This is a genomic window from Pseudoalteromonas sp. GutCa3, assembly GCF_002836155.1.
In the GTDB taxonomy this organism is placed as follows: Bacteria; Pseudomonadota; Gammaproteobacteria; order Enterobacterales; family Alteromonadaceae; genus Pseudoalteromonas; species Pseudoalteromonas arctica.
This window is the reverse complement of sequence record NZ_PJBK01000020.1, coordinates 1-55,440: the sequence shown is the minus strand read 5'-3', so window position 1 is coordinate 55,440 and position 55,440 is coordinate 1. Positions and strand designations below refer to the sequence as shown.

General features: G+C 37.8%; 49 protein-coding genes and 2 tRNA genes. 16 read left to right on the top strand and 35 right to left on the bottom strand.

Annotation, left to right across the window (positions count from 1 at the left end; genetic code table 11):
• The 24 genes from CXF64_RS03205 to CXF64_RS03090 all read right to left on the bottom strand — a co-directional run.
• Nucleotides 1–189, bottom strand: a 189-nt coding sequence (locus CXF64_RS03205) for a DUF3466 family protein (RefSeq protein ID WP_157823657.1), incomplete at its 3' end; no start/stop codon positions are given.
• A gap of 11 nt (nt 190–200) precedes the next feature.
• A complete protein-coding gene (gene uup / locus CXF64_RS03200) occupies nt 201–2,114 on the bottom strand; it encodes an ATP-binding cassette ATPase Uup (protein ID WP_024607750.1) in 1,914 nt (637 codons plus the stop codon).
• Nucleotides 2,115–2,129: 15 nt separating this feature from the next.
• Entirely contained in the window at nt 2,130–2,369 is a 240-nt protein-coding gene (locus CXF64_RS03195; RefSeq protein ID WP_007586898.1) for a glutaredoxin family protein, read from the bottom strand.
• On the bottom strand, nt 2,362–4,479 hold the full coding sequence (gene rlmKL / locus CXF64_RS03190) for a bifunctional 23S rRNA (guanine(2069)-N(7))-methyltransferase RlmK/23S rRNA (guanine(2445)-N(2))-methyltransferase RlmL (protein ID WP_007586899.1): 2,118 nt from the start codon (nt 4,477–4,479) through the stop codon (nt 2,362–2,364). Before rlmKL ends, CXF64_RS03195 begins: the two co-directional genes overlap by 8 nt.
• 91 nt (nt 4,480–4,570) lie before the next feature.
• Nucleotides 4,571–5,101, bottom strand: a complete 531-nt coding sequence (locus tag CXF64_RS03185; protein WP_007586900.1) for a cell division protein ZapC — start codon at nt 5,099–5,101, stop codon at nt 4,571–4,573.
• A gap of 117 nt (nt 5,102–5,218) precedes the next feature.
• Nucleotides 5,219–6,229, bottom strand: a complete 1,011-nt coding sequence (gene pyrD / locus CXF64_RS03180) for a quinone-dependent dihydroorotate dehydrogenase (protein ID WP_024589190.1) — start codon at nt 6,227–6,229, stop codon at nt 5,219–5,221.
• 120 nt (nt 6,230–6,349) lie between these two features.
• Nucleotides 6,350–11,191, bottom strand: a complete 4,842-nt coding sequence (locus CXF64_RS03175) for an NAD-glutamate dehydrogenase (RefSeq protein ID WP_033027177.1) — start codon at nt 11,189–11,191, stop codon at nt 6,350–6,352.
• A gap of 208 nt (nt 11,192–11,399) precedes the next feature.
• Complete coding sequence (locus tag CXF64_RS03170) at nt 11,400–13,721, bottom strand: efflux RND transporter permease subunit (protein ID WP_007586903.1); 2,322 nt, start codon at nt 13,719–13,721, stop codon at nt 11,400–11,402.
• Complete coding sequence (locus CXF64_RS03165) at nt 13,721–14,716, bottom strand: WD40/YVTN/BNR-like repeat-containing protein (protein ID WP_101216252.1); 996 nt, start codon at nt 14,714–14,716, stop codon at nt 13,721–13,723. Before CXF64_RS03165 ends, CXF64_RS03170 begins: the two co-directional genes overlap by 1 nt.
• Nucleotides 14,717–14,842: 126 nt before the next feature.
• Nucleotides 14,843–16,207 (bottom strand): DUF1329 domain-containing protein, encoded by a 1,365-nt coding sequence (locus tag CXF64_RS03160; RefSeq protein ID WP_024592567.1) that lies wholly within the window; start codon nt 16,205–16,207, stop codon nt 14,843–14,845.
• A gap of 13 nt (nt 16,208–16,220) precedes the next feature.
• A complete protein-coding gene (locus CXF64_RS03155) occupies nt 16,221–18,320 on the bottom strand; it encodes a DUF1302 domain-containing protein (RefSeq protein ID WP_101216251.1) in 2,100 nt (699 codons plus the stop codon).
• A gap of 252 nt (nt 18,321–18,572) precedes the next feature.
• Nucleotides 18,573–18,794 (bottom strand): DUF2835 family protein, encoded by a 222-nt coding sequence (locus tag CXF64_RS03150; protein ID WP_010552655.1) that lies wholly within the window; start codon nt 18,792–18,794, stop codon nt 18,573–18,575.
• The gene (pepN, locus tag CXF64_RS03145; protein WP_101216250.1) at nt 18,795–21,389 is read right to left on the bottom strand and encodes an aminopeptidase N; all 2,595 of its coding nucleotides are present in this window, start codon (nt 21,387–21,389) and stop codon (nt 18,795–18,797) included.
• A 47-nt stretch (nt 21,390–21,436) separates the two neighbouring features.
• On the bottom strand, nt 21,437–22,900 hold the full coding sequence (gene nhaC / locus CXF64_RS03140; RefSeq protein ID WP_007586912.1) for a Na+/H+ antiporter NhaC: 1,464 nt from the start codon (nt 22,898–22,900) through the stop codon (nt 21,437–21,439).
• Nucleotides 22,901–23,081: 181 nt separating this feature from the next.
• Nucleotides 23,082–25,106: a carboxy terminal-processing peptidase gene (gene prc, locus CXF64_RS03135; protein WP_007586913.1), complete on the bottom strand. Its 2,025-nt coding sequence runs from the start codon at nt 25,104–25,106 to the stop codon at nt 23,082–23,084.
• Nucleotides 25,107–25,132: 26 nt separating this feature from the next.
• Entirely contained in the window at nt 25,133–25,783 is a 651-nt protein-coding gene (gene proQ / locus CXF64_RS03130) for an RNA chaperone ProQ (RefSeq protein WP_101216249.1), read from the bottom strand.
• Between the two features lie 15 nt (nt 25,784–25,798).
• Entirely contained in the window at nt 25,799–26,077 is a 279-nt protein-coding gene (locus CXF64_RS03125; RefSeq protein WP_002961910.1) for a hypothetical protein, read from the bottom strand.
• Entirely contained in the window at nt 26,077–26,535 is a 459-nt protein-coding gene (locus tag CXF64_RS03120) for a GAF domain-containing protein (protein ID WP_007586917.1), read from the bottom strand. The genes CXF64_RS03125 and CXF64_RS03120 overlap by 1 nt, the downstream gene beginning before the upstream one ends.
• Before the next feature lie 128 nt (nt 26,536–26,663).
• On the bottom strand, nt 26,664–27,044 hold the full coding sequence (locus CXF64_RS03115) for a hypothetical protein (protein ID WP_007586920.1): 381 nt from the start codon (nt 27,042–27,044) through the stop codon (nt 26,664–26,666).
• Between the two features lie 174 nt (nt 27,045–27,218).
• Nucleotides 27,219–27,464 (bottom strand): hypothetical protein, encoded by a 246-nt coding sequence (locus CXF64_RS03110; protein ID WP_101216248.1) that lies wholly within the window; start codon nt 27,462–27,464, stop codon nt 27,219–27,221.
• A 13-nt stretch (nt 27,465–27,477) separates the two neighbouring features.
• Complete coding sequence (locus CXF64_RS03105) at nt 27,478–28,290, bottom strand: CPBP family intramembrane glutamic endopeptidase (protein WP_101216247.1); 813 nt, start codon at nt 28,288–28,290, stop codon at nt 27,478–27,480.
• 118 nt (nt 28,291–28,408) lie between these two features.
• Entirely contained in the window at nt 28,409–29,305 is an 897-nt protein-coding gene (locus tag CXF64_RS03100; RefSeq protein WP_232783783.1) for a LytR/AlgR family response regulator transcription factor, read from the bottom strand.
• Nucleotides 29,306–29,674: 369 nt separating this feature from the next.
• Nucleotides 29,675–29,765: transfer RNA gene (locus CXF64_RS03095), tRNA-Ser, on the bottom strand.
• 83 nt (nt 29,766–29,848) lie between these two features.
• Nucleotides 29,849–29,939: transfer RNA gene (locus tag CXF64_RS03090), tRNA-Ser, on the bottom strand.
• Between the two features lie 251 nt (nt 29,940–30,190).
• Here CXF64_RS03090 and CXF64_RS03085 point away from each other — a divergent pair.
• From CXF64_RS03085 to CXF64_RS03055, 7 genes are read left to right on the top strand one after another with little or no spacing between them, the layout of a single operon-like run.
• Nucleotides 30,191–30,856, top strand: coding sequence for a Bax inhibitor-1/YccA family protein (locus tag CXF64_RS03085; protein ID WP_007580214.1), 666 nt, complete (start codon nt 30,191–30,193; stop codon nt 30,854–30,856).
• 55 nt (nt 30,857–30,911) lie between these two features.
• Complete coding sequence (tusD, locus tag CXF64_RS03080; protein WP_101216245.1) at nt 30,912–31,265, top strand: sulfurtransferase complex subunit TusD; 354 nt, start codon at nt 30,912–30,914, stop codon at nt 31,263–31,265.
• Nucleotides 31,262–31,618 (top strand): sulfurtransferase complex subunit TusC, encoded by a 357-nt coding sequence (gene tusC, locus CXF64_RS03075; RefSeq protein WP_007580210.1) that lies wholly within the window; start codon nt 31,262–31,264, stop codon nt 31,616–31,618. Before tusD ends, tusC begins: the two co-directional genes overlap by 4 nt.
• Nucleotides 31,615–31,881, top strand: a complete 267-nt coding sequence (locus tag CXF64_RS03070) for a DsrH/TusB family sulfur metabolism protein (RefSeq protein WP_101216244.1) — start codon at nt 31,615–31,617, stop codon at nt 31,879–31,881. Before tusC ends, CXF64_RS03070 begins: the two co-directional genes overlap by 4 nt.
• A gap of 3 nt (nt 31,882–31,884) precedes the next feature.
• A complete protein-coding gene (locus CXF64_RS03065) occupies nt 31,885–32,214 on the top strand; it encodes a TusE/DsrC/DsvC family sulfur relay protein (protein ID WP_007580207.1) in 330 nt (109 codons plus the stop codon).
• Nucleotides 32,214–32,900 (top strand): pseudouridine synthase, encoded by a 687-nt coding sequence (locus CXF64_RS03060; RefSeq protein WP_101163788.1) that lies wholly within the window; start codon nt 32,214–32,216, stop codon nt 32,898–32,900. The genes CXF64_RS03065 and CXF64_RS03060 overlap by 1 nt, the downstream gene beginning before the upstream one ends.
• Nucleotides 32,893–33,330, top strand: coding sequence for an NUDIX hydrolase (locus tag CXF64_RS03055; protein WP_024592558.1), 438 nt, complete (start codon nt 32,893–32,895; stop codon nt 33,328–33,330). Before CXF64_RS03060 ends, CXF64_RS03055 begins: the two co-directional genes overlap by 8 nt.
• 45 nt (nt 33,331–33,375) lie before the next feature.
• Here the strand turns inward: CXF64_RS03055 and CXF64_RS03050 are convergent, their stop codons facing one another.
• A complete protein-coding gene (locus CXF64_RS03050; protein ID WP_101216243.1) occupies nt 33,376–34,647 on the bottom strand; it encodes a sensor domain-containing diguanylate cyclase in 1,272 nt (423 codons plus the stop codon).
• A gap of 360 nt (nt 34,648–35,007) precedes the next feature.
• On the opposite strand from CXF64_RS03050, the gene mnmA reads away from it, so the two are divergent.
• From mnmA to CXF64_RS03025, 5 genes are all read left to right on the top strand, one after another.
• Nucleotides 35,008–36,108 carry a tRNA 2-thiouridine(34) synthase MnmA gene (gene mnmA / locus CXF64_RS03045; RefSeq protein ID WP_007580201.1) on the top strand — a complete coding sequence of 367 codons (1,101 nt, stop codon included), beginning with the start codon at nt 35,008–35,010 and terminating at the stop codon, nt 36,106–36,108.
• Entirely contained in the window at nt 36,108–36,710 is a 603-nt protein-coding gene (gene hflD, locus CXF64_RS03040; RefSeq protein ID WP_101216242.1) for a high frequency lysogenization protein HflD, read from the top strand. The genes mnmA and hflD overlap by 1 nt, the downstream gene beginning before the upstream one ends.
• A gap of 31 nt (nt 36,711–36,741) precedes the next feature.
• A complete protein-coding gene (purB, locus tag CXF64_RS03035) occupies nt 36,742–38,112 on the top strand; it encodes an adenylosuccinate lyase (protein ID WP_024589170.1) in 1,371 nt (456 codons plus the stop codon).
• A gap of 88 nt (nt 38,113–38,200) precedes the next feature.
• Entirely contained in the window at nt 38,201–39,358 is a 1,158-nt protein-coding gene (locus CXF64_RS03030) for a ribosomal protein uL16 3-hydroxylase (RefSeq protein ID WP_101216241.1), read from the top strand.
• Nucleotides 39,359–39,512: 154 nt separating this feature from the next.
• Nucleotides 39,513–39,971, top strand: coding sequence for a GNAT family N-acetyltransferase (locus CXF64_RS03025; RefSeq protein WP_101216240.1), 459 nt, complete (start codon nt 39,513–39,515; stop codon nt 39,969–39,971).
• A 63-nt stretch (nt 39,972–40,034) separates the two neighbouring features.
• Here the strand turns inward: CXF64_RS03025 and CXF64_RS03020 are convergent, their stop codons facing one another.
• The 3 genes from CXF64_RS03020 to CXF64_RS03010 all read right to left on the bottom strand — a co-directional run bounded on the left by CXF64_RS03020 (nt 40,035) and on the right by CXF64_RS03010 (nt 42,513).
• A complete protein-coding gene (locus tag CXF64_RS03020; protein ID WP_007580192.1) occupies nt 40,035–40,481 on the bottom strand; it encodes a DUF4826 family protein in 447 nt (148 codons plus the stop codon).
• Nucleotides 40,482–40,598: 117 nt separating this feature from the next.
• Nucleotides 40,599–42,002, bottom strand: a complete 1,404-nt coding sequence (locus CXF64_RS03015) for a M28 family peptidase (protein ID WP_101216239.1) — start codon at nt 42,000–42,002, stop codon at nt 40,599–40,601.
• 118 nt (nt 42,003–42,120) lie between these two features.
• On the bottom strand, nt 42,121–42,513 hold the full coding sequence (locus CXF64_RS03010; protein ID WP_101216238.1) for a hypothetical protein: 393 nt from the start codon (nt 42,511–42,513) through the stop codon (nt 42,121–42,123).
• A 149-nt stretch (nt 42,514–42,662) separates the two neighbouring features.
• On the opposite strand from CXF64_RS03010, the gene CXF64_RS03005 reads away from it, so the two are divergent.
• Nucleotides 42,663–43,460 (top strand): hypothetical protein, encoded by a 798-nt coding sequence (locus tag CXF64_RS03005; protein WP_101216237.1) that lies wholly within the window; start codon nt 42,663–42,665, stop codon nt 43,458–43,460.
• A gap of 6 nt (nt 43,461–43,466) precedes the next feature.
• Here the strand turns inward: CXF64_RS03005 and CXF64_RS03000 are convergent, their stop codons facing one another.
• Nucleotides 43,467–43,871 carry a GFA family protein gene (locus CXF64_RS03000; RefSeq protein ID WP_101216236.1) on the bottom strand — a complete coding sequence of 135 codons (405 nt, stop codon included), beginning with the start codon at nt 43,869–43,871 and terminating at the stop codon, nt 43,467–43,469.
• A 248-nt stretch (nt 43,872–44,119) separates the two neighbouring features.
• Here CXF64_RS03000 and CXF64_RS02995 point away from each other — a divergent pair, with 248 nt between their 5' ends.
• Nucleotides 44,120–44,956: a hypothetical protein gene (locus CXF64_RS02995; protein WP_101216235.1), complete on the top strand. Its 837-nt coding sequence runs from the start codon at nt 44,120–44,122 to the stop codon at nt 44,954–44,956.
• A gap of 149 nt (nt 44,957–45,105) precedes the next feature.
• Nucleotides 45,106–46,953 carry an ABC transporter ATP-binding protein gene (locus tag CXF64_RS02990; RefSeq protein ID WP_101216234.1) on the top strand — a complete coding sequence of 616 codons (1,848 nt, stop codon included), beginning with the start codon at nt 45,106–45,108 and terminating at the stop codon, nt 46,951–46,953.
• Between the two features lie 130 nt (nt 46,954–47,083).
• Here CXF64_RS02990 and CXF64_RS02985 read toward each other — a convergent pair whose 3' ends face one another.
• The 4 genes from CXF64_RS02985 to CXF64_RS02975 form a co-directional block, all read right to left on the bottom strand.
• Nucleotides 47,084–47,503, bottom strand: a complete 420-nt coding sequence (locus tag CXF64_RS02985) for an MAPEG family protein (RefSeq protein WP_002963227.1) — start codon at nt 47,501–47,503, stop codon at nt 47,084–47,086.
• A 189-nt stretch (nt 47,504–47,692) separates the two neighbouring features.
• Nucleotides 47,693–49,597: a tetratricopeptide repeat-containing diguanylate cyclase gene (locus CXF64_RS02980; RefSeq protein ID WP_232783782.1), complete on the bottom strand. Its 1,905-nt coding sequence runs from the start codon at nt 49,595–49,597 to the stop codon at nt 47,693–47,695.
• 113 nt (nt 49,598–49,710) lie between these two features.
• Nucleotides 49,711–50,079, bottom strand: a complete 369-nt coding sequence (locus CXF64_RS20915) for a hypothetical protein (protein ID WP_232783781.1) — start codon at nt 50,077–50,079, stop codon at nt 49,711–49,713.
• Between the two features lie 229 nt (nt 50,080–50,308).
• Nucleotides 50,309–51,451, bottom strand: coding sequence for an endonuclease/exonuclease/phosphatase family protein (locus CXF64_RS02975; RefSeq protein ID WP_198551128.1), 1,143 nt, complete (start codon nt 51,449–51,451; stop codon nt 50,309–50,311).
• 296 nt (nt 51,452–51,747) lie between these two features.
• Here CXF64_RS02975 and CXF64_RS02970 point away from each other — a divergent pair, with 296 nt between their 5' ends.
• Entirely contained in the window at nt 51,748–52,419 is a 672-nt protein-coding gene (locus CXF64_RS02970) for a hypothetical protein (RefSeq protein WP_101216233.1), read from the top strand.
• 58 nt (nt 52,420–52,477) lie between these two features.
• Here CXF64_RS02970 and CXF64_RS02965 read toward each other — a convergent pair whose 3' ends face one another.
• Together CXF64_RS02965 and CXF64_RS02960 are read right to left on the bottom strand one after the other, a co-directional pair.
• Nucleotides 52,478–53,185 carry a response regulator transcription factor gene (locus CXF64_RS02965; RefSeq protein WP_101216232.1) on the bottom strand — a complete coding sequence of 236 codons (708 nt, stop codon included), beginning with the start codon at nt 53,183–53,185 and terminating at the stop codon, nt 52,478–52,480.
• Nucleotides 53,186–53,309: 124 nt separating this feature from the next.
• Nucleotides 53,310–54,914: an ATP-binding protein gene (locus CXF64_RS02960; RefSeq protein WP_101216231.1), complete on the bottom strand. Its 1,605-nt coding sequence runs from the start codon at nt 54,912–54,914 to the stop codon at nt 53,310–53,312.
• Nucleotides 54,915–55,440: the final 526 nt, after the last annotated feature.

Genomic DNA, 55,440 nt, shown 5'->3' with positions numbered 1-55,440 from the left:
GCTGATATCAATAGGTAAATTGTATAAACCATTTGCGAAACCAATAATATGCCCGCTTTCGCTTACATCTGTTACATAAGAATATTTAGCGTCTTCAAGAGTCCCTAATTCACTTAACTGGTACGTAGCACTTGTTGCTGAAGTGCTTAATGTCGCTAAAATACTGGCAGCGAGTAATTTATATTTCATTTTAGTCCTTACTACTGATTCTGTAATTCTTCAAGTTCTTCCCAGCGCTCAAGCGCAGCTTCAAGGTCAGACTCAAGTTGTGCCAAATGGTTCAATGCTTTAGTTGTTACATCACTCTCTTGTTTAAAAAAGTCTGAGTCACTAACTACAGCTTGTTGAGCTTCAATTTCAGCTTCTAGTTTTTCCATTTTATTCGGTAGTTGCTCTAATTCAAGTTTTAATTTGTAAGAGAGTTTATTTGTTTTAGCTGCAGGTTTAGCAACTGGAGCGACTACTTTTTCAACTTTTTTTACTGGTTGCTGCTGCGTTTTTTTTTCTTGTTCAGCTAAATAGTTAACGTAAGCCTCATAGTCGCTATAGCCACCTACAATATCTGTAACTTTACCGTTACCTTCAAACGCCCATACACTTGAACATGTATTATCAATAAATTCACGGTCATGGCTTACAATCAGCACTGTACCTTGGTATTGATTAATGATGTCCTCTAGTAACTCTAACGTTTCAATGTCTAAGTCATTTGTTGGCTCATCGAGAACAAGGATATTAGACGGTTTTAAAAACAATTTAGCTAATAGTAATCTGTTTTTTTCACCACCAGAGAGTGCTTTAACAGGGGTTCGAGCACGTGCTGGCGGGAATAAAAAGTCTTGTAAATAACCTAAAACATGACGTGAGCGTCCGCCCATCATCACTTCTTGTTTACCTTCGGCAACGTTATCTTGAACTGTTGCTTCTTCATCAAGCTTTTCACGATATTGGTCAAAGTAAGCAAATTCTAAATTAACACCTTGCTTAGTTATGCCGCTATCTGGTTCTAAATCACCAAACATTAGCTTTAATAGTGTTGTTTTACCAATACCATTTGGGCCTACTAGACCGATTCTGTCACCGCGCATTACCAGTGTAGAAAAATCATCAGCAATAACTTTGTCTTTAAATGCATGACAAAGATTCTTAGCTTCAAATACTAACTTACCAGAGCGATCTGCTGTTTCAATATTGAAATCAGTTTTACCAACTTGGTCAACACGTTGCTTACGCTCTGTACGAAGCTGTTTTAACTCTCTAACACGTCCTTCGTTACGCGTTCTACGCGCTTTAACACCTTGGCGGATCCATGTTTCTTCTTCGGCTAAACGCTTATCGAACAATGCATTTTGGCTTTCTTCAACTTTTAAATCATGGGCTTTTTGCTCTAAGTACGTAGCGTAATCACCAGGGTACGAAATAAGCTTACCACGGTCTAAATCTAAAATACGCGTAGCAACAGCGCGAATAAACGCACGGTCATGCGATATAAATACGATTCCGCCCTTAAACTCTTTTAAAAATTGCTCAAGCCACATGACGCTTGCCATGTCTAAATGGTTTGTTGGCTCATCAAGTAATAATAAATCAGGCTCACTAACAAGTGCACGTGCAAGTGCTACTTTACGTAACCAGCCACCAGAAAGAGACTCAAGTTTAGCTTCTGGCGTTAATTCTAATTGTGTTAGCACTAATTGAATTCGGCTATCAAAGCGCCAGCCATCAGCCGCTTCTAATTGATTTGATAAACGTTCAAGCTTGTTTAATAACTTATCAGTACACACTGTTTGCAACTCATTACTTACATGATGAAAATCAATGAGTAAGTTTGCAATCTCAGGCATACCTTGCGCAACATAATCAAATACTGTGCCATTTGCGCCTTTTGGTGGATCTTGTTCTAAACGAGAAATTCTAATCCCGCCTAGCTGATTTATTTCACCATCATCTAATACAACTTCGCCATCAAGCACTTTTAATAGAGTTGACTTACCCGCGCCATTTCGACCAACAACACACACTCTTTCGCCACTTTCTATAACGGCATCTGCTTTGTTAAGCAAAGCATGCGTACCAAAAGCAAGTTGTGCTTTTAAAATTCTAATTAAATCCATAGTTCTTATTTGCTCTTATTCTGCTTGTGCTAAAAATTCGCGCACAGTGTGTAAAGTAAAAGGCCAAAATAATTGCTCGCCTTTTTCACTTTTTAATACAGGAATAGTAATTTGATACTCAGCTATAAGCTGCTCATCAGTCATAATATCGATTAGTAATAACTCACTCGTATTACTAAGTACCTCAGTGATAAGTTGCTCAGCTTGCTCGCACAAGTGGCAACCATCAGTGTGGTATAAAACCCATTTAGCCATGTGTGATTAACCAGCTATTATGGATTTTTTTATTACGTTTAAAGTCTGGTGATAACGTTTTATCTGAAATATTAATGGCTTTTAAACCTAAACCAATCAGACCAACTTCATCTATCACAAAGCCACGTTTGTTATTAGAGAAAATTAAGGTACCTGATGGGCTTAAAATCTTTTTAACCCACGTTAATAATTTAATGTGATCGCTCTGTACATCAAACGCGTCTTTCATACGTTTTGAGTTTGAAAACGTTGGAGGATCTAAAAATATCAAATCATATTGTGCTGTCGCGTGCTCTAACCATTTTAAACAATCAGCTTGTTCAAAACGGTATCGTGTATTACTAATACCATTTAAATCAAAGTTATCTTGGCCCCATTTTAAGTAGGTCTTTGATAAATCGACTGTAGTAATGGCTTTAGCACCACCAAGAGCAGCATGTACAGAAGCTGTACCTGTGTATGCAAAAAGGTTTAAGAAACGTTTATCTTTAGCATTTTCTTGAATATAACGGCGCATTAAGCGATGGTCTAAAAACAAGCCTGTGTCTAAGTAGTCAAATAAATTAACTTTGAACTTAGCACCAAACTCTTCAACAACCATAGTACGGTTTTGTTTAGACATAGCGGTGTACTGATCTTCGCCCTTCTGCTTTTTACGTACTTTTACAGCAATGTTTTCAGGTGAAATCTCAAGCTGTTGAGCCGTTAAACTTATTACGTCTTGCAGGCGTTTTTCTGATGTTTTTTCATCAATTTCTTTAGGCGCTGCATATTCAAAAATTACAGCAGAGTCGCCATAAATATCTACAGCAACATTGTATTCAGGGATATCCGCTTCATAGACGCGATAAGCATCTATTTTATTTTGTTTAAGCCAGTTTTTTAAGCCTTGCTTATTTTTTTTCAATCTATTTGCAAATGACGTTGAGCCTTCAAAATTGAGTGCTTTTTTGTCATCTGTAGTCAAACTTACTTGCTTATCATCTAATTGATATAAGTTAAGTTCTACATCAAGCGGGCCATTTTTAAATTTATAACGCTTAAGGCGCACAAGTTTTAAAAGTTTAAATAAGCTCTCGTCCATACCCAATAAGGCAAGTTTCCAGTGATTGAAGTGCTTTTTAAAGCCAACGCCTAAATTACGGTGTAAATCAACAAGCTCAGCCATAGAGCCAATACGCTCACCATAAGGTAAGTTTGAAATTACAACACCCGGTAATTTTGCAACAGCTGTAAGTTTAGTTGCATCACTTTGCTTAAACTTAATCACGTCGTCAAGCTCTGCACGTTTAGCATTATCAATTGCTTTACTTAATACTTGCTCATCGTAATCGTGGCCAATTAACCATAATTTAGGATCAGTAATATTAGCGAGTAACTCTTCTTTAAGCTCTTTAAACTTAGCGGCTCTAAAACTGGGTAAACGCTCAAAAGCAAAACCTTCACGGAATAGTCCTGGCGCTTCGTTTCGCGCCATACCGGCAGCTTCTATCAAAATAGTACCCGCACCACAACATGGATCGAATAAAGGCTGTTTTACATTTTCAAGCCAGCCACTTCGCTTAATTAATGCAGCAGCTAAGTGCTCTTTAATTGGCGCTTTACCTTGGCCTTGGCGGTAACCACGTTCTGACAAACGAGGACCTGAATAGTCAATATACATCGATACGCCGTAACGATTTAATCGTGCAACTACGCGCACGTTAGCATCTTGCTTATCAACGTTAGGACGTTGCTCATATAAATCATTAAAATAGTCAACAATCGCATCTTTGATTACAAGACCCGAAAATTGCGTGTTTTTTAATGAGTCATTGGTACCGTTGAAGTCGACAGCGAATGTTTGCGTAGGTCCAAACCATTCTTGCCAAGGTTGCGAGCGCGCAAAATTATACAGGCTATTTTTGTCATCTACGCCTTCTTTTTCTTCAATAAGCATAAGCACACGCGTTGCAAAACGAGTTGATAAACAAACCTTTTGCGCAAGTAATGAGTCAGCCTCAAAACGAACAGAACCAACAGTTTGCTTAGACACGGTTGCGCCAAGTTCTGTTAGTTCATCAACCAATAAATTTTCGATTCCGATAGAAGTAAGTGCGATAAATTGCAAAGTAATAACCCTTAATAGCTAATTGCGCAGGATTATAACATAGGTTGGGCGACAAACACGCCATAAAGACACGCTTAAGACTTAAATTTGGTTAGGCGGTTTGACTTTGATATTGCTGATTTAGGATGGGGTGTACTCGATTATTCAAAATACGGATTACTTCAAATTGCGCTAAAGATAAGTTTTCGTCTAATTTAAAGGTTTCACTTAAATTCAAACAAATAGATGCATCAGGACAATGCTCTACAATTAAAAAATCACCTGACTGCGCTTTAGATGTTAATTTTACTATTGCCTCTACGCTTGGCTCTGTCCCGGTGTATTCTTCAAAAAACCAACTTTTTGCTAAAACGGGTTTTAAGTGATACTTAACAGCAGTCGCATTTAATGATATTTGACAAATTTGAGCCGCAGACCACAATTCAAATCCATCCAGATAATTATAAACTTGTTCGTAAAATGCAGCATCTTCGAGACTAAAACGTGGATTTTTAAAAACAGAATCGGTGAGCTGTCTTAATTTATAAGGCGTGCATAATTGCATGTCGTCATTTAAATCAAGTAACAAACGATTTTTATCAGGACAAGTAATCCACTGCCATTGCTTTGATGCTTGTAACATTTACTCCTCCTTGGGTATGTTGAATAATTATTGCTCAGAGTATAACCGCTTTTGACCACTTTTAAAATGTTTGCTTAGAACATTTAGCTAACGATCAAAAGCTTAGATAACTGATCCTTATAAGCCGTTAACGATCGACTTTACCAATTGTGGACCTTTGTAGATGAACCCAGTATAAACCTGAACTAAATTTGCGCCTGCATCTAACTTTTCTTTTGCAGATGTAGCATCATCAATACCGCCGACTCCGATGATTGGTAGCTTACCTTGTGTTAAGCGTTTTAGTTCACTTACTACCTCTGTAGAGCGCATTCTAACAGGGTGACCTGATAAACCGCCCGCCTCTTGTGCATATTGCTGCCCCATAACTGCGGCTCGCTCAAGCGTTGTGTTTGTGGCAATTACACCATCAATTTTATTATTTAAAAGTGATTCACTTACTTGCTCTATTTGTATTTGATCGAGATCCGGTGCAATTTTTACAAGCATAGGCACTTGCTTATTATGCTTTGAAATTAAATCTAACTGTTCATTTTTAAGACTTTGCAATAAATCATCAAGTGCAGCACCATATTGTAAATCACGAAGCCCTGGGGTATTTGGTGATGAAATATTTACCGTAATGTATGAGGCATGCTCAAATACTTTACGCATACAATGAATGTAGTCATCTTTACCTTGTTCATTAGGTGTATCTTTATTTTTACCAATATTGATACCGAGTATGCCACTGTACTTTGCTGCTTTTACATTTTCGACTAAATTATCAACACCTTTATTATTAAAGCCCATACGGTTAATAATTGCGTTTGACTCTGGAAGTCTAAAAATACGTGGCTTATCATTACCAACTTGAGGACGCGGTGTAACCGTTCCAACTTCAATAAAACCAAATCCCATTTGGCTAAAAGCATCAATACATTCTGCATTTTTATCAAGGCCAGCGGCAAGCCCTACTGGGTTTTTAAATTCAAGACCTAAAAAGTTTACGGGTTTATCTGAAACACTTTGTGACCAAGCTATATTTAGAGGCGTATTAGCAAAACGACGAAGATTATTAAGTGCAAACTCATGCGCCCACTCCGCATCACGGGTAAACATAAAACGGCGAGCTAAATCATAAAACATCAATATAATCCTCTTTTTAAATTTCAGACAAAAAAATACCTCAGACAAGGCTGAGGTATTGTATAACAATTTTAACAATCAGTTATTTATTTACTAAACAAATAACTGATTAAAGCTAAATTATTTTCCTGATGTATCACAGTTATGACTTAATAACATAAGTTCACGAAGTGCAACTGAGAACTTAGCAAAGTCGTGGCTTTGTGATGTTTTAAACTCAGCCAACATTTGTTTCCAACGCTGAAGTAATAAATCTTGACTATCCATCCACTCATCTATTTGACTATCAACATCGCTCTCGTCACCTTCAAAGCTATTTAGCACCACTTCAGATAACGTACGTTGCTGCCAATCAAGCTCTTCACGGTAAGATGAACGAGCAAGTGCTTGCCAATGATTTGCTACTGGTTGCTTAGTTATTTGCTCTAAGAACCAATGCAGACCCATTCTTGCGCCTAGTTTAAAGTAAGTATTCGATACCATCGAAATACTCTTACCTGAATTATTAGCAACTTCAGCTAAATCCATCACAGAGAATAAGCTTGATAACGAAACAATACGCTTAGCTATATCTGCAGGAACGCCGGCATCAATTAACTTATTAGCTTCAATTACAATACGGTCATTTTCTTTTTCAATCATGTACGTATTTAAATTATCGCTTAAATCTTTAAATGTTGGCGCAAAGAATTCAATTCCTTGTTCAATCGTTTGTGACTTATTACGATGACGTAAGAACCAACGCGTAGTACGGCGAACAGTACGACGAAGTTGGTAAAGCATTTCAGTTTGTACCGCTGCTGGTATTTTATTATCCAGTGCGCTGATAGAAGACCATGTATCGCGCATTTCAAATATTTCGCTAGCAATTGAGTAACACATTGCAATTTCAGCTTCGTTGGCACCGGTTTCTTCATGCATACGTACCATGAAGTTTAAACCCATATCATTAACGATACTGTTAGCAAGTTTAGTTGCAATAATTTCTTTACGAAGTGGATGGTTGTTCATCGCATCGTTAAACTTCTCACGTAGAGGACGTGGGAATGACTTCACAAGCAATTGACGATAGTAAGGGTTTTCAGTAATTTCATCACTTACTAAAGACTCTTTTAATACCATTTTTGCGTAAGACACTAGCACTGAAAGCTCAGGGCGAGTTAAGTCTTTACCTGCGGCTGCACGTTCTGCCAATTCTTCATCACTTGGAATGAACTCAATAGCACGGTTTAACTTGCCATCTTTTTCAAGTGCATGAATAAAGCGAATCTTTTCTTTAAGCGTTGAAGTACCTTTAGACTGCGTAATTGAAATAGTATGTGTTTGACGGTAACAGTCTTTTAATACTAATTCAGATACTTCATCTGTCATTGAGTAAAGTAGCTCATCACGTTGTTTACGTGTTAAGTCACCTTCAGCAACCAAGCCATTAAGTAAAATCTTAATGTTAACTTCGTTATCTGAACAGGCAACGCCCCCTACGTTATCAATAAAGTCAGTATTAACACGACCACCCTTAGCTGCAAATTCAACACGACCTAATTGAGTTGCACCTAAGTTACCGCCCTCACCAATTATTTTAGCGCCTAAATCTCTACCATTGATACGTAGTGCATCGTTTGCACGATCCCCTACATCTGCATCAGTTTCTTTAGAGTTTTTAATGTATGTACCAATACCGCCATTCCACAGTAAATCGAACTCCATCATCAATGAAGCTTTCATTAACTCGTTTGGGGTCATACTTGCTTTTTTAGTGCCCAACATTTTTTTCATTTCTGGGCTAAGCGTAATTGATTTAGCGGCACGAGAGAAAACACCACCACCGGCAGAAATTAACTCTTTATTATAATCTTCCCAAGATGAACGCGGCATATTAAATAAACGTTCGCGCTCTGGGTAAGAAGTAGCAGCATCTGGGTTAGGATCAACAAAAATGTGCATATGGTTAAAGGCAACTTGTAAACGAATATGCTTAGATAACAACATACCATTACCAAATACATCACCAGCCATATCGCCTATAGCTACCACTGTAAAGTCAGTCGTTTGACAATCGATATCCATTTCACGGAAATGTCGTTTAACTGACTCCCATGCGCCTTTAGCTGTAATACCCATTTTCTTATGATCGTAACCAACGGAGCCACCTGATGCGAATGCATCGCCTAGCCAGAAATTGTATTCATTAGCTATGCCGTTTGCGATATCAGAGAAAGTAGCGGTTCCTTTATCGGCTGCAACCACTAAGTAAGCATCATCTTCATCGTGGCGAACAACATCGCGAGCTGGGACTACTTCCCCGCGCTCTATGTTATCTGTAATATCTAGAAGACCACGGATAAAGATTTTGTAACACTCTTGGCCTTCTTTTATAAACGCTTCGCGCTCACTAGGTAATTGTTTACATACAAAACCACCTTTAGAACCAACAGGTACAATTACTGTATTTTTAACTTGTTGCGCTTTAACTAAGCCAAGTACTTCAGTACGGAAATCTTCACGACGGTCAGACCAACGCAGACCACCACGCGCTACTTTACCGTAACGTAAATGCACACCTTCAACGCGCGGAGAGTATACAAAAATCTCAAACGCAGGAAGAGGAAGCGGTACATCAGGAATTAAGCTAGGCTGTATTTTAAACGAGACATAAGACTTAAACTGACCTGCATCATCTTTTTGGAAATAGTTAGTACGTAGCGTCGCAACAATCATATCTACGTATAAACGTATAATACGGTCATCATCAAGGTTTGCTACATTTTCAAGTTCTAAGTAGATTTGCGTACTTAACTTTTCAAGTGTTTTAGCACTTGCTGGGCTCTTAACTGAGAACTTTTTAGCAAATAAATTAACAATTTGCGCTGCAATGTTTGGATAATTTGCAAATGTGCTTTCAATGTAACTTTGTGAGAACGTTACACCAATTTGACGCATATACTTAGCGTAAGCACGTAAAATAGAGGCTTCGCGGCCAGTTAGGCCACCCATTAACACTAAACGGTTAAAACCATCGTTTTCAAGGCGGTTGCCCCACACATTTGTTAATGCAGCGCGAAAACGTGCTGAAATTTTATCAAAGTCTGCCATCCCTTTGCTGTCAATAAGCATCGAGAAGTCCATGATCCAGTTAATACGACCATCGCTAGTTTTAACTGAATATGGTGTTTCACCAACAACGCGCAGACCAAAGTTTTCAAGCATTGGCATAACATCAGATAAGTGAATTGGCTCATCTTTATGGAATAAGCTTAATCGTACAATATTACTGTTTGCTTCTTCTTGAGGACGGTAAAACAGCATTTCTAGCTTGTTTTCATCGCTAAGTAGTTCTAACTTTTCGATATCAACAACCGCAGCACTTGGAAGCACTTCGTCTTTGTATGAGCGTGCAAACGCATTACAGTATTTACGATTTAAATCGTTACCACGTGCTTCACCCGCAGACTCTAAAAGTGCAGATTGAAGTTTATCTTCCCACGTACGTGCAGCTTCTACTAAATTGTTTTCGATGTCTTTCACGTTATATTCGATCTTGTTGTCGGTCACACGAACGGTGTAATGAGTACGCGCCAGTGTTGACTCAGAGAAATAAGTAGTAAATTCGACTTTATCGTCAGAATTAAATGCATTAGCTAATATATCTTGCGTTTCACGACGAAGAGCCGTGTTATAGCGTTCGCGAGGAACATAAACCATGCAAGATAAAAAGCGACCATACGCATCTTTACGTACAAACAAGCGACACATATCGCGCTCTTGTACTTGTAAAACACCCATAGCAACTTCAAGTAGCTCACTTTCGCGCGCTTGAACTAGCTCATCACGTGGGTAGGTTTCTAAAATATTTAAAACAGCTTTGTAAGCGTGTGTACCTTTAGCAAAATCACACATTTCCATAATGCGGTTAATTTTACTTTTTAAAACAGGCACATCAGTAGCACTGTTATTGTAAAAGCTTGATGAGAACAAACCAATAAAGCGGTCTTCACCAATTACATTGCCTTCATCGTCAAAACGCTTAATACCTACGTAATCAATGTAAGCTGGACGGTGAACGCGAGAAACAGAGTTAGTTTTTGTTAGGATCAGTAGGTTGCTGCTGCGTGCTTCTTGGCGAGCAACTTCTGGTAATTCTGATAATAATCGTGTGTGTTCTTCAGTAGAGTTTTTCATCAAGCCAAGGCTTGATTCCATTTTACCTTTTAATTGGTAATCACCTTGAACTGGGCTTAGCTCATATTCACGGTAACCCATTAGGGTAAAGTTATCTTTCGCTAACCAATCTAAAAACTCAGTTGTTTCTGAAACTTCTTCTGTCGTTTTATTGTGATGACGTTTAGGTAACTCTTTGGTTACTGCAATCAATTTTTTACGAATTGGCTGCCAATCATCAACAGCAACTGACACATCAACAAGAACCGACTCTAACTCTTTCTTGAAAGACTCAATCACAGAAGAATCTGTTTGACGGTCAATTTCAATAAAAAATACTGTTTTAGTAGATGAGGATTCTTGCTCTGCTTTTAAATTTGATAATCCGGAAATTTTAGCGTTTTCATCGCGCTTAATTTTTAATGGGCAGTGAAGTAATAAGTGAGAGGCGATATTTTCACGAGTCATGGCCATACGAACAGAATCAACTAAAAACGGCATGTCTTTAGTAATAATTTCTACAATTGTATGTGATGACTGCCAGCCATCTTTTGCCACTTCAGGGTTGAAAACGCGGATAACAGCGTCGTCGGTAGTATTTTTTTCTAGCGAGTTCCAAAGGCTTAATGCTGCGCCATATAGGTCACTATCGTTGCGGTTTGCCAAATCCTCTTTAGACATATTGCTGTACAAGGCTTTGGCGAATTTCTCAACGAGTAACACATTATCAGCGCGAACTTTTTTCTGGATCAGCTTACAGACATTATCTAGGATAACCGAGGCTTGGCCTTCATTTCGTGTCATTGTATGTTCCTTAATCTATTACTGCTCAGGAGCAGGAATTTGTACAGCTATTCATTAGCGTGGAGTCAATTAAATTCTAACCCTTTTACAGCTAATAAACAGCCTTTTCGATGAAAACATTTTAAGCATTTCAGCTATTTGGTCATCTATTCACAAATTGTAGATATAAATGGCCTTTACAGGCCATTTAGGAGCAAAATTATTCACATTATTTTTTCTGGTCAGTCCAGAGAAGGCTACCAATAGCGGGTAATAACAACACTGCACCTAACATATTTACTAAAAACATGAAGGTTAACAGTATACCCATATCAACTTGGAATTTAAGATCTGAGAATATCCACGTACTCACACCAATCGCAAGTGTAATACCGGTAAATAGAACCGCACTTCCACGTTCAACAAGCGCATTTCGATAAGCAACACTTAATGGTACATTTTGCTTAAGCTGCCCCATCATCGACGACAGTATATAAATGCCGTAATCGACCCCAATACCCACTCCTAGAGCAATAACTGGCAAAGTAGAAACGGTTAAGCCTATTTCTAATTGCACCATAAGTGCTTGTGCAAGTGTTGATACGATATAAAGCGGCAATACCACTGCAATCGTTGCTTTTACGCTTCTAAAGCTCATTAAACATAAAATGATAACGGCACCATAAACATAAAGCATCATTGGTATTTGCGCTTCTGCAACTGATTCATTCGTGGCTGCCATTACACCAACAGGTCCTGACGCTAACTTAAATGCTAATTTATCAGTGCCCTCTTCTTGCGCAAATTGCTTAACACTCTTAATTACAGTATCGATAGTTTGTGCTTTATGATCATCTAAAAATATAATCACTGGCATAACTGAACAATCACCGTTAAGTAAACCTGTACTAGTTTCAACTCGAGACGTTGACTGCACTAAACTTGCTGAATTTCGTGGCAAGCTTTGCCATTTCAAATTGCCTTCGTTGTAGCCTGCGTTAACCGATTGAGCTACAGAGCTCAAACTTACAGCAGACTGCACACCGGCCACATTCTCTACTTTGTATTGAAAACGGCTTATACGCTCCATCACATCATGCTCAGTACATGCTGCAGGATACGCTTCTACAATTACCTTTAAGATATCAGACGAGATAGTGTACTTGTCTGATATTAAAAACGTGTCTTGATTATAACGAGCATCTTGATGCAGTGATGGCGCGCCTGCATGTAAGTCACCTATACGCATTTTATCTGCTTGCCAGTAACCTAAAGCAAATAGTACAAGGGTAAAACCAATAATCATTTTAGCTACTTTAGGATCAGTCGCTTTAACAAGTAAGTCGCGGATTTTATCAAGCATGTTTGGTTTTGCTGCATCACCAGATTGAATATGTACACTGTTTTCAAAGTTCATGTACGAAGCCCAAACTGGCAATAAGATTAAATTAGTAAATATAATTACTGCTACACCTAAACTCGCTGTAATGGCAAGTTCACGGATAATACCAATATCAATGGTAAGTAATGTTAAGAAGCCTACGGTGTCTGAAAGCAGTGCAATACCGCCTGGCACTAATAAAGCCCTAAAACTTGACTGACAACAAATACGTGTTGTTTTACCTTCACCTACTTTTTTACCAATCGCATTTATCATCTGCACACCATGGCTTACACCAATAGCAAATACTAAAAACGGTACCAAAATAGACATAGGATCAAGGCCAAAACCTAAACTTGAAAGCAGGCCTAATTGCCAAATAACAGCAATAATGGAACATGCGATAGGCAAAATAGTCAGCTTTAAACTGCCACAAAATAGCCAGACCATAATAAAGGTAAAAGCGATAGCAATGGCAAAAAATACAACCACCCCTTTTGCACCTTCCGCTATATCACCAGCCATTTTTGCAAAGCCAATAATATGAATACTTACTTTGTCCGTACTTAAAGGCTCTCTTAAATCACTTTCTAGCTTTTGTGCAAAAGCTAATGTGTCTAATTTTTGTTGTGTTTGAGGATCAGTTTCTAAAAGTTGAGCAGTTACCATTGCACACGAATAATCGCTGGCAATCATACGTCCTACAACTTTTGCTTTTTCAATGTTTTCCTTTACTACACCTAAACCACGCTTATCTGCTTTAAAGTTAGCAGGAATAATTGGGCCACCGGCAAAGCCATCCTCCACTACTTCAACAAAACGAGCACTGGGTGAAAATATTGAGTTAACTAATGGACGATTTACGCCAGGAATGAAATAAAGCTGATCGTGAACCGCTTTTAATTGAGTAAAGAACTCTGGATTAAATATATCACCACTGTCATCACACACTGAAATCAAAATACTATTTGCACCACCAAACTGCTTTTCATGCTTGGTATACACTTTCATATAATCGTGGTTTAACGGGATATTTTTATTAAACGATGCATCTAATTGAATTTGAGTCGCTTTGAATACAAGTAAACAGGTTATAAGTGCAAAACTTATAAGCATAATTAAGCGATGTCTAAAAATCGCCTTTTCAATAAAATCGAGTAGTTTATGCATTAAGGGGTTAACTCCTTCACTTTAATGCCATCTTCTGTAGCCATGATCAGCCTGTTATCTAAAATTACACCATCAAGAATCGCTTTACCGTCAGCAAGCTGCTCATGGGTGAGTAACCCATCTTGAAGATGAAAAATAACGCCACTGTTGGCAAGCATAAGCCATTGTTTGTTATTATAATTAATGATGTTGTTGATCGTCGCTGTTTTAACATTTTCGAAATGCTGCCACTGCTGTTCACCATTTTGCTTTGCAAAAACATTACCTCGAAGCCCTGCCACAATTTCTTGTGTGCTATCTGATGCAACTGCAAAAAATGAGCCAGGATAAATTTCTTCTATCCTTTGCCAAGTTTGACCATCATCAATGCTTCTGGCCATCAAGCCCATCTCACCAACCAGCATTAAACCATTATCTGTTTTTTCGATTCGATTAAAGTGCGGTAAAATTGAAGCAGTTTCGGCTTCGTATCCTTCGGGGTCATTTTCTTTTAAATCGTTCAAGTAATCACGATCATCACTAAATAATAGCGAATCTAAAAAGCGTTTTTGCCAATGTTTACCACCATCGGTGGTTTGATAAAACATGCCATATGCGCCCACTGCAAAACCTTTTAAATCATCTTCAAATAGAATATCTAAACATGGTTTGTCTAATTTTGGTTGTGCTTGTTGTAGTTGCCAATTAACACCACCGTCAGTAGTATTTATTATTGTTGCATCGTGGCCACACGCCCATCCATTATTTTCATTACTAAAATCAACGGCAGTTAATAGCACTTGAGTTGGGACTAGCTCAGCTTGTTGCCATTTATCACCCGAGATACTTTTAATAACAGTACCGTGTTTACCTACTGCAATTAGACCATTGCCTGTGTTGGTTATGTCGGTGAGTAAGGTTTTAGCTGCATTTGTTAAACTGATTGCATTGTTAGGGGCTTCTTGTGCAACACTCGCACCGCTTATTATCAGGCTGGCATATACCAAATACTTCATAAATTTTAATCGCCTTGTACGAGAGAGTTGTTTGTCTTTTTACTGGGGAAAGCGTTGCGCGCTGTAAGACAAACGCGATGAGAAAGGAAAAGGCACTTAACAAATTGTTAAGTGCCTAGTTTAATACTATCTACCTGCGCGACGTAAAGCGCTTGAAGTAAATTCGTTATCGTTAAATGACTGTGAAAAATCGTACATTTTTTCTTGGTTATCTAAACCAATTGCTAAATAACGACGAGAATTCAAATCATGATAAACCTCAAGCGTACTCCACTGTGTAGGTACTTCGTAGTAGTTAAGGCCATAAGCCATTGCTACACGGTAAAGTTGGTCGCGGTTATCATAAATATCAGTAACCTGTACTTGCCAGCTATCCTCATCGATGTAAAACACACGTTTTTTATAGATATGACGTGTATCATCTTTTAAGTTAGCTTCAACAACCCAAACACGGTGTTTTTCGTAACGTGTATGTTCTGGGTTAATATGGCCAGGCATTAAAATATCATCGTACTCTAGCTTATCACTATGAAGTTTATAGCTGTTATAAGGTATATATAACTCTTGCTTGCCTTTTAGTGTCCAGTTGTAACGATTTGGCGAGCCATTAAACATATCAAAATCATCGGTAGTACGCAGGCTATCTGCAGCTGTGCCTGGTGCATCATATGCAACATTAGGTGCACGACGAACTCGGCGTTGTCCCGAGTTATAAGTCCATGCTTGGCGCGGCGTTAATATTTGATCCATTGTTTCATGAACTAATAATGCAGTACCCGCTAAACGAGCTGGTTCTGTAACGCTTTGTTTGAACTTAAACAAAATATTTGAGTCTTGCAGCTCTGCTGGTGTTGCACTAGGGTCTGAGTATTTAACTAATAACTGCTCATCAAAGCCAACATAGTTATAAGAACCAGATGCAGTCGGTGCAGCTTGACCACCAAAACGCTCAATAGACTGGCCACGGTAACGTAATAAGTGATTCCAAATTGCCTCTAAACCCGTTTTAGGTATAGGGAAAGGAATACCAATCGCTGTATTTTTAATACCGTTACCGCCTTCTATTAATTCAGCAGTCGGTGCAAACTTTTTAGTCGCATCATACACAAACTGAGGGTAAGAAGCAGAACGACGTGTTTCATACACTGGCATTTTAAATGTGTCTGGGTATGCTTCAAATAAAGCAATTTGACCCGGACTTAAATTGGCTTTGTACTTTTCAATATTACTTTTATCAATAGTGAAAAGCACTTTATCAGCTGTAAATGGGTCAAGGTGATGCATACCAGCTTCATAACCTGCTGGTGCAGAAGTAATGCCATTATTCCATGCTGGAATAGAACCATCAGCATTAGCTGCTTTTTCTGCGCCCATTGGCGTTAAGTTTTGACCTAATTGAGCAACTTCATCAGCGTTTAATTTAGCTAAAGCTGCGCTGCTTGCAAACAAGCTACAAAAAGCTGTAGCGATGAGGGTAGGTTTTTTAATCATAGTAATGTTACCCCTAAATAGAATATTTTAAGTTAAAAGAAACGTAATCGCGATCTGAGAAAGTATTAATATCGCCGCCGCCCCAAAACGAGTTATAGCTCACATCAAGTGACCACGCATTTTGGTAGTTAAAGTTCATGGTTGCACCCAAAGATTTACGGTCTTCAATAAATAAGAACATAGGGTCTGGTGTATTACCATTTACGTCATGAGAAAATACAAAACGTGGAGAGAAGTTAATACCTTTGTAAAGGTTAAAATAATCACCTTTAGCAATTAAGCGGTAACCCCAAGAAGATGCTGTAGCGAATGATTTTTCTTCAGCGCCATTTGATAAACCAAGTTGCAATGTTGAATAATCAGTAGTACCTGGGCCTGTAATTGTGCCACTACGGCCAGTACCGGATACATTTAAACGCATTTCGTCATATTCTGGCATGTTATGAATTTTTACTGCACCCACTTCACCAACTACAGCCCAACTATCAGCACCTAATGAAGGTCCAAATAAGTGAGTAGCCGTGAATTGAATTTGTGATGTATCACGTTCAATATAGCCTTGAGCAACTTCACCCGCACCAACAGAACTAATATCATCGCCAAAACTCATTTGCGAAATACCTGCAAAATCAGGACGAAGACCTGCAAGAGCTAACTGCTCAGGCATAGCTGTATAAAGTAACTCTACGTCATCAATTTGCAGTGGTTCATCTTGACGAAACGCAAACTCACCCGCAAAGGCTGTTTCACCAATAGTGGTGTTAAAACTTAAACCATATAGTTTAATATCTTCTGGGTAGTCGTTTTCAGCTTTAGAAAAAGCGGTTAAATCAGCAACATTATCTGACGTAATTTCTGTCGTCATGATCATCGCTAAATCTTGAGCAATTGCTGCCTGCGAAAAGTTTGATACACGACCAGATATAAGCGGACGACGACTATGGTAGTTCACGTGGTATAACGCAATTTCAGTATCATTAAATTCAGGTAAAAATATACCTAAACGTAAACCGTACTGGCCGCCATCTTCAGGTTCTGTTTTACCATTATCCCCTTTGCCTTTTAATGCAACCTTAGTTGGGTAAGCAAGATACATTTGGGCTAATAAAGCGCTTCCTTCAGCACTTGAAGGATCAATACCTTGAGCAGCTGCTGCTAATGCAAAATCAGATGTTAGGTTATTTAAACTATCCGTTAAAAAAGCAACATCAATATCAGGATTAGACGTAAAGCCTAATTGAACATTCTGTTGATAACCATTTTCTGCTGCAAAGTCATTAGTAGAAAAGTATGTACCTGCTGCTGGTAAACGTGTTTCTTGCCATTGATATTGGTAGAAACCTTCAAGCGTAATGTTCTCAGTAATTCCGAGCGATGCCCAAAGCATACCGATTGGTATAAATGCTTCTTTTAGCTCAGCGCCAGGTGCTTTTAGTCGATCTATATCAACTGGGTTTACGTTAATACCATGAGATATAAGCGTACTTTCACCCCAGTTAACTACTTGCTGGCCTAAACGGACAGATAAAGGGTTATTACCATCATTTAAATCAAAATCGGCCCATACAAACGCGTCTAATAAACGTATGTCGGCACAACTTTGTGCTTTGGTGTCTTTATCGTCACATGGATCAACACCCTGCCCTGATGTAGGATTTGAATAAGCGTGGTACCCATCCATTAAAGCAAAGTCATAAAAATACATGAAGCGAGTGAACAAACCGTAGTTATCTTTATTTATTGAAAGGTCGTGTGTGCCCTTCAATAGTTTTGAGAAGGAGTCACCACTATCAAAATTTAAATTACCCGCATCACCATTATTTGAGTAAGAGCCCGGTTGTGCCCATACATCTTGTGATGAGTAAATAGTATTACTTAGCGCTGGGTTGTAACCTGTCCAATCAAATGCTGGGTTATTACTTTTGCCAATTAGGTTAAAGTCTCTGTCTTCTACACGAACACTTTGCCCATATGAAAAGGTTGAATCGAAGGTAATATCAAAACCTCCAGCTTCAAATGTTACAGCTTGAGTACTTGCTGCAGATAAACCTAAACTAGCGGCTGCTAAACCTATAGCGATTCTATTTTTAACAAAAAGCGATCTTCTTATCATTTTGGTTCCCCCCTGTCGCGGGTCATTTTGTGTGATCAAGTTATTGTTTTTAGTGTAATCATAACGATAGAAGCGAATCAGTAAAATTACAAATACTCGCTCTAATCTGTCATATACTTCTTATTCTGGTTAACGCTTACGTATTGGTAAGACGTCGTACCAGATAATTTATACACGTAATTTAACAATAGGACAAATTGAAATTAACAAAAATACAATATTTTTATGTATATATAACATAAAAACCGAGCGTCAGGCCACTCGCTCTAGGCGGATGAACTTGTTTTCGGGGGTTAATAAGAGTCTAAAACGGCCACGTACACCCAAGCTCGAAATGAAGGGCCTCAAATGCGTAGCAGCAAAACGAATTGTTTTACCGCCATCCTCTACAACCTGTAAAGAGCTAAAACGGCCATGGTAGTAATCCATGCACTCGTTATAGCTCAATCTTAAGGTAAAATAATACTCAATCATTTATGCGAGCGCTTTTTCAACCTTTTCATACAAGTCAGCACTTAGGCCATCTAAATTGGCTAAGCGCTGTAATTGCAGTTTCATTGCTTGTGAGCGTACATCATCGTAACGCTTCCACGACATAAACGGTGTTAGCATACGCGATGCATTTTGTGGATTAATTGCATTAAGTTTTATTAATAAATCACCTAATAACGCATAGCCTTGAGCATCTGCTCGATGAAATTGTGCTGTATTAAAGTGGCTAAAACTTCCTACAAGTGCACGTACACGGTTAGGATTTGAAAAATCAAAACACGGGTGTTCGTAAAGTGCCTTAATATCATCTATAGCAGTACTGCCTGATTGCATAGCTTGCAGTGCAAACCACTTATCCATGACTAAAACATCATGACGCCACTGACTATCAAAATGACTCAAAAGCTCATCTCTAACAGGGTGTGAAGCTTTTACCACAGCGCTTAGGGCACCAAGTACATTAGTCATATTAGTCGAGCTTGCAGCTTCTTTAATAAAGGTTACAGCTTCTGGACTTTGTGTTTTAGCAAGGTAGTGCAGACATATTTGCTTTAAAGCACGATTCGCAACAGCGCTTGCACTTATACTGCCATCATCTTCAAGAGATTCGTAACAACTAAGAAGCTCATCAGCAAGTTCATCAGCAATTTGTTGCTCAAACTTTTCTGTTATTTCAATAATGTCATCTACAGGTATTACATCAAATTCAGCAGCTAACGTGTCAAAACTCGGCAATTTAAACAGCTCTGCAATTAAAGCTAAATCGCCCTCTTTGGTGTTTATAAGTACACGTAGCGCATTTATAATTTCGCTGCTTAATACGCTATTCGTTGCATCGGTGATTTGAGATTTAATCGCCTTAATGAATAGCTGCTGTTGTGCATCCCAACGTGAAAAATCACTGCGCGCAAAACGCATAATATGCAATAGTTCAGGCTCTGTTGTTTGCTGGTTTAAAATACAAGGTGCAGAAAAGTCTTCGAGTAAAACCGCAACAGGCTTTTCTAAAATATTATCAAAGCTAAATGTTTGAGTCGCATTAGTTACATCGAGTACATGATCTAGCTTTTTACCTTTATATTGCAGAGCAATACTTTGTCCATTGGCATCAAGTAGTTCAATAGCAAAAGGTATATGAAGCTTTTTATTCTCTGGCTGATTAGCTGGCGCTGTTTGCTCGATTGTCAAAGTGTATGTATTTGAGCTGCTATCAAATTCTTGAATTGCATTTAAACGCGGTGTACCTGATTGGCTGTACCATTGTTTAAATTGCTCTAAATCAACACCTGATGCATCGCTCATCGCACTTACAAAGTCATCACATGTAACTGCTTGCCCATCGTGGCGCTCAAAGTAAAGCGTCATCCCTTTTTGAAAGTTAGTTTCACCCAGTAATGTGTGCATCATACGGATAACTTCAGCACCTTTATCGTATACAGTTACTGTATAAAAGTTATTCATTTCAATAACTTTCTCAGGGCGAATTGGGTGAGCCATAGGGCCTGCATCTTCGCTAAACTGATGCGTCCGCATAACTTTGACCGCATCAATTCGGTTAAGTGCACGAGAGCCTAAATCACTACTGAACTCTTGGTCTCTAAATACAGTCAACCCTTCTTTTAGCGATAACTGAAACCAATCTCTACAAGTAACTCGGTTACCTGTCCAGTTATGAAAGTACTCATGCCCTACAATGGATTCAATCGTATGGTAGTCTTTGTCTGTGGCTGTTTCTTGATTAGCTAATACGCATTTACTATTAAAAACGTTTAGCCCTTTATTTTCCATCGCGCCCATGTTGAAAAAATCGACGGCTACAATCATATAAATATCAAGGTCATACTCTAAATTAAAGCGTTCTTCATCCCACTGCATTGCCTTTTTGAGTGAGGCAATAGCATGGGGGGTTTTAGATAAATTACCTTTATCAACAAACAATGCTAATTCTACATCTCTGCCGCTTTTAGTCGTGTACGTATCTTTTAAAACATCAAAATCGCCCGCTACAAGTGCAAATAAATAGCTCGGCTTTTTAAATGGGTCTTGCCATTTCACAAAATGACGACCATCTTGTGTTTCACCACTGTCTACTTGATTACCATTAGAAAGAAGTTGTAGATACTTTTTATCGGCAATAATAGTTACATCAAACGTGGCAAGTACATCAGGGCGATCCATGTAATAGGTGATCTTTCTAAAACCCTGCGCTTCACACTGCGTGCAATACGCGCCACCTGATAAATACAAACCCTCTAAAGAAGTATTCGTCTCAGGCGATATCTCGGTCACAATACTTAATTGACAACTATCCGGTAGGTTATTAATTATTAGCTGCTCGCCAATAATTTCATAATCAGTTATATCAACCGTATCAATAGATAAAGACAGTAAGCGTAAATCAATACCATCAAGCACTAAAGGTGCTTTTTTATCACCAACACGAGTAAGCGTTAGCAAAGAGCTTACTTTGGTTGATAATGGCTGTAAGTCAAAGGTTAGCTCTGTGTGGTCAATTAAAAAATCAGGAGCTTTATAGTCTTTAAGATATTGTGCTTGAGGTTTACTTGATTCAGTCATAGATACTCCAAAACAGCTCCTTTTAAGTTAAAAGGAGCTGTTTAAAATTAGGCGGATTGTTTTGGCTTAATACGTAAAATTTTAATGCCCAAGTAGGCATAAACCACCGCTAAAACAGGGTTAATTAAGTTAAAGAAAGCGTAGAGTGCATAATCAAAAGGATTTATTAGTAAAACGCTTTGCATATATGCGCCACACGTGTTCCATGGAATTAGTGGGCTGGTAATTGTACCGCCATCTTCCAATGTACGAGATAAGTTAACAGGCTTCAAACCACGTTTTTCATATTCATCTTTAAACATACGACCAGGCACAACAATTGCAATATATTGATCGGCCGCTATCACGTTAGTACCAATACACGTTGCTATTGTTGCCGCAATTAACGATCCCGTACTTTTAGCTATTTTAAGTATGCTTTTAACAAAAATATCTAAAAGGCCTGTTTTTTCCATAATGGCACCAAACATCAGTGCAGTCATAATAAGCCATGTGGTTGTAAGCATTCCGGACATACCGCCACCACTGAGTAGTGAGTCCATTTTGTCATCGCCTGTACTTATGCTAAAACCATCAAAAAACGTCGTCCAAACAAGCTTAAAATAGCCAACTAGCTGCCCTTGAGAAACATCAATTTGGCTAGCAATTAAATCAGATTGAAACAACATGGCCCAAACAGCGCCCACAACAGCACCGATAGAGATAGCAGGAAAGGCTGGCATTTTTTTAATCGCTAAAACTAAAAGTACAATTAGCGGGATTAGCATTTCAAAACCAATATTAAAGTTTTGCTGTAAAATAGCCGTTATTTCATCAATACGCCCCGCTTCGCTTGAAGCAGTTGCATTAAAGCCCATGAATATAAATATAATCAGTGCAATTACAAAACTTGGTACTGTCGTCCACAGCATATGTTGAATATGCTCAAATAAATCAGCGCCTACAACTGCTGGCGCTAGATTGGTTGTTTCTGACAGCGGGCTTAACTTATCACCAAAGTACGCACCAGATATAACAGCGCCTGCTGTAACTGTTTGTTCAAGTCCAAGACCCGTTGCAACGCCTAATAAAGCAACACCTATCGTAGCGGCAGTAGTCCAAGAACTACCTATACTCATAGCTACAATGCCACAAATTAAACAACTCGCTGCATAAAACCAACTTGGGTTTATAACTTGCAAGCCATAATAAATTAAAGTTGGTACAGTTCCAGAAAGTAGCCAAGTGCCAATTAACGCACCTACCATAAGTAAAATTAGGATAGCGCCAAGTGAAAGCGTTATACCTTCGATCATGGCTTGTTCTAATTTTTTCCATGTATAACCGTTTTTAAGCCCAATTAAAGCCGCTGCAAAAGTAGCAAATAAAAGTGCAATTTGGTTAGGGCCTGATGAAGAGTTATCACCAAATAAGTAAACTGCAGCACCAAGTAAACAAATTAATACAGAGATAGGAATTAATGCATCAAAAAACGAGGCGGGCTTGATTGGTTTGTCATCCAATAGCTTCAAAGTAGAGACTCCTAGACACACTTACTGTGTGTTTAATTATTATTTTTAGCACGTAAAGCGCATTAATTGAGCATGATTGATCTAGCTCAACTTTATGTAATCAAATATTATAACAATTTAGTAAATTTTAGGTAGTAAAAAAGGCGCTAATGCGCCTTTTTTATAGAGGTAAAACCAGTTGTTACTTCTTAGCTATACGACCATAATTAATATAATCTTGAGTAATTAATGCAGCTTCTTCCAAAAATGGGTCAAGCTCTTCAATTACTTCAGGTAAATCGTCTAAGTTTTCTACCGGATCTTTACCTAAACGCTTAAGACGCTCGTTAGTACGTACAAGTGCGCGTGCTTCACCTTCATCTTTTTCTTTAATACGCGTAGCTTCAACTAAAGAGATAGTTTTACGATCTTTCTCTTCGTTGTATAAGGTAATGTCATTAAATACATAACCAAATTCTGGCTCTGATTTAATTCGTACTTCGTGTTGTTTTTCAAGGTATGTAATAATAGGTGTTAAATTACCTAATTTTTTGTATTTCGCTTTAACAATGCTGTCCCAGGGAAGTGCATTATCTTGCTTACTTTCGCCCCACTCTGCAGGATCAATTGCTGATGGAAACGAAATATCAGGGATCACACCTTTATGTTGCGTACTACCACCGTTAATACGATAAAACTTAGCAATCGTATATTGTACGCTACCCAGCGCATTATCGTATAAATCGTAAGCGCGGCCTAAGCCTTTGTGCTGCTGTACTGTACCTTTACCAAAAGTTTGCTCGCCAATAATAACTGCACGACCATAATCTTGCATAGCTGCTGCAAATATTTCAGAAGCAGAGGCACTGTAACGGTCAACTAAAACAGTTAAAGGACCGTCGTAATAAGTTATACCATCACGATCTTTTTGCTCTTCAATACGGTTATTTAAGGTATGAATTTGAACAACTGGACCTTGGTCAAAAAACAAACCAGACAGTTGTGTTGCTTCATATAAAGAACCACCACCATTTTGGCGTAAGTCGATAATAATACCATCAACTTTTTCTTCTTTAAGCTTAGCCAGCTCAACTTTTACATCTTTCGAAAGATTATTGTAAAAGCCTGGAATTTCAATCACGCCAACTTTACTTGTTAAATCAGAGTATTTGGCTTCAAATACTTCTGATTTAGCCGCTCTATCTTCAAGTCGAATTTTATCACGCGTGATTTCAACAACTTTAGGTGCGCCGTGAGCGTCAACACCTTTTAAATACTGTAGACGTACTTTAGTCCCTTTAGGACCTTTAATTAAATCAACTACGTCATCTAAACGCCAGCCAATTACGTCTACAAATTCTTCGCCATCTTGGGCAACACCAATAATGCGGTCATCAGCTTTAATTTGATCTGTTTTATCTGCAGGGCCTCCCGGCACTAAGCTGCGAATAACAGTGTAGTCTTCATCAGGGCTTAGTACGGCACCAATGCCCTCAAGCTCTAAATCCATATCCATTTTGAATTGCTCTGCACGACGTGGCGATAAATAAGATGTATGCGCCTCAATACTACGTGCTAGCGAATTCATAACAATTTGAAAAGCATCTTCTGAATTAGATTGTACTAAACGTTTTTCTGCATTTTTATAGCGTTTGGTCAGCACTTCTTTAATGCCTTCCCAATCTTTACCCGTCATTTTTAAACGCAGTGCGTCGTACTTTACACGCTCACGCCAAATTTCATCAAGCTCAGCTTGTGACACAGGCCATGCTGAATCTTCACGGTCAAAAAAGTATTCATCTTCTTTATCAAACGTCATTTCTTTTTCAAGTAAAGTAAGTGAATACTCGTAACGTTCAAAACGGCGTTTAAGACTTAAGTTAAAAATATCAAACGTAAAGTCTAATTTACCGGTAGTAATAGCGTTATCAAAGTCATCACGATATTGCTCAAAAGAAGCAATATCGCTGGCTAAGAAAACGCTTTTATTAAAATCAAGGGATTCGATATAACGATCGTACACTTTACTAGAAAGCTCATCGTTAAATCGAACCGGTGTATAGTGTGAACGAGCAAATAAGCTGGCCACTCGTTTGCTAGCAGTACCATGTTGACTCTCTTGCTTAAGCTGGGGTAAATCGTCAATTGTAACGGCTTCTACAGCAGCAAATAATGAACCTGAAAACAGGGCAGCAACTAACGGAATGAGCGTAAACTTTTTACTCATACACAACTCCTTAATTTATTTACAACTTAAACGATGTATAAGCTGTCAGCTTTGGTTTTAACTTGCATACCTGTCACTAATTCAACATGAACGTCATCTTTGTTCACTTCAGTGATTACTGCATTTACAAGTGCTTGGCCAAGTTTAACCTTAACCTTATTATTAACCTTGACCTCAGTTGCTGGTAAAGGTTCAATTTTTCCTGAACGTTTAACTGGCGCTGCTTTAGCAGGTTTGTTAGCTGCAGGTGCGTTTTTATCGCCTGCTTTGCTAACATGAGCTGGTTTTTTCTTGAAAGATTTAGAATCAGAATCTTGGCGAGGACGCTGTTGTTTTTTGCGTTTTGCCATTTTAGCGCGGCTTTCTTCCAATGCTTTTTGTGCATGGTCGATATGCTCTTGCTCAACTTTTTCACCTTGATTACCATCAAGATCAATACGAAACTCTGACTTTGTCACAGCTTCTAAATAACGCCAATTAGACGTGTATTTTCTAAGCGCTTGACGAACTTGAGTCTTACTTACTTTTTCAGACCCTTCAATACGCTCAGCAATATCTTTAAAAATACCTACTTTAAGCGGCTTGATGCCATCTTTTTGTTTAAAACATTGTGGGAATTCTTGATATAAAAATTCCAACACTTCATTAATATCTTTTAGCTTGTTTGTGGTTTCCATTTTAGAACCTATTTTTCACATCTTTTCATCAAGGGACGAATCGACGTAGTGTGTTACCCAGTCGACCAACTCTTCGAAATCGGCTTCTATTACAGCCATATCACCCCGAAGGTGTTCCCAAATACCATTAATTGTTTCATCAATAAATTCACATTCTGAATCATCTGGAAGACGATCCCATGCAATATGAATTAAATCATTGAGCGTTTCCGCTACATGCTCTTCTTCGCCTTCCCAGTCGCCAACATCTTGCACAGCAAATAGGTAGTCTTGAACATTTAGCAAATCTTTCATTACAGGCTCGCCTCTAAGCATTTCACTAATGCTTCAAGGCCAGCTTTATCATCAGCATCAAATCGGCCAATACTTGGACTATCAATGTCTAGTACTGCGAATACTTTACCATGTTTCATGATAGGTACAACTACTTCAGAGTTAGACGCTGCATCGCAGGCTATATGCCCGTCAAAAGCGTGAACATCTTCAATTAATTGTGTTTCAGCGGTTGCCGCAGCTGTTCCACATACCCCTTTCCCAACGGGAATACGGATGCATGCAGGATTACCTTGAAACGGACCAAGTACTAATTCAGTAGGAGAATCCATAAAGTAAAAGCCCGCCCAATTTACATCTTCTAAAGAGGTAAATAACAGCGCGCTTATGTTTGCCAAATTGGCAATTACATTAGATTCACCAGCTATCAGCGATTCAGTTTGCTTAACTAATGACTGGTAAAAATCGTGCTTTTGCATACCAAACTACTTCTTATTAAACATACAGTAGCTAAAGGTACTCTTTGTCGTGAAAAATTGGAACCTTTTGGAGGTAAAAAAAAGGAAATCGCACCGTTTATCAGCGTGCTTGGTTAATAATGCTGCGATTATTTTTTTACCGATTTGCGAAGACCAAATAAAAACAGTCCGGCTGCAAATGCTGACATAACACTATTAATCAAAAATATCTCGCCAGTTGAGGCACTTAATAAGTAACTAAATATAGCGCCACCTAACAAACCAAGCGTTAATACACCTGAATAATTAACTTTAGAATACTTAAACATTAGTAAATACCCTGGCACAACAAAGGCCGCCATCGTTAAGCCTACAATATGTGCATTTGAGATAGCAGTCATCAACAGTTGAAAAAATACGGATAAGAAATCACCCTGTAGCGTTAGTGCATAATACAATCCTAACAAGCTGCCAATAATTACCGGGGACAATAATGAAAGCGCGACGCTTTTTGCGAGTTGATGTTTCATCTAATAATCCTTAATACAGAGTATAAATTTTAATGTATTAAGCATGCACCAAGATCTAAAGCTTAGAAATAGAGACTATGGTCGTAATTTATGATTAAAAATAAACCTTATTGCAGTATGAGCCTATTAATAAATTAATAGGCTCATACGTTTGGGTCATACTTATCAAAGTGCTTATAACTGAGCTATTTTATTTGATAACTCAAAGTGGCGAGATGTTACTATTTCCTCTAGCACTGCCAATCTTTTGTTCAACATCGCTCTTTGTTCCTCTAATTTTGTTATCTTATTATTATTCAGTCCATTAAATTTTACTTGCGCTGCCATTATTGTAGTTTTATAGGTGAAATAACGTTTAGTAATAGTAAGAATCAAAAAGGGTGAGCTAAATATAATTATTACAATAAATAGTTCTAGCATGGTCGTTTCCCAATCAATTTAAGTAAGCTTGTTGCGTATAAAGGCCACTTTTAGTGCATTGAAATAATTTTGATAATGTAACTTCGCGCTGCTTTCCTCGTCGAATTAGCATCTCAACATACACAATACTTAACACAATGGCTGTTGCTTTAAATAAGTTACCTTGTAGATCACCTGCTGCGCCGCCCGACATACCAAATATTCCGTAAGCTGCATTCATAAAAATATGCATCCACATAGGAAACCAAATACGATAACCACATTCACAATATAGCCACGCAAACCATGTACCTGCTACAGTAGTGATCGCAACCGCCATCAATGCAGAAATCGCATCATTACCTTGATAAATATGGCCCAGGCCAAATATTACTGAACTAATCAATGCCGCAGGCACAAAGCCCCATCTACAATATTTAAATAAAACACCAAACAATGCAGCCCTAAAAATTAGCTCTTCAAAAAAACCCGCATAAACTGAGCCGGTGATTATTGCTGGTATTGATAGGTTAAGTTCATCACTCAAAAATCCATAACCTATTGCCATAGGAGCACAACAAATAATTGCTGCGAGTGCATAGTTAATAAAACCAGAAGAATTAAGCCCTATAGATTCAAAAGGCTCACTTTGTTTAAACAAAATAATAGCCGCAATAACTAACGGTCCATATAAAAAAGTATATTTAGCGGGGGTAAATAAAATGCCAGTTAGATTATCAAGTTCAGACAACCAGCTAGACCAACCTTCTCCCCAAAACTGCCTCATTACATAGTGGCAAAATACAAATATAGAAATTATTACAAGTGCCTTGATAGCGTATTTCATATCTACTTTCCTCGTTAAGTTGTAAATTTCAACTTAATCTTCGCAATAGTAAAAATACAAAGCGACTTATTAGGTCTCAATTACAAGACGAGGTATAAAGCCCATGTTTTAGGGGGGATTAACATGTTTTTGGGATTAATGACAAAGCATCTTTTATTACTTTTACATAAGAACGAGACACCGGTATTTTAATATCAATTGTATGCAGCGATAATTGCAACCCTCCAGCATTACCACTGTAGTGCTGAATGTTTTGCAGGTTGACCGCATAAGAACGGTGGCATCGTAATATAATTGTATTTTCTGGAAGCTGCTTTAATAAACCGCTAAGAGATACACGTAATAGTTTACGTGAAGTTGAAGCTCCTTCCAGTATTGTTATTTCACAATAGTTGTCTGAAGATTTAATAAATAAAATATGGTGATGAGCCGTGTTAATTTCGTCGTTTTTATTATCGCCTTTAAGAGTAATTGTCTTTAATTCAACTTCTCTCAACTGCTCTTGAACGACGCTAACTGTACTTGGCTTAGTTAAATCTATTACATGCCTATTTACCACAAGTAAAAAAATAAGAGGAAATACACCAATACAAAAAATATACCCTACAAAAAGTAATTGATTCTGCCAATGCCAAGACCCAAGTACAGCAACCACAAAATACCCATGATTGAATAACGCAGTAATTAAAATATATGTGACAGGAATAATAATTAAACGGCTTAATTTACTTAGCTTAAACTTAAGTAACACTATTTCTATGAATCCTGACAATAGCAAAGCACAAAAGGTTACTAACCCATAGCCAAAAAGCCGCAGAAACTTGTAAGACTCGGTATCGCTTGAAGTGCCAAAAGGTTGAAATACAAAAAGTACAAAAAGCGCTATAAACGAAAACATGACGGCACGATATACAACTAACTTTCTCGAATCTAGATCATCTTTGAGCCACAACATCCTATTTTGCATACCTTTAATCCACCAATGTTTAAAAATAGCACACATTAATATGTGCATTCCAACTCATTTAAAATTTTTGTGATGGTAGTTTTATTAAAAACAAAAAAAGGAAGAGAACATCAACGTTATTTAACAGCAGAAGATGGTGTGTGAGCAATTCTATCTGCTTTTAAGATTTTACTAATGAGAGATAAAACATGTAATACCAATTCGCTTAATTAAGTGGTCTATTTTGAGGGCGGAAAAACGTGTTGATAGCTAGGCAAAAAATCCGCTATTAGTTGTTCTAAATGAGAATTTTTTAACGCAGGGAGCGACACGTTTAGCCCCGCAAAATGATTAAGTATTATTGCGGATTGGTATAAGTGCACTGATTTTGTTCCAAACACAAAAAAGCCCGCTAAATTAGCGGGCTATTTTGTTATATGGTGGAGAGATAGGGATTTGAACCCTAGATGGGCTATAAACCCATGCCGGTTTTCAAGACCGGTGCATTCGACCACTCTGCCATCTCTCCGATACTGCTAAGTTAAAAGTAAGAGTGTACTAATAACTATTTAAATGAATGATACTTTAATTACCACACACTTATTAAATAAGTGGTGGAGAGATAGGGATTTGAACCCTAGATGGGCTATAAACCCATGCCGGTTTTCAAGACCGGTGCATTCGACCACTCTGCCATCTCTCCGCACGGCCTGCATAATAGGGAAACCCATCCCTTTTGTGAAGCTTTTTTTTGAATTAATTGTTTAAGTGCTTAAAAAACAATTAATTTGTCTAAAGTTAGAACAAAGTGTTTTTAATTTAGCCGTCAATACTCTTTTATTTAAATATTTAACTCTATTGATCTACAAAGGTTTGCCCAAACATATAAGAGTTGGTAATCTAATTTTAGTTAAATTATCGAAACACACACGTTTCACTTAAAGGAGCTCTACAATGGCGTTTAATCAATCGTACAATACCGCGAAACCGGTAATGTCTACCATTGAAACAAACAAGGTACTTAAAAACACCTACTTTTTACTAGCTATGACACTTGCATTCAGTGCTGTTACAGCCGGTATTTCAATGGCACTACAATTACCTTACTTTATGGGAATTGTGTTTACACTTGTTTCGTTCGGTTTATTATTTGTTGTAAATAAAAAAGCAGATACAGCATCTGGTGTATTTTGGGTGTTTGCTTTCACAGGTTTAATGGGGGCAGGCTTAGGTCCATTGCTTAACCATTATGCTGCAATGCCTAATGGCCCAATGCTTATTATGCAAGCGTTAGGTTCTACGGCGCTTATCTTTTTTGGTTTATCTGCTTATGCACTGAACACTAAAAAAGACTTCTCATTTATGGGTGGCTTTTTAACGGTTGGCTTAATCGTTGTGATTGTAGCTAGCATTGTTAATATTTTTGTTGGCAGTTCACTTATGTTTATGGTGCTTAATGCGGCAGTTGTATTGATCATGTCTGGTTTGATTTTATTCGATACAAGCCGAATCATTAATGGTGGCGAAACCAACTACATTCGCGCAACAGTGTCTTTATACCTAAGCGTATATAACTTATTTACGTCTTTACTTGCTCTACTTGGCGCAAGTGATGACTAATTAAATAGTTCTGTTAAAATAGCCCCTTAATTGGGGCTTTTTTATTGGAATTGTTTTGTCACGTTTCGTTCTTTCATTACATACACCACCATCCGATCACGATACAACGCAAAGGTTAGTTAAGTTTGCGAATGCATGTTTAGCCCAAGGGCACACCATTGATGCTGTTTTTTTATACCAGCAAGGTATTTATCATGCATCTACCCACTTTGATTTATCCTCAGACGAACTTCAAATTTCAGCACTTTGGCAGGAACTCGCCGATCAAAAACTAAATTTAATGCTGTGTGTTACCGCCGCTGAAAAACGCGGGTTAGATATTAAAAACACAGGTGTATTTGCAGTCGCAGGGCTAGCTGAATTTGCAATGCTTGCAAGCGACGCTGATAAATGGGTGCAATTTAAATGATAAACGTATTAGTAATGAGTCAGTGCAGTCCATTTGACGATTTAAATATTCGTGATGCACTTGATATGACATTGATATTTGCTGCCGTTGACCAAAATGTGAGTTGGTTGTTTAGCGGCCCCGCCGTTTTGGCTTTAAAAAAACATCAACAACCAAACAATATTGGCTTAAAAGATTTTTTTAAAAACATTAAAACACTCGAAATCTATGATGTTGAAAACATCTACGTGTGTGAAAAGTCATTGCTTGATTATGGTTTAAATAAACATGATTTACTCATAGAGGCAAAAGCACTCAACTTTAGCCAACAACAAACATTAATCAAAGCGCAGCAACATGTGGTGAATTTATGAGTACATTACATATTTTTTCTAAGCCGCTTAACTATTATTCGGCTAATCAGCTAGAGAACTTAATTTTATCAGACGATAACGTGCTACTTGTTGGTGATGCCTGCTTTGCAAAAAAACAATTTAGGCAATTTGCAGATACACTGTTAATACTTGAACAAGACGCGCAAGTACGTGCAATAAAATTAACAGGTAACGATAAAGCCATTAGCTATGAAGACTTTGTAGCACTCACTTTATCAACTAATCAATCAATTACGTGGTAACTCATGCTTGAATTTAACAACCAACAGATTGAAACCGACAAACAAGGCTACTTGCTTGACCATACTTTGTGGTCAAAGGAGCTTGCACCTGTAATTGCTATCCAAGAAAACATTACCCTTAGCGTTCAACACTGGGAAGTCATTAACTTTGTTCGTGATTTTTATATTGAATATAACACCAGCCCAGCAATTCGGATGCTTGTAAAAGCAATGGCTAAAGCACTCGGTGAAGATAAAGGAAACAGCCTTTATTTATATAAATTATTCCCTAAAGGTCCTGCTAAGCAAGCAACAAAAATCGCCGGATTACCAAAACCAGCTAGGTGCATATAATGAGATCTAAATCAGGCAATAATCAAGTAACTGAATCCAAGCCAAAAAGAAGTACAGGGCGTACTTATTCACGCAGTGCACTTAACAAAACGCCTTCAGGTAAAAGAGAGATAAAGCCGCAAATAGCATCTAAAGACAGAAAAATTGTGTTATTCAATAAACCATTTGATGTGCTATGCCAATTTACGGATGACGCAGACAGAAAAACTCTCGCTGAGTTCATCCCTATTAAAGAGGTTTACGCAGCAGGAAGATTAGACAGAGACAGTGAAGGTTTATTACTTTTAACAAACTGTGGGAAATTGCAAAACAGCTTAACTGCACCTGATAAAAAAACGAATAAAACATACTGGGCACAAGTTGAAGGTGAACCAACAAGTGAATCAATTAATGATTTATGTAATGGCGTAGAACTTAAAGACGGGCTTACACTCCCCGCTAACGTTAAAATAATTGATGAACCTACAATTTGGACGCGTAATCCGCCTGTACGAGAGCGAAAAGCAATCCCGACTACTTGGTTAAGTATTACCATTAACGAGGGTAAAAACAGACAAGTTCGCCGAATGACCGCGCATATTGGACACCCTACACTTCGCCTCATTCGTTATAGCATTGGCAACTATACCTTGGATGATATTAATTGTGGTGAATACAAAGTAATTAAGGGCGTAGTTGATGCATAAACCGCATGTAACAGTTGCGGCAATAGTAAAAAAGCAAAATGAGTTTTTACTTGTAAAAGAGCGCGATAAATTTACACAGCAGGTTTGTTACAATCAACCTGCGGGTCATTTAGAGCAAAACGAAACTCTTGCACAAGCTGCAAGCAGAGAACTACTTGAAGAAACAGGCTTAGCGCTTGAGCCAGTCGGCTTTTTAGGTGTGTATAATTTGCATGCCGAAAATGGAGTGCACTATTTACGATTCTGCTTTTTATTTGAAGCGCCTGATAATATAAAAGCGCCAACACCAATAGATACCGACATTATCAGCGCTAACTGGTACACATTAGAGCAAATAAAATCACTACCGCTTAGAAGCCCTTTAGTATTGAAGTGTATTAACGACAGCCTGAATCGACCAGTATTAAGCCTAGAAACTATTTATAATTAGCTATATTGGGGAGTAGCTTAAATAAAATAATTAACTCTATTTTATTTACTCGGAGCTTAGCGCTATGCAGTTACGCCCTTGTTTTTTAGCATAATACAGGGCGTTATCAGCGGCTTTAACAAAGCTAATTTCATCACTATTTGTATAGTCACTGATGGTATTAATACCCATACTTATAGATAAAAATCCGGTAAAGCTATCCTGGTGTGCAATAGCTAAATTTTCTACAGCTTTTTGTATTTGCTCAGCTATAAACAACGCCCCTTGCCTATCGGTTTGAGGTAATAAAACAACAAATTCCTCTCCCCCATAGCGAGCAACAAAATCTTCTGGGCGACTAACCGTTGAAGCAATTGTTTGAGCCACATCATATAAACACGTATCGCCCGCTACATGCCCATACCGGTCATTAAATTGTTTAAAATGGTCAATATCGATAATAATCATCGATAGCATGCCTTCGCATTCTTTTGCTCGTTCGTACTCATGCGTTAGTTTTTCATCAAACCGACGCCTATTTGCAATTTTGGTTAATGCATCCAAAAAGGCCATATCCCTAAGTATATCCTCTGCTTCTAAACGCTCTGTAGCATCATTAAAAACAGCTAAAAACTCTTCACCTATATCAATTCCTGAAATTTCCATCATCACTTGTGAACCATCACGACAAGAAACTCGATAGTTATTTGCGGGTATATCGTTATTATTATTTAGCGCCTTTTCAAGTGAGTCTTGCCACAGATCTTTTACAAGTGCTCTATATTGCGGATCTGGATACGCTTTTTCCCACCACGATTTAAGATTAGGTACATCCTCTACCGTATAACCAAAAACATCTACAAAGCGTTGATTAACTTTTAAAATATCACCCGTTTTAGCACACACATTACATACCGGCATTGGCAAAACGGTAAATAACCTAGCGTAATGACTTATCTCATGCTTGCGCATAGGGTTGAGCGTACTTTGAGGTAAGTAACTCATTGGCATATCACTTTTTTCAATACTAAGCTTTTCGTCCATTTCTAAAGCAAAATACCATTCAAGCCACCAATGCTCTACACGCTCAAGCACCTTTAGCTCAATGTTCTTTTTAGCGGTTGAGCCCTTAATTAAGCTAAATAACTCATGTACATGATTTGGTTCTTGGAAAATGTGAGGGTTTTTGAGTTTTATTAACTCATAAAAAAGGTGATAGGCTGACTTTTTAAACTCTGTCGTTTTACTGGAGAGTAATTCACTATCCACAAAATCAGATTCGTTTGTGTAGTGTTCAACTAAAGAATTTATCTTGTTTATTTGATAGGCGTAATTCATATATTCATTCCATTGACTATATATCAAGCGACTTAAAGTGGTTTACATTCATATACTCACCACTATTTTTATTTTATTAAGTGTATATTTACTCTAGTAGTTTTAAAAGAAAATACTATTAATAAAACTCAATAACTACATGAATTATTCTATAGTCTTAATTTATTAGTAAAGATCACTTTAATATTACTAAAGTTACAGCCTGATAACGCGCTTAAGTCTAGTTTGCTATTTGTTATATAAATAAAATACTGACTAATTCCCCTCTTTGCGCCCTTAGTCTCTTTAAGCACAAACAAAATACATGCTATAATCGCGGCCTTTCCAAGTTAACAGCAATCTGTATAAGCGAAATTATTCATGAGCGAAAATAGTCACATTAAAGTCATTGTTGGCATGTCCGGCGGTGTTGATTCTTCTGTATCTGCATATTTATTACAACAACAGGGCTACCAAGTAGAAGGCCTGTTTATGAAGAACTGGGAAGAAGACGACAATGATGAATACTGTGCTGCTGCTGATGACTTAAAAGATGCACAAGCAGTGTGTGATAAGTTAGGCATTGAGCTTCACACTGTTAACTTTGCAGCAGAATACTGGGACAACGTATTTGAGTACTTTTTAGCTGAGTACAAAGCAGGTCGTACACCTAACCCAGATATAATGTGTAACAAAGAAATTAAATTTAAAGCCTTTTTAGAATTTGCTGCTCAAGCACTCGGTGCTGACTTTATTGCAACGGGTCACTATGTTCGCCGTGAGCTTCGCGATGACAAATACGTAATGTGTCGCGGACTTGATAACAATAAAGATCAAAGCTACTTCTTATATACTCTAAGCCATGAACATATTGGCCAAACGTTATTCCCTGTAGGCGATATCGAAAAACCAGAAGTACGCCGCATAGCAGAAGAACAAGACCTAATCACTCACGATAAAAAAGACAGTACAGGTATATGCTTTATTGGTGAGCGTAAATTTAAAGACTTTTTACAAAAGTTCTTACCAGCACAACCTGGCGTTATCGAAGACACAGACGGTAACAACGTAGGTGAGCACGAAGGCTTAATGTACCACACACTTGGACAACGCAAAGGCTTGTTAATTGGTGGTATGAAAGAAGGTTCTGGTGAGCCTTGGTACGTAGTAGATAAAGACCTTGAGCGAAATGTACTTATTGTGGGCCAAGGTAAAGATCACCCTCGCCTATACAGCAACGGTCTTAACGCAAACCAACTTCACTGGGTAGACCGTATTGGCCCTAAAGGCACAACTCGCTGCACAGTAAAAACGCGTTACCGCCAAGAAGACTTAAGCTGTACCCTACTTGTAGGTGAAGACGGCATGGCCCGCGTATTGTTCGACGAGCCACAAAAAGCAGTGACGCCTGGTCAATCTGCCGTATTTTACGCAGAAGATATCTGTTTAGGTGGCGGTATTATTGATTCGGTGATTAAGTAATGAATGAACACCAAGTCATGGCGCTTGCCGCCATGTGCCAGGCTGCTAAACAAGTTCAAAAAATTGCCCAGTACGGCAACAATAACGAACATGATTTAGAAATCTTACTTTCAAGTATTATTCAAACATCTCCGGCATCGCCAGAAGATGTTTACCAAGGTACTGACAACTTACGTGATGGTTACAAAACATTAATGGCGCAGCTAACCGCAGGCGCTCAAAAAGATGTTGAAATTGTAAAGTACGTAGGTGGTTTAATGCAGCTTGAGCGAGCACTAAGTGCAAACGGCAAAAGCTTAAACGAATTAGGTAAACGAATTGATGATATTCATCGTCGTTTAGACCACTTTGCTATTACCGATGAGAGCGTTGTTGCCGGTTTAGCAGATATATACTCGTCGGTGCTGAGCCCCCTTGGGCACCGAATACAGGTTTATGGCAAACCCGAGTTATTAAAACAGCAGCTCACTCAAAATAAAATCCGTGCGTTATTATTAGCCGGCATTAGAAGTGCAGTATTATGGCGACAAATGGGCGGTAAACGCCGTCACTTTTTCTTTGCAAAAAGAAAAATACTCGCTATTGCTAAAACAAAAATTTAACTATCGTTCAAACTAAAATTTAGGAGTTATTATGGAGCTTTCAGCGTTAACGGCTATCTCTCCAGTGGATGGTCGCTACGGCAGCAAAACCACTGAACTACGCAGTATTTTCAGCGAATTTGGCTTAATCAAATACCGCGTAATTGTTGAAGTGCGTTGGTTGCAAGCGTTAGCTGCAGCAAGCGATATTAAAGAAGTACCTGCATTTAGCGAAGAAGCTAATGCACTTCTAAACGCCATTGTAGATAACTTCAGTGAAGCTGATGCACAACGCGTTAAAGATATAGAACGCACTACAAATCACGATGTTAAAGCGGTTGAATACCTACTAAAAGAAAAAGTAGCCGATAACAGTGAGCTTCATGCAATAAACGAATTTATTCACTTTGCTTGTACTTCAGAAGATATTAACAATCTATCTCATGGTTTAATGCTAAGCGAAGCGCGTAAAAATGTTTTACTTCCTTATTGCGATGAACTTTTAAGCGCAATTAAAGCTAAAGCAATTGAATACAAAACAATCCCAATGATGACTCGTACGCACGGACAACCTGCTACACCATCAACTATGGGTAAAGAGTTTGCTAACGTATATATGCGTTTAAAGCGTCAACGCGGGCAAATTGCACAAGTAGAGATGCTAGGTAAAGTTAACGGTGCTGTAGGTAACTACAACGCACACCTTAGCGCATACCCTGATTACGACTGGCATACACATGCAGATAAATTTGTATCAAGTTTAGGCTTAACACTAAACCCATTTACTACACAAATTGAACCGCATGACTATATTGCAGAGTTGTTTGACGCAATTGCACGTTTTAACACTATATTGTTAGATTTTGACCGTGACATGTGGGGTTACATTGCCCTTAATCACTTTAAGCAAAAAACAATTGCTGGCGAAATTGGCTCATCAACAATGCCACATAAAGTTAACCCAATTGATTTTGAAAACTCAGAAGGCAACTTAGGCTTAGCAAATGCTATTTTTGCTCATCTTGCACAAAAATTACCCGTTTCTCGCTGGCAGCGTGACCTTACTGATTCAACGGTATTACGTAACCTAGGTGTAGGTATGGGTTATGCAATTATTGCATACCAATCAACACTTAAAGGTGTAAGCAAGCTTGAAGTAAACGAGCAACGTTTAGCTGACGAGCTTGATCAAAACTGGGAATTGCTAGCCGAGCCTATTCAAACAGTTATGCGTAAATATGGTATTGAAAAGCCATACGAAAAACTTAAAGATTTAACACGCGGTAAACGTGTAAACAAAGAAATAATGGCTGACTTCATCGATGGTTTAGACCTTCCAGAGCACGCTAAAGTAGAAATGAAAAAACTAACACCTGCTAATTACATTGGTCGTGCTGTTGAGTTTATTGATGATTTAGTTTAAAAACTAAATTGCTCTTTTAAAAAGCGAAAGGATCATCCTTTCGCTTTTTTTGTTTTAACCCCATAGCACTAACTAGTAGGCATAATGTATGTATCAATTAAAAATAAATAATTTGTCTGAGCAAGAGTTTTTAAGCCATTTTTGGCAAAAAAAGCCGCTTTTAATCAAACAAGGTTTTGCTGATTTTCAAGACCCGCTTGATGCTAATGAATTGGCCGGCCTAGCAATGGAAGAAAGCATAGAGTCACGTATTATCACCAATCATAAAAATGACTGGCAAACGCACCAAGGTCCATTTGAAGACTTTGAGCAGTTAACCGACGATCACTCTACTTTACTCGTGCAAGCAGTTGATCACTGGCATAGCGATGCTGCACAACTGCTAGAACCATTTAGGTTTATTCCCAACTGGCGCATAGATGATTTAATGATCAGCTATTCAACGCCTAATGGTGGTGTTGGTCCACATTTAGACCAATACGACGTATTTATTATTCAAGGCGAAGGTAAACGTCATTGGCGTGTAGGCCTCCCTGATCCAACACTTAAACAGTTTGCTCAAAACAAAAAGTTACTGCAAGTTGAACCTTTTGAAGCCGTAATTGATTGCATATTAGAACCAGGCGATATTTTGTATATTCCACCAGGGTGCCCTCACGAAGGTTACGCTGTAGAAAACGCATTAAATTATTCAGTTGGTTTTAGGGCGCCAAATCAACAAGATTTATTGTCGAGCTTTGCCGATCATATTATTGATACCGAAAGCGGACAAAAACGTTATACCGATCACAACATCACACTAAGAAAATCAAAAGGTGAACTTACAAACCTTGAAGTTGATAAAGTTAAAACACTGATGGCGGCACTTTTAGAAAATGACGATTTATTTAAACAATGGTTAGGCTCAACGCTTAGTCAGCCCAAACATGAAATGGATTTAGCACCAGTAGAACCTCCATTTACACCTGAGCAAATAAGCGATGATTTAAGTGATGAAGAAACTGTGTTTGAGCGTTTAGGTGGCACGCGTGCTATTTATCAGCAACTCGATACCGAAGTGTTATTAAGTGTAAACGGTGAAAATTACGCTATGCCATTAACTGACTTAGCGGCGGTAAAACTACTTACCGATAATACTGAATTTGAAAGTTCATCATTAAATTTAACAAACCCAAGTTTAGTTTTTACTCAAACTTTTACTACACTTGTTAATGAGGGGCTTTGGTTTAATATAGACCAAGAGTAATAATACCAATTTTATTAATAATGGTGAGCATTTTGCAGCGTAAAATATTATGTATACAGGTTAGTTAAAAATTTTAATTTTCATCTGATATTGGCTTAAATAATTTTGCTGTGATTGCTTACTCATTTTAATTGGCTATCAATAGGAGTTTGCAATGGGCTATCTGGTTGATAAGGTTGAGTGGGATATAAAAAAAGATATGCTACAAAAAATTCGAGAGCGAGTTTTTGTTTATGAGTTACATATCCCCAAGCATATCGAATTTGATAGCCTAGATAAAATTGCATTACATGTACTTGTAACAGACGATGCAAACTGCCCAATAGCAACGGGTAGATTATGTAAAGATGGCTTAATCGGCAGAATAGCTGTATTACCTGAGCACCGTAATCGCAAAGTATATAAATCGCTTCTCAACTTTATTGTTGAATTAGCTTCCAACCAAGGTATAGAAGAAGTAAGCATTAATTGTATTTTAAATGAGGTAGAGCGTTTTAAGCGAAATGGCTTTATTCAGCAAGGAAATGTTTTTATGGAGGCGGGAATTCCTAGGCAACGTATGCAATGCTCTGTTTCGGCGTTTAATACAACTCCCTTCACACTTGTCCATTAGATAAAGAAAAGGGCAATAAATAAGCTATCACCCTCTACTTTTTTTACTTAACCCAAACTGTAGCTACTTTGGTTCATTTGCCCACAGCGGTTCATTATCATACATTTCGTACAAGCCATGTGCTCTATTTATAAGTAAGTTAGCAAAATCTACCTGCGTTTTATCACGCGCGCCTGTACTCATAATTTGATCCGCTTTTAATTGCCACTGCAAAGAAAAATAACGCATTGCATCGCGAGCATCTGTAGCTGCACTTACTTCAGCATGATCTGTAGGTAAGCGCCCTGTTACTACCCAATATGTTTTACCGTTTTGCGCTTTAAATTTCCACATTGCACAAAGTGGTGCTAAAAATCGGCTGTCTTTATCAACTACTGATTTTGGCATAATGCCCTTTTCGGCTAAATGTTTTTGCGCTGCTTGAAAACATTCGCGTTGCCACTGCATTCTTTGCTCATCAGTTATAACTTGCTCTTTTGCTGTTAACGGCTTTTTTTCTTGTTGTTGCATTTTTAATAACCTTTTACTTCTTTTTTAACACTCTAAGGGCTTAGTAAATAAGGTGCAAGTATAAAACGGTCATTTGCACCTTAAAGCGCTCTGTTTGCTGTGTTTTTAGCCAAACTATTATTTTATATTGTGATCAAACGAACCTACATCACCCGGAAAAACTACTGGAGACTCAATACCGTCTTTACTAACAGAGGCTACACCAAAGTAATAATTATCAATCACTACGTTTTTAAGTGTGTACTGTGAAACCTTCCCAACGTATTTACTAAACTGCCATTGCGGCTCGCTCGTGTAACGCCAATAAATTTTATAGCCAGCAATATTTTCATCACTGCTTTGTTGCCATGAAAACGACGTATCAGCTGTAACAGCGCCCTTTATTTTAACTTCTTTTGGCGGTGCGGGTGCCCACGCCATAGACGCCATCGTTACCGCATTAAGTGAAGTTAACTTAGCCGTATAATCAAAATCAACACCTTCAATGGTATCGCCATACTCAACACCATTTTCAGTGCGTAAATCTTGATGCTGACGATCGTAGTGCTCGTTAGTTTCCATAATACGCACTGCTGCAAAACCTGCATCATTAAATGGGCGATGATGCCCACCACGACCAAATCTATCTAATCGATATACAAGCATTGTATCTAAATTAGGAATGTATCTGTCAGCGATAGTATCTATGTAGCGAGCTAAATTACGACTCGCAGAATCGACTTCACCACCTGTAAAGCGGCGAGTATTAGCTTGTTCTTTTGTTTCTACAACACGGGTACCTTCTGAAAATATACGTGCAGTCGTGTTATTAGTTACCCCATTAATACCGGTAATATTGCCAATCATATCGTTGTTTAAAACGCCATGAACTTGCCAGTTATGCTTTTGTGCATAAGCCGTTAATATTTTACCGCCAAACAAACCTTGCTCTTCGCCCGAAAGCGCCGCGTAAACTACCGAACCATTAAATTTGTATTTACTTAAAACACGAGCTGCTTCTATTACTCCTGCCACGCCCGATGCATTATCGTTAGCACCCGGTGAATCACTCGTAAAGTCCATAACATCACTTACACGTGAATCTATATCACCCGACATCATCACCATGCGATTCGGCTCGCTCGACCCACGTTGAATAGCCACTATGTTAACCACTTCAACAGGATTAGGAATGCGTTTTTCGCCCGATATAGTGTCCTTTACTTCAATAATTTCCAGACAACCACCACACTGCACAGATATTTTTTCAAATTCTTTTTTTATCCAACGCCTAGCCGCACCAATACCTCGCGTATCCGATTTAGTCTCTGAAAGCGTATGGCGAGTACCAAAATCCACCAGCGTTTGAATGTCACTACCGATACGGGTAGCCGACACTTCACTTGCTATATCGTGTAACTTTTGTTGGTCGGTATATTGTAATTGCGTTTCACCATGTGCTGATAATGCAAGTGTGCAAGCGCCTGCAATTGCAGTAAATTTGAGTAACGTTGTTGTGATTTTCAAAGGTGTTTTAAGCATCTATTAGCTCCTAATTATTATAGTGTAACCATTACTTAACTAAGATTTTATGGCAATACATTTGAGGTAGATGTAGAAAGGAGCACGCTAAAGCGCAGTTATAGTAATACTTAGAGAGTTAATTGAGTCGTACAATCAACATAATACCGGTCATAGGAATTAACCCAAACATCCACAGCTTTATTCCTAAAATATATTTTTTAAAGCTCCCTTTATTTATACAAGATCTAACTCTACTTTTATAACCGTTAAAATCACCCAAAATTAAAAACACAATTCCAATTACGATTGCGTAAAATAAAGCACCAATAAGTAAAGGGTTTTGCTTAAAAGTACTGATTATTTTATCTAAGTAGTGAATGTCAAACGTCATAGCTAAAAGAAAACTATATACAGTAGATATCATAGCTAACAATGCTGCAGCATTGATGGCCGTATTTTTATTTCTTGAGTCTAATTTTTTCATCCACTGAGCACACACAAAATGAACAGCGCAAATAAATGTTCTCATTTTCAATCCTTGAATAACGTCTAACTAATTAATTGCTAATACAATATTATATTTTGAGGTTAAATTACAAACCTTGTTACACAATAATCTATTAAAAAATGTGTTTTTCGTGGCACACTGTCATTGTTTATATATTAATAGTTTAAGTTATGCGTCAGCTAAAAGAAGATACAGTTAAAAGTAACCTTATTGAGTCGCAGCAAAGTGCATACGGCCCCGTATGCGTGTATCAAAATAAAGAATACCGGTGGTTAACGCTTGCACAAAAAGCCAATGAAGACATTACAATTCAAGGCGTTATGAACCTTATACACCCTGAGCAAGTAATAGTACCGGTAAACCAGTGTATGATGTTATTTTTACTTAAACCGGTAGATACACTAAATATATTAAATCTAGGTTTAGGCACTGCAGGGTTTGAGCGAATTATGTATCACTTGCAAAGTAGTACGCCTTACATAAACACCATCAATACATTTAACACGGTAGAAATAAACCCAAACATTGCCTTAATTGCTGCCCAGCACTTTAAGTTACCAATTAAGCACAGCACCTATTTACAATGCGCCGAACAATATATTACCCAATGCACTGATCACTTTAACGTAATCACTATCGATATTTTTAGTGGTGAATATCACCAGCCTTTTTTAACCAGCGATAGCTTTTGGCAAAATATAAATAGCTGCAGTGAGCAAAATACGCAAGTAATCATTAATTTAAACCCACAAACTGGCCAAGAGCTGCAAATGCTTTTAGTACTTTTAAGGCAACATTTTAAGTGCTTAGCGATAATAGAGTTTAACGAATACAAAAATATAGTGATCATACTAAGCCAGCAAACATTAATGCATATAAACGTTGATGAAATACAAAACTCACCGGTGTTTATAAATTTTGCACCAAACCTTTATAAAAGTATTAACAGCATTTACCACATTGAATAAAACGCGTTACCGACCAGGTTCATGTTTTTCATAGCACGGTAAGCTTGTTTCTAACTTCTCCCAGTTAGCTTTAGACGTAACAAAATTATGCGATAAAACCTGCTCAGTAATATCGCTATCAAATATTCCTAAACGAATTCGTATTCTGCTTTTGTCATCATTATTGCTACTATAAACCGGCGAGCCACAACATTTACAAAAGTAACGAGTACGCCCTACTTTAAAACTATACTCGCTAAGTATTGCTTGCCCTTTAGTTATTGTGAAGTCATCTGTATTTACAAAGCCATTGGTTGCAAATGCAGTCCCGCTGTTTTTTCTGCACAGTGAACAATGACAATGAATAATGCTGGTTATACTGCCCGACACTTCAACCCTTACCTCACCGCACAAACACGAACCCGTATACATATAACATCCTAACTATTAAATTATTTTAAACTCAGCTGAAATTTGCTGAGTTGATTTAATGGATAAGTTTACTGGTTAATTTTCTGAATGGAATAATAATTTTTGTATCTTCGCAGTTCCCACGCCATTACCTATTGCTTTAATGATTGACATAAAAACATTAAATTGGTTACATAAACTTTACTTTAAAGTTATAGCCAAAACAATAATTGGTTAACCAAAAAACCTAAACTTACTGAGAGCCAATTATGCATTTTAAACACATGTCACTTTTATGTTTGTTAAGCGCGTTAGCGTCGTGTTCAACCATTCAAAAAAATACATCGAGCGATTGGCTACTTATTGATGACTTTGAAAATTCACTTAGCAAGTGGCAGAGTGTCGATACCCAAAATGAAACTAAGCCACAGGTTGAAAACCCACAAATAACAGTTATACAACCAGAACAAGCAAACTCATCAACAAATCATTATTTACTAAAAAAGCCTGCGGCTGAGGGCATTGTAGGAAATCGTAAAGCGCTTTCTTATACAAAACTTCCACAAGCGGTTGAAGTTGGTGACACCTACACATTTTATATGCGTATAAACGTGGCTGCTTTTCCTAATAACCATGCTTTTGGATTAAGCAACCTTACGCCAGAGCTAATTAATAAACATGCATACGATGCGTTTGAGCCTACACTTCGCGTAACCGATAAAACAGAATCAAACGGGTTTGTAAACGATGGCGCTTTAATGGTTAAAACCGACAGCGGGTATAGCAACATTCAAAACTACACTACCAAACAATCGGCCAAGCCACTGCAAACAAATACCTGGTACGACGTATGGTACGTTGTTAATAACGCAGCAGCCTCAGAGCAAGGTCAGCAATATGATGTTTACGTAAAAGGTGGTGAATTTAGCAAGCAAACACTGGTGTATAAAAATGCACAATTTAGAATAAAGCGCGAACAACCTCTTATATATTTTTTAGCAAACTGTAATACAGGCCCAATTAAAAAGCCTTACGGAAATGGTGGCCTCAGATATGACGATTTATACATGAGCAAAGGTACAAACCTAAATAACCCAATGCTATAAAGTCAGTGAAGTGTTTTTAGGTGTTCTTTTATACATAAGTTTATATTAATAACGCTCTAGCATATTCACAATTAATACCTTACAAACCTGCATTTAAAAATACTTAAATGGTATAATAGCCACCATTATTTGCCATTTAAGTTTTTAAAATGTATCGATTATTTGAAAAAATGACAAAAGCATTTCCTGAGGATCAACCTACTCAGCCGCCTTCTACTTTATTTGCTTTTTGTCGTCACTACACCAAAGGAATGGAACTGTCGTTGGTGCTAATGTCAATCAGCGCCGCCATGCTCGCTATTTTAGAGGTTTCTTTATTTAGCTATATGGGGCAGCTTGTTGATTGGTTAACGGCCTACACACCCGAAACCTTGTTTGTAGAGCAAAAGTCAGAACTTATCAAAATGGCTGTTATGCTCTTACTGGTATTGCCCGTAGTCGTATTTTTTCATTCTGCTATTTTGCACCAAGCATTGCTGGGCAATTACCCTATGTCGATTCGCTGGTTAGCGCATCGTTATTTACTGCGCCAAAGTGTGAGCTTTTATCAAAATGAGTTTGCAGGGAGAATAGCCACCAAAGTATTGCAAACCTCTTTAGCCGTTCGCGAAACAGTGACCAAACTACTCGATGTATTAATGTACATAGTGGTTTATTTTGGCTCAATGGTATTTTTAGTTGCCGAAGCTGATTGGCGCTTAATGATCCCTTTACTGGTTTGGTTAGTTTTATACATTTGCGTACAGCTTTATTTTGTACCGCGCCTTAAAAAAATTGCCAGCTCACAAGCCGATGCGCGCTCAGAAATGACCGGTCGAATTGTTGATAGCTACACAAATATTTCTACTATTAAATTGTTTTCGTATACCCAGCGTGAAGAGCAATACGCAAAACAAAGCATGGATGTATTTTTACAGCCTGTGTACAAACAAATGCGCTTGGTAACCAGCCTAAACTTTGTTATTCAAAGCTTAAATTATTTATTAGTATTTTCGGTTACCGCTGTATCACTTTATTTATGGTCGCTTAGTGCAATTAGCGCAGGTGCCATTGCAGTTGCTGTTAGTTTAGCGCTTAGATTAAACGGTATGGCGCAGTGGATCATGTGGGAAATAAGCAGCTTGTTCGAAAACATTGGCACCGTAGCCGATGGCATGAAAACACTGTCTAACCCTATTGAAGTTGCCGATAAACAAAATGCCGATACGCTTAACGTAAGCCAAGGTGCCATTGAGTTTAACAATGTACACTTTAACTACGGAAAAGCTGCAAACGAGACTAATCGAAGCCCAGTAATGGACGGTTTAAACTTAAACATTAAGCCTGGCGAAAAAATTGGTTTAGTCGGCCGCTCTGGTGCAGGTAAATCAACACTTGTTAACTTGTTACTGCGTTTTTACGATACCGACTCAGGAACAATAAAAATTGATGGGCAAAACATCACTGACGTTAGCCAAGAAAGCCTACGCCGCTACATAGCGATGGTTACGCAAGACACTTCCCTGCTTCATCGCTCAGTAAAAGACAATATTTTGTATGGTCGCCCCGATGCAACGCAAGCTGAGATGATCAACGCCACCAAACAAGCCAAAGCACTTGAGTTTATAAACGACTTGGTAGATAGCAAAGGCAACAAAGGCTTTGATGCTCAAGTGGGCGAACGCGGTGTTACTCTTTCGGGCGGTCAGCGCCAACGTATTGCTATTGCACGTGTGCTACTTAAAAATGCACCCATACTTATACTCGACGAAGCCACCAGCGCACTCGACTCAGAAGTAGAAGCAGCAATTCAGGCAAGCCTTGATGATTTAATGACAGGCAAAACAGTAATCGCGATAGCGCATAGGCTCTCAACCATTGCACAAATGGACAGATTAATTGTACTTGATGACGGCGGCGTAGTTGAGCAAGGCACTCATGAAGAACTAATCGCTAAGGGCGGGATTTACGCAGCCCTGTGGACACATCAAACAGGCGGGTTTATAGGCGTCGATTAGCCATTAATATTACCTTACTGTAGACGTGGTTTATATTCTGCTGCTACCTAAACAAAAAAGCGAAGATGCCTTAAAGGCTCTTCGCTTTTTTGTTTAAAGTTATAAATAGAGTTTATAACTTTTTTATAAATTAAGAGATTAGTCTTAACCCTATCATTATCAGCATAACCACATTAGCAAGTACGCCGATTAAAAAAAAGTAACTACGCGGGCTTGGGTTTTTCTCCGTTGCTATAGCGTAGTACAGCGCCATGTGAATTAAACGCGCAATTAAGTACACCCAAATACACATAGCAAAAATCGGGCTTTGATAATTAATTACAAACGCAAATAACACCGTACCTATAAATAATGCGCTGTTTTCAAGCGTATTATGAAACGTACGATGCGCTCTAAATATAAAGCTATCGTGCGATAAATCCTCGTCAATTTTACCTGGTACAGCATTTGGCTCTTTAGCTTTGCTAAAAGTAGCCACAGCCCACTGTACAAGCAACATAATTAAATAGAGATAAAAAGCCAAATAGGCCGAAAGTGCAACTTCAGTCATTACTAAATCCCTTATTTTGTTTTTTAACTTAGTTTAGAATGCAATTTTAAAGCCTAAGTTAATACACTGATATTTAAAGGGTTAATTTAATAAGCCTGATTACATGTGTAAGTAACTCACGACGTTGTATAAAGTTTACTTGTTATGATTTTAAAAATAACATCAAAACTGAGCTGTATACTGCTAGGTTTACTCCGATCTAAAAAGCTTAAACTCTTCAAACGCACAATCCCACAACACAACTTGATTACGACCCAAAGACTTAGCCTCATAAAGTGCTAAATCGGCCTGTTCAATTAACTCAGAAGGTGTTCTGGCTTTAAATTTAATAGACGTAACCCCAAAACTACACGTAACAGGAATATCATCAAATATCGCTTTTTCTACTTTAATACGAATAGCTTCAGCAATACGTATTGCTTGCTCTTGAGTCGTATTGGGTAAAATAATACAAAATTCCTCGCCACCAAAACGGGCAACGCTATCGCTCGTACGTATATTGGCTTGTAAAAGACTGGCAACGCCACAAAGTACGGTGTCGCCAATGCTGTGCCCATAAGTATCGTTAACACTTTTAAAATGGTCAATATCGACCATTAAAATACAATATTCTTCAATCTGAGGTAAATTCAAAAAGTCGCGATTCATAATCTCAAATAAAATGCGGCGGTTATAACAATTGGTTAAAGGGTCTCTCGCGGCCAAATAGTCTAACTCTTCATTACGTTTTTTAGAGGCAATAAAGCTTCGATAAACCAATAAAACAATAGCTAAACAAGCGGCTAATAAAAATGCGAGCGCAATACTCGCGTATTTGTTTTTTGCAAGCTCTAGCTCTGATATAACCCTAGCTTGGCCTGATATTTCAATTTCATTGTTTTTCTTTTCAAGCTCAAGTTGATGGAGTTTTTCTTTTTCTCTTAACGTCTCCAGCTCTATTTCCATTTTGTGAGAATGCAAATGTGCTTTTTCAAGAGCAAGCTTACTTTCGTCTCTTTCGTATTGAATGATTCCGGTCAGGGCTATTTCTTCTTCCGCGTAACGTAGTGATTCATTTATTCGTCCACGCTGTTTTTCTGCTATTCGAATTTCACGATAAGCGTATAGCATATGTAACTTATCATCTATTTCGGTTGATAAAGCGAGTGACCTTTTTAGTAAAGAAATCGCCTCATTTGTATCAATACCAATTAAAATCGCCGCAAGCGCTGTTAGCGACTTTATCTCATAAAGCTTACTGCCCGTTTCTCTGGCGAACGACAACGACTCTTTGTAATACTCTATAGCCTTGTTTTTATTCCCTTGGGCACGATAGATATTAGCAATAATACGCGCTGTTATAGAAATGTAGGATGTAAGATTTTTGGTTTTATAAGTTACGTAAGCTTTCTGAGCAAATTTCATCGCTGATTCTAAGTCGCCAGACTCATAGTTAATAACAGCCATTTCTCTTAAGGCCGACGCGAGCGTTTTTTCCTCGACCACACCTTTTGGTAAATCAATGGTTATTTGATAGAAAATCTCGGCCTGATCAAACTGCTTTAATCGTGTGTATAGCAGCCCCATTTGATTGGATGTTTTAGCAATCCCAAGCACGTTATTTACTTTTTTATAATATAAATATGCCTCATTTATATGCTTAAGTGATTTTTCATAAAGGTTGATATGTCGATAAATAATACCAGCACCTAATAATGCTTTAGCCAAGCCAACAGGATCGTCAATTTCTTTATGTATTTCTAATGCACGAGTGCTGTAATCAAGGGCTAAAACTAAGTTGTCTAAATAGCGCTGCGCTTCTGCTAGTGTATTTAATGTACGCGCCATCAACTTTAAATCATCTAAATTAGTATATATCTCTAAAGCTTTGGTATAAAAATGAGCTGTTTGCTCTCTATTTTCAAGGCGCTTATACGACTGAGCTAATTTTTTATACGTTTCACCTAACTGTTTTTGTATTTGTTCGTCTTTATTTACAAGGTATTTTAAAGCAGATGAATATTGCGTGATCGCGTCATTGTATTTTTTTTGTTCATAAAACGAATCCCCCTTTGTTAGGAGTACTTGTGCTATAAAAAACTCATCGCCATACACAAGCGTTGTTGGTAATAAAGTTTCAATGCGGTTAGCAAGTTCGTCATAACGTTTTTCATCTGATAATATTTTTATATAATTAATAGACGCCTTTATTTGGTTGCGTGAATCATTTAATTTACTGTAATAAGCCGAGGATTGTGAAAAATGATGAAGCGACTCATTAATATTGTTATTTTTTTATTCGCTTTACCTAATAAGTTATGTAATTTTGCGCTGAGTAACGTGTCATCAGCACTTTGCGCTTGTAACAACAACGCCTTACTTAGTTCGATACTTGTTATAACGTCAGTATCCATAAGTAATTCGGCTCTTTTTAGCAGCCCTGCATTAGATTCATTGATTAAACTGTATGAGGTGGTTTCTTGCGCGTAAGCGCTACTTAAACTAATAAACAAAGCAAAAAGCAAAGCTTTCACTAACAATTTAGAATTATAAATTCGATTTACGAAGAAAGTGTGTACTTGCGAAGTTAAGTCCATCTTTCGCGTGTGATACGAGTAAGTGTAAAATTCCATATTTACCATTTTAGTGATTTGTTATTAATTTAATGCAAAAATTCTGGCGATAAAATATACACATAAAGACTGCAGGTCAAGTTTCGCTGCAATATGGGTAATTGTTAATTTATGATTTTAGCATAATTATGCATATTGCAGCTTAATTCTTTTTTAGCTTAATCGTACGCTGTAAGTTATTAAATGAGAAAACCTAGCTTCTTAGTTTAAGGGTAACCAATACAACACCGTGGTCGGTAGTTAAATCATCACGATCGTACTCGGGGTTTATTAAGTGCCTGTCGTAAGTGTTATAAGCGCTTACTTCAAAAAAGCTGTCATCGTAACTAGCGTCAAACTCACACGACAATAAAATGTAATCAAGCACAGAGCTGCTCGCCCCATAATAATGTGTCGGCGGCCTTAACGGTGCAGGCTTTGTTATATTTATATTTTTTACTTGGCTTTTATCCGCTGAATCAATAATCTCGCTGTTATTGCTATCACAATCACTTTGTACATCGTTTGTTATTGCTTCATCGCTAATCACTTCATCATTACTTAGCTGCGACTTAACAAACAAATCCCATGAATCATTTAGACAATATTTAGCGAGGTAGGTTTTAGCGTCAAACGCAGGTGCAAAGCGTAGCGTACTCGTCAGTAAATGGCTTAATACGCCATCCGCAAGTTCATTATTGAAGTCCCCCATTAATAGCATGGGTTGTTGCGTAGCTTCGCGGCGAGTAATCATTTGTATCATTAGCAATGTAGCTTCACTACCACGCTGAATAGTTGAGCCCCAACCACCCGCTACATTCGCTTTTAAAATCTCAATTATGTTTTGCTCGGGCGCTAGCTCTTTGTTGTGTTCATCAACATTAATCATCGGGCGCTTAGATTTAAAATGCACCACATAACAATCAGTATTGCCTATGTGCGGTAAAGTAACGGTCGCTCTCAATACCTTACGACTAAAAGTAAACTCACTATTAAGGCCAAGCGTACTTGCGAGCTCACTATCGTGTTCAACCGCTGCTACCTCAACTATGGGATATTTAGAGGCAATTGCTACCACGGGACGTTTATAAATAAAATCATCAATCACCTCTGGCGTATCAACTACAGCAAAGTAATTATAACCTTGCTCAGCAGCTAGCTCTTTTAACGAATCAATACTAAACACCTCCTGAAAACCAATCACATCAGGCGCATGTTCTGTTAAGTAATCAACAATCCAACGCTGCTTTTTAGCCCACTGCTGCGCGGTATAAATTTTCTCAAACTCATAGTATGCATTGGGTGGCACAAGGTAGTTAAACAGGTTAAATGTGGCTATTTTTAGTTGGGTATTCATGATTCCTGACTCAATGGGACGAATAGAGTTTGCACTTTCTTGCGTACATAACGGGGGAAGATTACTGATAAAATTAGCCTGTATAAAATTAATAAAAATAAGAAGTAACTCACTGCGAAATTGATAAACACATAAAAAATTAACAGCTTCTTACAATTCATGACAATACCAGACAAGCCCTGAGAATTACATGTCTACTGATATGTTAGCCTTTGAGCTATAAATTTACGACTTAAATACCTCATTTCTAGAATCGGTTACTAAATGCAATAAAACTAAAAATTATGGAGATTATTATGAACACCAATAATAAAGGACTACATATTTCATTGTTGTTTGGCTTTGCAACTATTTTAAGTGGCTGTGGTGAAAGCTCAGATGAGCTAGATGATAAATTAACTCATGAGGCAAGAGTATCTTTTGTAAATTCACTAGACTACATGGCCGATCTTCATCTTAAAAAAAGGAACATTAGCACAGGTTATAGCGGCCTATTTGATAACGATACTATTATTTCAGCCGATGTAGCAAGTAACACAGTAAGCACAACTTATCGTTACAGCTATAAAGCAATTAACAATATGATCAATTTAGGTGTTAAAAACAGCATTACCACAAACCAAGAAGAGCGTATAACCAAAACTTTAAGCAATAACGATAACCTATGGGTTATTGCCTGGAAAGCATCGGGCGAACATACTGTTTCGGTGATTAATAAAAAGCAAAACAATAATGCAGACGTGTTTAATGTACGTTTATTTGCTAACGATAATTACACTGTTTTAATCGATAATACTAAAACAATAACCACTGAAAAAGGCAAAATCACCGATTACTTAAGCGTTAACAGCTGCGCTAATGGTTTAAAAATTGCTGATAAATTTATTGATTTATGCACTGGAGATTTTGGCGCTTCTTATTTACTTATTATTGATAAAAACGGTAAACGAGTAATGGCTGAGGAATAACATTTATAGCGCCTTAAATGCAGTAGCTTTAATATGCTACTGCTACAAACCCTATAATTTACCATGCACTTACAACAAACAAATACCCTTTTGAGCGTACCGTTTTAATTTTTAAAGAATTACGCGCATCATCGCCCAATTTTTTGCGTAACTGACTAATATGGTTATCTATACCACGTTCAATACCGTCATAATAATAACCTTTTAACTGTTCAACAATACTATTACGAGACAAAACCGTGCCGGCATTTTTAGCCAGCAGTATTAAAAGGTCGTATTCACCATCGGTAAGTTGCACTGGCAAACCACCTAACGTAACCGTTCTATTGTGGGACGCAATAACGAGTTCTCCAAAGCTGATAAAACCTTTAGCTTGCGTGAGCAACCCAGCAGCTTGCATAGGTTGCTCACGCCTTAAAAACGCTTTAATTTTAGCAAGTAATAAACGAGGTTTTACCGGTTTGAGTAAGTAGTCATCTGCGCCAATTTCAAGCCCAACAATTTGATCAATTTCTTCTTCTCGTGCGGTAAACATCACAATATAACCATTGTACAAAGGCCTAACCTCACGACACACTGTTAAGCCATCTTTTTTGGGCAACATAACATCCAAAATAACTAATGCAGGTTGCCACTGTAGAATAGTTGTAACCGCATCCTCCCCATTAGCCGCTATTTTAACCTCATACCCTTCAAGCGTTAAATACTCATCAATAGACTCTGCCAACGGTAAATCGTCTTCTACAACTAAAATTTTTGGTTTCATAACGTATTCCATGTCATACCTATCGGCTTATATACAGGCTCTATTTAACGATTATAAGATTGATCTCTTACTAAGCAGAGTTATGTGTCTAATCATTTTAACTAATTGCAAACCTATCCGTGAATTACATGTTAGTAGGCCAACGCAAAATAAAAAGTGCGCCACCTAAAGAAGACTCATCAACACTCGCCTCACCACCATGCCAATCTAATATTTGCTTCACAATAGCAAGGCCTAAACCGGTTCCGCCTGTTTGTAAATTACGACTTTCATCTTCTCTGTAAAATGCCTCAAATACCTTTCTTCGAGCTGAGTTAGCAACGCCATCGCCGTCATCCTCTACATATATTAACCAACCTTTCCCTACTTTTTGATAACTTACCTGAATAACGTCTCGCCCATAAGCAATCGCATTTCGAATCAAATTACTTAAAGCTCGGCTCATATAAAACTTATCAAGCAGTGCTTCACACTCAGCATTTTCAAGTAACGTAATTGTTTTTTTTGGGTTTGCTTCTTGCCAAACAATTAGCTCTTGTTTTATCCATTGATTAAGCTCAACGGTTTCTAATGCTAATGTTGGGGCTTCTCTATCAAAGCGAGCGTGGGTAAGCATTTCAGACACAAGTAAATTCAATTCATTTAGCGAAATTTCAATACGATCTAACTGCCCTACCTGATAGTCGTTTGTTGTACTGCCACGAAGTAATTCTAAGTTAAATTCGATACGCGCAATAGGTGTGCGTAACTCATGCGACACCGCATTAACCAAATTTTTATGTGAAGAAATTAAACGCTGTATTTTTTCGGCCATTATATTAAATGTTTTAGATAAGTTATTTAAATGACTAAAACGAATAAGCTTAGCCCGCGTTTCAAACTTACCTTGCCCAAGCAGCGCAGCAACCTTGTTAAGAGATCGCATAGAACGCCACCCGGGAATTAACCAAATAATAATAGGGATCAGTAAAAAAAAGCCGAATATAAAATAAAACACACTCAACATATACACAACTTTACTTTTTAGCTCAGGGCTAAATGGGCCTAGCACAATAACCTGATCGCTATTGCCAATACGTTGCATCACTATATCGGCAGGATACCCAATAAAATCAGAATCGTTTGATGATATAGAAACCATCACGCCCTGTTCTAATTCAGCCATTTGCTGCGATGTGTAATTTAATTCGCTCAAGGTTTTGAGCAACACGGGATATGCAAATTCATGGCTCAGCGAATCAATAACCTGCGGCCACTCTTTTTTAGGGTACTGTATTAACCTATTATTAAGTAAATAAAAAGTGCCCATCATCCAACGCTGTGCTTCATTTACTAAATGCTTAGGCACAGAGTTTGGCTTAACAATAACTAAGAGCTGGCTGTCATCAATTTTTCGATAAACTAAATCAGCAAATGGGTCGCCTAAAATTTTATTTTCTGTAAGTAAGGTGTTTTGCTCGCTCGAAAAATCACGTTGATTATATGCTTGCAAAGAAAGCGCAAAGCCAAAATTAGCCTGTATATTGTTTAAATAAGCTAATCTGTCGTTTTTAGGTATACCTTTAAGTTGGTCGGCAAGTAAATCGGTAGAACCTGATGTTAAAAACTCTAACGCCCATTTTTCAGTGGGATGCCTCACCTTGTTTTCAAATTGCGGAATAATAAATAACTGAATACTCACCACAGAAGAGACAATAATAATTAATAAAAAAAGTAGCGATCTTTTCATGTGTTATTTAAGGTCAATAAGTAAACATAAACCTTATCATAAATTTATATAAATACTATGTGTTGTTCACGTGAACAAATGATTAAATTTATGTCTATGCTATTTAGAGTTTGTAATCCAAGTACAGGCGTAAATTACCTGTATGAATATAAGTAAAGAGGTCACAAATTTGCACGCTCACTCTTTTAGAAAGCTCATCACCAGTTCCTCTTTAAAAGACAATAATAAGCAGGGTCTAAGCTTAATTAGCAACAATTCAAAGCTATTTTTTAGCTCACTCCAGTGTGGTATAAATTTTCTCAAACTCATAATATGTGTTTGGCAGCTCAAGATAATTAAACAGATTGAATTTGTCTATGTTAATTTGGGTGTTTTTTAATATCGACGTTAATATACTTTTTCGTGCTTGATTAGTTGATTGCGCTGATAGTTTCCTTTGAAATTCAAAGTTATTGATAAAATTAGCCTTTATATAATTATAATAAATACAAACTCACTTTTTCCATAACTAAAAATAAGTCACCAA

Bases quoted from the DNA above. Each gene is read 5' to 3' on its own strand.
- uup (WP_024607750.1), bottom strand. From the start codon at position 2,114: ATGGATTTAATTAGAATTTTAAAAGCACAACTTGCTTTTGGTACGCAT.
- CXF64_RS03195 (WP_007586898.1), bottom strand. From the start codon at position 2,369: ATGGCTAAATGGGTTTTATACCACACTGATGGTTGCCACTTGTGCGAG.
- CXF64_RS03185 (WP_007586900.1), bottom strand. From the start codon at position 5,101: ATGTTACAAGCATCAAAGCAATGGCAGTGGATTACTTGTCCTGATAAA.
- pyrD (WP_024589190.1), bottom strand. From the start codon at position 6,229: ATGTTTTATGATTTAGCTCGCCGTTTTATGTTTACCCGTGATGCGGAG.
- CXF64_RS03175 (WP_033027177.1), bottom strand. From the start codon at position 11,191: ATGACACGAAATGAAGGCCAAGCCTCGGTTATCCTAGATAATGTCTGT.
- CXF64_RS03170 (WP_007586903.1), bottom strand. From the start codon at position 13,721: ATGCATAAACTACTCGATTTTATTGAAAAGGCGATTTTTAGACATCGC.
- CXF64_RS03165 (WP_101216252.1), bottom strand. From the start codon at position 14,716: ATGAAGTATTTGGTATATGCCAGCCTGATAATAAGCGGTGCGAGTGTT.
- CXF64_RS03160 (WP_024592567.1), bottom strand. From the start codon at position 16,207: ATGATTAAAAAACCTACCCTCATCGCTACAGCTTTTTGTAGCTTGTTT.
- CXF64_RS03155 (WP_101216251.1), bottom strand. From the start codon at position 18,320: ATGATAAGAAGATCGCTTTTTGTTAAAAATAGAATCGCTATAGGTTTA.
- CXF64_RS03150 (WP_010552655.1), bottom strand. From the start codon at position 18,794: ATGATTGAGTATTATTTTACCTTAAGATTGAGCTATAACGAGTGCATG.
- pepN (WP_101216250.1), bottom strand. From the start codon at position 21,389: ATGACTGAATCAAGTAAACCTCAAGCACAATATCTTAAAGACTATAAA.
- prc (WP_007586913.1), bottom strand. From the start codon at position 25,106: ATGAGTAAAAAGTTTACGCTCATTCCGTTAGTTGCTGCCCTGTTTTCA.
- proQ (WP_101216249.1), bottom strand. From the start codon at position 25,783: ATGGAAACCACAAACAAGCTAAAAGATATTAATGAAGTGTTGGAATTT.
- CXF64_RS03125 (WP_002961910.1), bottom strand. From the start codon at position 26,077: ATGAAAGATTTGCTAAATGTTCAAGACTACCTATTTGCTGTGCAAGAT.
- CXF64_RS03120 (WP_007586917.1), bottom strand. From the start codon at position 26,535: ATGCAAAAGCACGATTTTTACCAGTCATTAGTTAAGCAAACTGAATCG.
- CXF64_RS03115 (WP_007586920.1), bottom strand. From the start codon at position 27,044: ATGAAACATCAACTCGCAAAAAGCGTCGCGCTTTCATTATTGTCCCCG.
- CXF64_RS03110 (WP_101216248.1), bottom strand. From the start codon at position 27,464: ATGCTAGAACTATTTATTGTAATAATTATATTTAGCTCACCCTTTTTG.
- CXF64_RS03105 (WP_101216247.1), bottom strand. From the start codon at position 28,290: ATGAAATACGCTATCAAGGCACTTGTAATAATTTCTATATTTGTATTT.
- CXF64_RS03100 (WP_232783783.1), bottom strand. From the start codon at position 29,305: ATGCACATATTAATGTGTGCTATTTTTAAACATTGGTGGATTAAAGGT.
- CXF64_RS03085 (WP_007580214.1), top strand. From the start codon at position 30,191: ATGGCGTTTAATCAATCGTACAATACCGCGAAACCGGTAATGTCTACC.
- tusC (WP_007580210.1), top strand. From the start codon at position 31,262: ATGATAAACGTATTAGTAATGAGTCAGTGCAGTCCATTTGACGATTTA.
- CXF64_RS03070 (WP_101216244.1), top strand. From the start codon at position 31,615: ATGAGTACATTACATATTTTTTCTAAGCCGCTTAACTATTATTCGGCT.
- CXF64_RS03065 (WP_007580207.1), top strand. From the start codon at position 31,885: ATGCTTGAATTTAACAACCAACAGATTGAAACCGACAAACAAGGCTAC.
- CXF64_RS03060 (WP_101163788.1), top strand. From the start codon at position 32,214: ATGAGATCTAAATCAGGCAATAATCAAGTAACTGAATCCAAGCCAAAA.
- CXF64_RS03055 (WP_024592558.1), top strand. From the start codon at position 32,893: ATGCATAAACCGCATGTAACAGTTGCGGCAATAGTAAAAAAGCAAAAT.
- CXF64_RS03050 (WP_101216243.1), bottom strand. From the start codon at position 34,647: ATGAATTACGCCTATCAAATAAACAAGATAAATTCTTTAGTTGAACAC.
- mnmA (WP_007580201.1), top strand. From the start codon at position 35,008: ATGAGCGAAAATAGTCACATTAAAGTCATTGTTGGCATGTCCGGCGGT.
- hflD (WP_101216242.1), top strand. From the start codon at position 36,108: ATGAATGAACACCAAGTCATGGCGCTTGCCGCCATGTGCCAGGCTGCT.
- purB (WP_024589170.1), top strand. From the start codon at position 36,742: ATGGAGCTTTCAGCGTTAACGGCTATCTCTCCAGTGGATGGTCGCTAC.
- CXF64_RS03030 (WP_101216241.1), top strand. From the start codon at position 38,201: ATGTATCAATTAAAAATAAATAATTTGTCTGAGCAAGAGTTTTTAAGC.
- CXF64_RS03025 (WP_101216240.1), top strand. From the start codon at position 39,513: ATGGGCTATCTGGTTGATAAGGTTGAGTGGGATATAAAAAAAGATATG.
- CXF64_RS03020 (WP_007580192.1), bottom strand. From the start codon at position 40,481: ATGCAACAACAAGAAAAAAAGCCGTTAACAGCAAAAGAGCAAGTTATA.
- CXF64_RS03015 (WP_101216239.1), bottom strand. From the start codon at position 42,002: ATGCTTAAAACACCTTTGAAAATCACAACAACGTTACTCAAATTTACT.
- CXF64_RS03010 (WP_101216238.1), bottom strand. From the start codon at position 42,513: ATGAGAACATTTATTTGCGCTGTTCATTTTGTGTGTGCTCAGTGGATG.
- CXF64_RS03005 (WP_101216237.1), top strand. From the start codon at position 42,663: ATGCGTCAGCTAAAAGAAGATACAGTTAAAAGTAACCTTATTGAGTCG.
- CXF64_RS03000 (WP_101216236.1), bottom strand. From the start codon at position 43,871: ATGTATACGGGTTCGTGTTTGTGCGGTGAGGTAAGGGTTGAAGTGTCG.
- CXF64_RS02995 (WP_101216235.1), top strand. From the start codon at position 44,120: ATGCATTTTAAACACATGTCACTTTTATGTTTGTTAAGCGCGTTAGCG.
- CXF64_RS02990 (WP_101216234.1), top strand. From the start codon at position 45,106: ATGTATCGATTATTTGAAAAAATGACAAAAGCATTTCCTGAGGATCAA.
- CXF64_RS02985 (WP_002963227.1), bottom strand. From the start codon at position 47,503: ATGACTGAAGTTGCACTTTCGGCCTATTTGGCTTTTTATCTCTATTTA.
- CXF64_RS20915 (WP_232783781.1), bottom strand. From the start codon at position 50,079: ATGGACTTAACTTCGCAAGTACACACTTTCTTCGTAAATCGAATTTAT.
- CXF64_RS02975 (WP_198551128.1), bottom strand. From the start codon at position 51,451: ATGAATACCCAACTAAAAATAGCCACATTTAACCTGTTTAACTACCTT.
- CXF64_RS02970 (WP_101216233.1), top strand. From the start codon at position 51,748: ATGAACACCAATAATAAAGGACTACATATTTCATTGTTGTTTGGCTTT.
- CXF64_RS02965 (WP_101216232.1), bottom strand. From the start codon at position 53,185: ATGAAACCAAAAATTTTAGTTGTAGAAGACGATTTACCGTTGGCAGAG.
- CXF64_RS02960 (WP_101216231.1), bottom strand. From the start codon at position 54,914: ATGAAAAGATCGCTACTTTTTTTATTAATTATTATTGTCTCTTCTGTG.